The sequence below is a fragment of the Pseudomonas sp. TJI-51 genome (assembly GCF_000190455.2).
Lineage (GTDB): Bacteria > Pseudomonadota > Gammaproteobacteria > Pseudomonadales > Pseudomonadaceae > Aquipseudomonas > Aquipseudomonas juntendi.
In genome coordinates, this window is the sequence record NZ_AEWE02000008.1 from 20,255 (window position 1) to 71,905 (window position 51,651).

A 51,651-nucleotide genomic window follows, 5' to 3' on the forward strand; every position below is an offset into this window, starting at 1 on the left:
TGGGGGGGGGGGGGGCCCCCGCCCCCGGCGGGGCCGCCCCCGCCGTAAAGGCTGCGCGCCAGGCGTTCCCAGCCTGGGCGCAACTGAGCCTGGACGCGCGCATCGGTGTGCTGGAGCAGTTTGCCGCACAGTTGAAGGCGCATGCCGAAGCCATGGCCCAGTGCATTGGCGAGGAAACCGGCAAGCCGCTGTGGGAATCGGCCACCGAAGTGACCAGCATGGTCAACAAGGTGGCCATTTCCATACAAAGTTACCGTGAGCGCACCGGTGAAAAGAGCGGCCCGCTGGCCGATGCCACGGCAGTGCTGCGGCACAAGCCCCATGGTGTGGTCGCGGTGTTCGGCCCTTACAACTTCCCTGGCCACCTGCCGAACGGGCATATCGTTCCGGCGCTGCTGGCGGGCAACTGCGTGGTGTTCAAACCGAGTGAGCTGACCCCCAAGGTGGCGGAACTGACAGTGCACTGCTGGATCGCCGCCGGCCTGCCGGCGGGTGTGCTGAACCTGGTTCAGGGCGGGCGTGAAACCGGTGTGGCACTGGCTGGCGACCCAGGTATCGATGGCGTGTTCTTCACCGGTTCCAGCCGCACTGGCAACCTGTTGCACCAGCAGTTTGCCGGGCGCCCGGACAAGATCCTGGCGCTGGAAATGGGTGGCAACAACCCATTGCTGGTAGACGAGGTCAAGGACCTCGACGCTGCGGTTTATACCATCATTCAGTCGGCGTTCATTTCCGCCGGCCAGCGCTGCACCTGCGCACGTCGCCTGCTGGTGCCCCAGGGTGCCTGGGGCGATGCGCTGCTCGCGCGCCTGGTAGAGGTGTGCAGAACCATCACGGTGGGGGCGTTCGATGAACAGCCGGCACCGTTCATGGGCTCGGTGATTTCGCTGCAGGCCGCGCAGGCGCTGCTGGCTGCCCAGGCCGAACTGGCCGCCAAGGGTGGCGTGAAACTGCTGGAAATGACGCAGCCGCAAGCCGATGCCGCATTGCTTACCCCTGGCATCATCGATGTCAGCGCCGTGGCACAGCGCCCGGATGAAGAGTTCTTCGGGCCGCTGCTGCAAGTGGTCCGCTATGCCGATTTCGATGCGGCCATCGATGAAGCCAACAACACCCAGTACGGCCTGGCTGCCGGCTTGCTGTCCGATTCGCGCGCCCGCTACCAGCATTTCTGGCTGCGCAGCCGCGCCGGCATCGTCAACTGGAACAAGCAACTGACCGGTGCAGCCAGCAGCGCACCCTTCGGTGGCGTCGGTGCCAGTGGCAACCATCGCGCCAGTGCCTATTACGCGGCCGACTACTGCGCTTACCCCGTGGCTTCGCTGGAGACTGCCAGCCTTGCCTTGCCGGCCACCCTTACGCCGGGCGTCACCCTATAACAACAGGTCACGGAGCCTTGCCGATGAAATCCTATGAAGTGAATTTTGATGGCCTGGTGGGGCCTACCCACAACTACGGCGGCCTGTCCTACGGTAACGTGGCTTCGCAAAGCAACAGCCAGCAAGGCTCCAGCCCGCGGGAAGCTGCACGCCAGGGCCTGGCGAAGATGAAGGCATTGGCCGACATGGGCTTCAAGCAGGGCGTGCTGGCGCCGCAGGAGCGCCCGGATGTGGCCGCGCTCCGCCGTCTGGGCTTCAGCGGCAGCGATGCCGACGTGATCCAGCGCGCTGCCAAAGAGGCCATGCCGTTGCTGGTGGCCACCTGTTCGGCTTCGAGCATGTGGGTGGCCAACGCTGCCACGGTCAGCCCCAGTGCCGACACCGCCGATGGCCGCGTGCACTTCACTGCCGCCAACCTCAATTGCAAATACCACCGCAGCATCGAGCACCCGACCACCAGTCGCGTGCTGGCCGCGATGTTCAACGACGAGCAACGCTTCGCCCACCACCCGGCGTTGCCTGCCGTGGCGCAGTTCGGTGACGAGGGCGCTGCCAACCATACGCGCTTCTGCCGCGCCTATGGGGAGGCTGGCGTGGAGTTCTTCGTCTACGGCCGCAGTGCATTCGACAGCCGTTACCCGGCACCGCAGAAATACCCCGCCCGGCAGACCCTGGAGGCCTCGCAGGCCGTGGCCCGTTTGCATGGCCTGCATGAGGACGGGGTGGTCTACGCTCAACAGAACCCGGCAGTGATCGACCAGGGCGTGTTCCACAATGACGTGATTGCGGTGGGCAATGGCGAGGTGCTGTTCTACCACGAGGACGCTTTCCTCGAGACTGACACGGTACTGGGCCAGTTGCGCGCTAAACTGGCCAGCAAGGGCGGCCGTTTCCAGGCCATCTGCGTGCCGCGCTCGGCAGTGGCGGTAGAGGATGCAGTGCGTTCCTATCTGTTCAACAGCCAGTTGCTCAGCCGTGACGACGGCTCCATGCTGCTGGTGGTGCCGGAAGAGTGCCGCAACAATGAACGCGTCTGGGCGTACCTTGGGCAGTTGACCCGCCAGGGCGGCCCGGTGAAGGAGGTCAAGGTGTTCGACCTCAAGCAGAGCATGCAGAACGGCGGTGGCCCGGCTTGCCTGCGTTTGCGCGTGGCCTTGAATGAAACGGAACTGGCGGCGGTCAACCAAGGCGTTATCATGACCGCCCCGCTGTACGACACCCTGCTGCAATGGGTCGACAAGCACTACCGTGATCGCCTGGTCGAGGCGGACCTGGCCGACCCGCAACTGCTGGTGGAGTGCCGTACCGCACTGGATGAATTGACCCAGATTCTGAAGTTGGGCTCGGTGTACCCGTTCCAACGCCAACCTTGAAGAGAGAATTGTAATGACCGACGCCCTGCGCCTGATCCTCGAAGATGAAGACGGCACCCAGCTCGAAACCTCCTGCACCCGTTTTGCCGTGGTCTGGCAAGGCAAGGAAGTGTGGATCCAGCAGGATGGCCGCGGCCAGTTGCTGATCGGTGTGGATGTCGAGGAAGGCGACGCCGAGTACGCCAACCTGCTGCTGCGGCCCATGGCCACCAACTTGGTCAGCCTGCAGCTGGAAATGGAACCTGCAGAGCTTGGCGAAGACGACGATCACGTCCATGGCCCCGACTGCGGCCACACCCACTAAGGAAGTTCCTATGCTCGCCCTTGGTAAATTGCTTGAGCTGACCCTCACCGATCACGAACCGGCCGAGAAGACCCAAGTGACCACCAAGGGCACGCGTTTGCGCTGGCTAGGGGAGGGGGCGCTCGAAGTGCGCCCACCCGACAGCGAGGATTGCGGCCTGGACTTGCTGTTGTCTGCCGGTATTCATGGTAACGAGACAGCGCCGATCGAGTTGCTCGAACGGCTGCTGCATGGCGTGGCCGACGGGTCGATCAAGCCCAAGGCGCGGGTGTTGTTCCTGTTCGGCAACCCGGTGGCGATGCGCAAGGGTGAGCGTTTCATCGAACAGGACATCAACCGCCTGTTCAACGGGCGCCACGAGCTGTCCAGCGGTTTCGAGGCGTTGCGTGCGGCCGAGCTCGAGCAGTTCGCCCGGGTGTTCTTCAGCAAGCCGGGGCGCAGCCGCCTGCATTACGATCTGCATACTGCCATCCGCGGTTCGAAGATCGAGCAGTTTGCCTTGTACCCCTATAAAGAGGGGCGCCAGCACTCTCGTCGCCAACTGGCACGCCTGGCAGCGGCGGGCATGCAGGCGGTATTGCTGCAAAGCAAGCCTTCCATCACCTTCAGCGCCTTTACCTACGAACAGCTGGAGGCTGAAGCGTTCACCCTGGAGCTGGGCAAGGCCCGCCCGTTCGGCCAGAACGAGCAAGTCAACCTCGACAAGCTCGAAGACCGCCTGATCAGGATCATCACGGCTGAAGAACCCGAAGACGAAGACTCGCTGGAAGGCCTGCAGCTGTTCAGTGTCTCCCGCGAAATCATCAAGCACAGCGACAGCTTTCACCTGCACCTGCCGGCGGATATCGAGAATTTTTCCGAACTGAGCAAAGGTTACCTGCTGGCTGAAGACCTGGCCGAGATGCGTTGGGTGGTCGAGGAAGAGGGCGCGCGCATCATCTTCCCCAACCCCAAGGTCAAGAATGGCCTCAGGGCAGGGCTTCTGATCGTGCCCGATGCAGGGCAGCGGTTGAGCTGAGGCGTTGCTTACAGTTGCGTGCGCAGTTCCAGTTGCAGTGCCTGGCGTAATCCGTTTTCAGTGAAAGCGGCGGGGTTGGTGTTAAGCGCAGTAGCGCCCCCAAAGTTGAATCTGCAGTCGGTGGGCAAGCCGATGCTTTGCAGTAACAGGTTGTCTACCGGGTAGGCGCCGTAAGTGCCCTGAACCTCTGTCTGGCCTGGGAATACGGTGCCGGTCATGGAATTCCAGCCCTGGCACAGGCAGCGGTACAGGTCCAGCAGCGGCAATTGGGTTGCCGTCGACCAGTTCGGGTTGTAGGCCAGCATGCCACCGCTGTAGCCCCAGCTGCTCTGGTTTTCGTTGATGATGAAGTGGCCTTCGTCTTCGTCCTGCTCGTCATCGCTGGGCGTGTAGCAAGTGAACTGTTGCCTGGCCGCTTCGCTCACCCTGATCGGTTTTCCGGTATGCCCGGCCTTGTTGTCCAGGCCTGCCAGCAGTGCTTGGCCGCACGGCAATTTGCGCATCAGCACCAGCGCATCTTCTACCGCCCGGCGGAACGCCTCATCACCCGTCACTTGCACACCGATGCGGCCTAGCGCCTGATGCTCGGCCGCTACAGGCTGGGCCAGGTGCGCATCGTACGCCGTGTTGCGGTAGAGCACGGTGCTGGAATTGGCCTGGCCAAGCAGGCAGTGGCCGGTGACATTGACCACCGCATTGCCTTTGTCGATCAGGACAGGGCCGCTACCGACGACTACCTGGTGCGTGCCGGTGTGCGCATCAATGTGCACCATGCCGGCCCCTGTCTCGATGCTGTTGCCGCTGCCGATCATGTCGATCAGTACCGGCTTGCGGACCTGCCCGGTAATGACCACCTGGTGCCCGCCATCGGTCAGGCGAATGGCAATGGCTTCAGCGGTATGCTGGGCGACCATGAATAGCGCGCCGTTGACCGTGACTTCCAGCAAGCAGTCGTGGGTCGTGATCTGCACACGTTTTTGCCGTGCATCCGAACCTGTGGCGCGCGGGGCGACATTGAACACCAGCAGCTCGGTGCTGGGCGCCAGGCGACGGTAACGTCGCCCCAGCGCATAGGCGCGTTCCAGTGTGATACGCACATTGCCATCAGCCTGTATGTACTTCACCTCTGTCTGCTGCTGGGGGTGGTCCTTGTTGATGAATGCGGTGTGGTGGCTGCCAGCCTGTCGATCGTCGAGGTAATAGACGGGGCTGGCATTGATCAATGGCGTAGGGTGGGGGAGCGGGTGTGGGTCCGAGTGCAGTTTGGACAGGTTCAGCTCAGGCATGGCGCATTCCGGTATCGAGAAGAAAGGCGCAGCATCCCCTTTGGGCTGGGTGCCCAGGTATTGCTTATGTACCGCCAGCGTGGCCGTGCAGCGCTGCCAGGCGACCTTGACAGTGTCGATGAACGGCATTTCATCCGCACAATGCCGTTCTGGTGTACAAACACACTGTATCTCCTGTTCAGGCTGGCTATAATGGCGCCCTTTGCCGTCGTTTCGTCGATTCGACGTATTAGCCCAAACGGCCGCCGTTTCCGTGGAAGAACCTATGAAAAGCGCAGAAATCCGTGAAGCCTTCCTTCGCTTCTTCGAAGAGCAGGGCCATACCCGAGTTGCCTCCAGTTCGCTGATCCCGAACAACGACCCCACCCTGCTGTTCACCAACGCAGGCATGAACCAGTTCAAGGACTGCTTCCTCGGTGCCGAGAAGCGTGCCTATACCCGTGCGGTCAGTAGCCAGAAGTGCGTGCGCGCGGGCGGCAAGCACAACGACCTGGAAAACGTCGGTTACACCGCGCGTCACCACACGTTCTTCGAAATGCTGGGCAACTTCAGCTTCGGCGACTACTTCAAGCGCGACGCCATCACCTTCGCCTGGACCTTCCTGACCTCGGAAAAATGGCTGAACCTGCCCAAGGAAAAGCTCTGGGTCACGGTCTACGCCACCGACGACGAAGCCTACGACATCTGGACCAAGGAAGTAGGCGTGCCTGCCGAGCGCATGGTGCGCATCGGTGACAACAAGGGCGCCCCCTACGCATCCGACAACTTCTGGACCATGGGCGATACTGGCCCGTGCGGCCCATGCACCGAGATCTTCTACGACCACGGCCCGGACATCTGGGGTGGTCCGCCCGGTTCGCCGGAAGAAGACGGTGACCGCTACATCGAGATCTGGAACAACGTCTTCATGCAGTTCAACCGCACTGCCGATGGCGTGCTGCACCCACTGCCAGCGCCGTCGGTGGACACCGGCATGGGCCTGGAGCGTGTCAGCGCCGTGCTGCAGCACGTGCACTCCAACTACGAGATCGACCTGTTCCAGAACCTGCTGGCAGCGGCGGCCAAGGCCATCGGTTGCAGCAATGACGGCCAGGCTTCGCTGAAAGTGGTGGCCGACCACATCCGCTCCTGCGGCTTCCTGATTGCCGACGGCGTGCTGCCATCCAACGAAGGCCGTGGCTATGTACTGCGCCGCATCATCCGCCGCGCTTGCCGCCACGGTAACAAGCTGGGCGCCAAGGGCAGCTTCTTCTACCAGATCGTTGCTGCCCTGGTGGCCGAAATGGGCGAAGCCTTCCCCGAGCTGACCAGCCAGCAAGCGCACATCGAGCGCGTGCTCAAGGCCGAAGAAGAGCAGTTCGCCAAGACCCTGGAGCAGGGCCTGCGCATCCTCGAGCAAGATCTGGCCCAGTTGCAAGGCGCCGTGGTACCCGGCGATGTGGTGTTCAAGCTGTATGACACCTACGGTTTCCCGATGGACCTGACGGCCGACATTGCCCGTGAGCGCGAGTTGACCATCGACGAAGCCGGCTTCGAGCGTGAAATGGACGCCCAGCGTGAGCGCGCCCGTTCTGCCAGCGCCTTCGGCATGGACTACAACAGCCTGGTCAAGGTCGACAGCGCCACCGAGTTCCTCGGTTACGACGCAACCGAAGGCCAGGGCAAGATCATCGCCTTGTACAAGGACGGCCAATCGGTCGACCAGCTGGGGGTGGGCGAGCAGGGCGTAGTGGTGCTGGACCGCACGCCGTTCTACGCCGAGTCCGGCGGCCAGGTGGGTGACAGCGGGTACCTGCAGGCGGGTGCTGCACGCTTTGACGTACGTGATACCACCAAGACCGGCGGGGCCTTCCTGCACCACGGTGTGGTCACCAGCGGTGCGCTGCTGATCGGTGCGCCGGTGGAGGCCAAGGTCGATGCAGACGTTCAGCACGCCACCTCGCTGAACCACTCGGCTACCCACCTGCTGCACGAAGCGTTGCGTCAGGTGCTGGGCGAGCACGTGCAACAGAAGGGCTCGCTGGTCGACAGCCAGCGCCTGCGTTTCGACTTCAGCCACTTCGAAGCGGTGAAGCCGGAGCAGCTCAAGCAGCTGGAAGACATCGTCAACCGCGAAGTGCGCAAGAACACGCCGGTCGAGACCGAACTGACCGACATCGAAACCGCCAAGGCCAAAGGTGCCATGGCGCTGTTCGGTGAGAAATACGGCGATACCGTGCGCGTGCTGACCATGGGTGGCGATTTCTCGGTAGAGCTGTGTGGCGGTATCCACGCCAAGCGTACCGGTGACATCAGCCTGTTCAAGATCATCAGCGAAGGCGGCGTGGCCTCTGGCGTACGCCGTATCGAAGCAGTCACCGGCGCCGCTGCGCTGGCCTACCTGAACGCTGCCGAAGAGCAGGTCAAGGAAGCCGCGCAACTGGTCAAGGGTAACCGTGACAACCTGATCGACAAGTTGTCGGCTGTGCTTGAGCGCAACCGTCAGCTGGAGAAGCAGCTGGAACAGCTGCAGGCCAAGGCCGCCAGCGCCGCAGGGGACGATCTCTCCAACGCGGCTGTTGAGGTCAAGGGTGCCAAGGTCCTCGCCGCCCGCCTGGATGGGCAGGATGGCAAGGCCCTGCTGGCCCTGGTCGATCAGTTGAAGAACAAGCTCGGCCACGCAGTGATCCTGCTGGGCAGCGAGCATGAGGGCAAGGTCGTGTTGGTGGCCGGCGTGACCAAGGACCTCTCCAGCCAACTCAAGGCTGGCGATCTGATGAAGCAAGCCGCTGCGGCGGTGGGTGGCAAGGGCGGTGGCCGTCCGGACATGGCCCAGGGCGGTGGCGTCGACGTCGCTGCGCTGGACAAGGCCCTGGCGCTGGCCGTGCCATTCGCAGAGCAGGGACTTTGAGATGAAGGGGTAGGCGGTTCAGTGGCGGGTGCGAAGCCCCCGGGTGCCGCACCCGGTGGCAGGCAGCAGCGTCACCGGCCACTTCCGCCACCCCTTCATGTTGGATTGTTTTTTGGGGCCCTGTATGGGCTGAGGCACCATTGAAATGGCGTTGATCGTACAGAAATTTGGCGGCACCTCTGTCGGTTCCATCGAGCGGATCGAGCAGGTAGCCGATAAGGTCAAGAAACACCGTGAAGCGGGCGACGACCTGGTCGTCGTGCTGTCGGCCATGAGCGGTGAAACCAATCGCCTGATCGACCTGGCCAAGCAGATCACCGATCAGCCGGTTCCGCGTGAACTGGACGTGATCGTGTCGACCGGTGAGCAGGTGACCATTGCCTTGCTGACCATGGCCTTGATCAAGCGTGGTGTGCCAGCGGTGTCCTACACCGGCAACCAGGTGCGCATTCTCACTGACAGCGCGCACAACAAGGCGCGCATCCTGCAAATCGACGACCACAAGATTCGTGCCGACCTCAAGGAAGGCCGCGTGGTCGTGGTTGCGGGCTTCCAGGGTGTCGACGAGCACGGCAGCATCACCACCCTCGGTCGCGGCGGCTCCGACACCACCGGCGTGGCCCTGGCGGCGGCGCTGAAAGCTGACGAGTGCCAGATCTACACCGATGTGGATGGCGTCTACACCACCGACCCGCGCGTAGTGCCGCAGGCCCGTCGCCTGGAGAAGATCACCTTCGAAGAGATGCTGGAAATGGCCAGCCTCGGTTCCAAGGTGCTGCAGATCCGTTCGGTGGAGTTCGCCGGCAAGTACAACGTTCCGCTGCGCGTGCTGCACAGCTTCAAGGAGGGTCCGGGTACCCTCATTACCATTGATGAAGAGGAATCCATGGAACAGCCGATCATTTCCGGTATCGCCTTCAACCGTGATGAAGCCAAGCTGACCATTCGCGGCGTGCCGGACACCCCGGGCGTGGCCTTCAAGATCCTCGGCCCGATCAGTGCTTCGAACATCGAAGTGGACATGATCGTGCAGAACGTTGCCCACGATAACACCACCGACTTCACCTTCACCGTGCACCGCAACGAGTACGAGAAGGCGCAGAGCGTGCTGGAAAACACCGCCCGCGAAATCGGTGCCCGCGAAGTGATCGGCGACACCAAGATCGCCAAGGTCTCCATCGTTGGCGTCGGCATGCGCTCGCACGCCGGGGTTGCCAGCCGCATGTTCGAGGCGCTGGCCAAGGAGAGCATCAACATCCAGATGATCTCCACCTCCGAGATCAAGGTTTCGGTAGTGATCGAAGAAAAGTACCTGGAGCTGGCCGTACGCGCGCTGCACACCGCGTTCGAGCTTGACGCCCCAGCCCGACAGGGCGAGTAAGGCGCTGCACTGCAAGGGCGCGGCACCAGCCGCGCCCTTCGTGTTTCTGCTCGCTGCGCAGGCCCTGTCCTGCCCTGTGCAGCGTGCGACCGGGCTGGTCGTCGTCCGCGGCCGGCCCTGACCCCAATACTGTTACCCCTGAATGTTTTGCGTAAGGAGAAAGCTATGTTGATTCTGACTCGTCGGTGCGCCGAGAGCCTGATCATTGGAGACGGCGAGATTACCGTGACGGTGCTCGGCGTGAAGGGCAACCAGGTACGTATAGGCGTTAGCGCGCCGAAGGAAGTGGCTGTTCACCGCGAGGAAATCTACCTGCGGATCAAGAAAGAGAAGGATGAAGAGCCAAGCCTTTAATTTTTTTGAAGTTTTTTTCAAAAAAAGGGTTGCAAAGGTGAAAGAGGTTCTTTAATATTCGCCTCGTGTTGCGGTGAGGTGGCCGAGTGGCCGAAGGCGCTCCCCTGCTAAGGGAGTATACCTCATAAGGGTATCGGGGGTTCGAATCCCCCCTTCACCGCCATTATTTGCGTAGGGCGCTGTAACGGGTAGGAACGCTAAGTAGTTGATTTTAAACGAAAACGTTCTTGCAAAAATGTTTCAGCGACCTATAATGCGCGGCAAGACACGGACTCATAGCTCAGCTGGATAGAGTACTCGGCTACGAACCGAGCGGTCGCAGGTTCGAATCCTGCTGAGTCCGCCACTTTTGAAGTGGCTTTGTTTTCAAGGCTGCTTCAATCAACCAGCGGTATCTGGTCTAAAACTGCCAATCGCGGACTCATAGCTCAGCTGGATAGAGTACTCGGCTACGAACCGAGCGGTCGCAGGTTCGAATCCTGCTGAGTCCGCCACTTTTTGAAGTGGTTTTGCTTGCAAGGCTGCTTCAGTCAACCAGCGGTATCTGGTCTAAAACTGCCAATCGCGGACTCATAGCTCAGCTGGATAGAGTACTCGGCTACGAACCGAGCGGTCGCAGGTTCGAATCCTGCTGAGTCCGCCACTTTTTGAAGTGGTTTTGCTTGCAAGGCTACTTCAGTCAACCAGTGGTAATCTGGTCTAAAACTACCATTACGGACTCATAGCTCAGCTGGATAGAGTACTCGGCTACGAACCGAGCGGTCGCAGGTTCGAATCCTGCTGAGTCCGCCATACCCCATCAAAAAGCCCGCTCAACAGAGCGGGCTTTTTGTTTCTGCGTGTCACAGAATTGTCGACCATGGCCATCTAAGCTTTCCTGTAAAGGTTGTGCCGTGGCCGGGGCGCTTCGCAGCTCCAAGGCCGCACTGCCGCGACATATGCGAAATTCAATGTGCTTTCGTACCCATGACAACCGTCGCACTGTTGGCTTCGTGCGTTGTCCCAGCTTTATCGCGCAAACGATTGTTCTAGCCAAAAATTTAAGCGATCTGACAGCTTTAGCAGTGTATGATTGCGCCCGTCAGCCCCGCCGGGGCTTGTGGAAAACCACCATGGACTTACCCAGTAGTTACTCGCTAACACGATTCATACCGAAAGATCTGACCGATTGATTCTCCCGGCGTGCTCCGCTGCTGGGAGTGGAGTTCGCCTATGACCGAAGTAGAAGTAAAAAAAGCACAGGACAGCCTGCAGGACCGCCTGGCCCAGGTGATCGAGTTGCTGCAGCGCCAGCGTGTGGTCGAAGACCTGACCCACCGCCAGGAAGGTGCGCACAACGACCTGGTCGAGAACCTGGTCCACCGCCAGAACCTCGTCGAGCTGCAGCGCAAGCTCGATGACCTTCACCCCGCCGACGTCGCCTACATCCTCGAAGCCTTGCCCCTGGAAGACCGCCTGACGGTCTGGCAGCTGGTGCGCTCGGATCGCGACGGCGACATCCTGCTCGAAGTCTCCGACTCCGTACGTCAGTCGCTGATTGCCGACATGGACGACCACGAGCTGCTGGCGGCGGCCAAGGAAATGGACGCCGACGAACTGGCTGACCTGGCGCCTGAGTTGCCGCGTGACGTTGTCCACGAGCTGATGGAAACGCTGGATGCGCAGCAACGCGAGCGGGTGCGTTCCGCGCTGAGCTACGACGAGGAGCAGGTCGGTGCGCTGATGGACTTCGAGATGGTCACCATCCGCGAAGACGTCAGCCTGGAAGTGGTGCTGCGCTACCTGCGCCGCCTCAAAGAACTGCCCAACCATACCGACAAACTGTTCGTGGTCGATTACGACGGCATCCTCAAAGGGGTGTTGCCGATCAAGCGCCTGTTGGTCAACGACCCGGAGAAGAAAGTCGCGGAGGTCATGGCGACCGACCCCGTGTCTTTCCAGCCCGAGGAAGATGCCTACGATGCCGCGCAGGCCTTTGAGCGTTACGACCTGGTATCGGCGCCGGTGGTCGACAAGAGCGAGCGCCTGATCGGCCGTTTGACCATCGACGAAATGGTCGACCTGATTCGTGAGGAAAGCGAGAGCGAAGTCCTCAACATGGCCGGTCTGCGCGAAGAAGAGGACATCTTCGCCTCGGTCTGGCGTTCGTTCCGCAACCGCTGGGCCTGGCTGGCGATCAACCTGATCACCGCGTTTCTGGCTTCGCGGGTGATCGGCGTGTTCGAGGGTTCGATTGAAAAACTGGTGGCCTTGGCCGCGTTGATGCCGATCGTTGCCGGTATTGGTGGCAACTCCGGTAACCAGACCATCACCATGATCGTCCGTGCCATGGCGCTGGATCAGGTGTCGCCGGGCAATACCAGCCGTTTGATGCGTAAAGAGCTGGCGGTATCGCTGATCAACGGCCTGGTGTGGGGCGGGGTGATCGGTGCGGTGGCTTTCTGGCTGTATGGCAGCTGGTCATTGGGGGTGGTGATGACCGCAGCGATGACCCTCAACCTGTTGCTGGCCGCGCTGATGGGCGTGCTTATCCCGATGACCCTTGCGCGACTGGGGCGGGACCCGGCGATGGGCGCGAGTGTGATGATCACGGCTGTGACCGACAGTGGCGGGTTCTTCATCTTCCTGGGGCTGGCGACGCTATTCTTGCTGTAACCCCTTTCTTGCCTTACGCGATCCCGGTAGGAGCGGCCTTGTGTCGCGATGGGGCGCGCAGCGGCCCCGGGTTCTGGCGTTACAGCCGACATTGCCGGGGCCGCGCTGCGGCCCTTTCGCGACACAAGGCCGCTCCTACCGGGGGCGAATTCCCTGTAGTGACCCACAAAAAAGCCAGCTGACGCTGGCTTTTTTGTATCCGCTGGCAACCTTCAGGAAGCGTCGGCTGCCATCTCTGCATCGTGCGCGATCAGCGCAACCAAGGCGTTTTGCTGGCGGTGGGAGAGCTGACGGAAACGTTGCAGCAACTCGCGTTCATGCAGGGACAGCTCCGGGCTGTCCAGGCGCATGCTCAGCTCGTCACCCAACGCGCCTTCCTGGATAAGGCTCTGCTCCAGGCGTGCGATGATTTCGGAGTTCATGCTGCGGTGATGGTTGCGCGCTACCTCGGCAATGCGCTCACGCATTCCGTCTGGCAGGCGGACGACGAACTTGTCAGCGGTGCGGCTCGAATAAATAGCCTGTTTCATTGGGCGCATATAAATTGACCGGATTTTGGTTCAGGGGAAGCGGTTCTCAAATTGGCCGCACGGGGGTGAAAATACGACCGTCGTGGCGACAAAATGTTCAACCGTCAGTGAAAATTGGATGCTCATCTTGCCTCAAGGTCGCCGTTTCCTTGGCGTCAATTCTGTGACAAATAGTGAGCCGGGTAAAGGCTTTGTGCCAGTACCAATTATCAGAAATGAGTACTGGTTTGAAAAGTTTTACATGCTCCGGCTCGCCTGACCGTCAGCCTTTTACCGTCAAAAACTCGTAAAAAACAGCAAAAGACCAGGAAAACCCCTAGAATGCGCCGGGTTCCCTCCATAGAGCATAGTGGCTATGCAACATGACGCAAGCGACCGCCGATCAGGGGCAGGGCGGCTGATATTTTTGATGGGCCCGTCAGGGTCCGGGAAGGATTCCATCCTGGAAGCTTCCCGTGAGCAACTGGCTGCCGCCGGCGTGGAAATCGCCCGCAGGGTCATTACCCGCTCGGCAGAAGCGCGGGGCGAAGCGGCCCATGGCGTTACCCCGCAGCAATTTGCGGCCCTGCTCGCGCAGGGCGCGTTCGCCATGCATTGGCAGGCCAATGGCCTGGACTATGGCATTGCGGTGCAGGTGGACGCCTGGCTGCAGGCGGGCAGGCCGGTGCTGGTAAATGGCTCGCGCGCCTATTTGGCCGAAGCCCGTGCGCGTTACCCGGACCTGTTGGCGGTGCTGGTCGAAGTCAGCCCCGAAGTGCTGCGCGAGCGCTTGTTGGCCCGCGGGCGGGAAACGGCGGCGCAAATCGAGCAGCGCCTGGCCCGTAATGCACGTTTACAGCACACCAGCGACCCCACCGTGCATGTGCTGGACAATTCCAACCGCCTGGAAACAGCCGTCGCCGGCCTGTTCACACTGCTGCGCGAAACGGGCGTGCTGCCCGGGGCGACGTAGTGCCAGAAAAGGATTACGCGAAAAAGCCCGGTACAGGCATGACAAATGCTGGCATGCTGGTTAACATGCTCGCCGTCCCGCTGTGCAGCGCTCGCTGCCGGTGTTTGCGTCTCAGTAGCTCAATTGGATAGAGCGTCCCCCTCCTAAGGGGAAGGTTGCAGGTTCTTATCAGGACAATGTTTTACTGCACAAAGGGAATGGCCTGGATTGCAGGGGAGTCCGCTACGGACTCTAGGGCTGACAGCGTCGGAGCGCTCATGGCTCCACTGCAGAAGTAAAGGTCAAGCTAGCAGCCCTGCCTCTTTGGATTAGAGGATTGAAAAGGTGGGCAGCGAAGGGAGGGTGGAGTGATGGTTACCTTTCCTAAGTCCTTGGTTTTACGTAAGATAGCAATGCTTGGTGTCTCCTTAGTTTAACGGATAGAACAAGCCCCTCCTAAGGGCTAGATGCTGGTTCGATTCCAGCAGGGGACGCATCATCTCAAGCACTGAGCGCTCTGACTCATGCTTGTAGCTGAACGCTTGGTGCAGCCAAGCACCATTTTTGAATTCGCCGCGAGGCATAGCATGAAAGCCACCATAGGGTGGCTTTTAATCAGGTTGTTCCACGCTGGCGGTGATCGGTGTGGATCGCCGGTGGGCCATTCCTATCCGGCAAAATAACGAAAGTTGCCCTGGCAACCCTTAACTGTTTAAACAGGCATCGTTGCAGGTGGCTGAAATTAGGCGTTACCAGAAGCTGATTTTTCTTGGCAAGGCGATCTCATCTGGCGCTTCCCCTTCACTGAACCCCACTATGTAAAGCACCTGCCCCATAAGCTGCAGTTCTTGTTGAGGTTGAGAGGTTTTCTGTAGGACTTGCAGAGTCGCATAACGGAGCGTGACGCCTTGATCGCCCAGGCGCGTCAGAAGATTCTGAAGTTCCTCAAAGACCTGTAGGAGTGACGTGCTTGTGTAGAGCTCCGCGCAGTCGCGGTACTCACGTACATAGTCCGTCAATTCTGCGAAAATTACGGCCTGCTCTCGGGAAAGCTCAAACGCCGGCTCGATGTAGTCGCCTCCACTCTCGGCGGCAAGCTTCGCCAAGAACCTGCCAGACTCGACCTTCAGAGCTTTGCTCGTGATGTACTTCTTCTCGAACTGTTCACGGGCCGCCTGCAGTTGCTCGTCTGTAGGGATGGCCATAGGCTTGGTGAAGGCGTCGATGTCCTTGAAATCGAACGCCACAGCCAAGGCCCGCAGGGTATGCAGGCTTGCTCCAGAGCCTGCCTCAATGCGCTGGATGGTTCGCTCGGTAGTGTGAGCAAGCTGTGCCAGGGTACCCTGAGACCATTGGCGAAGCTCGCGGATATGCTTGATCACTAGACCCAGTTCGCTCTTGCTCAATACGCGTTTTTCAGCTGTGTCGAAGATGCTCATACCGTGTCTCCTGCCGCTTGGCTGATGTGATGAGCCGAGTATGAAGAAGCGCGGATTGAGGCGACACGACACGCACCCGACAGTGTGCTTTCCGACAGAACCAGCCCAGCCGAAAAAGGCAATATGCGGCAGGCCAATTTGCCCCCAAATATAGCGTCTAGAATGGTGCCCAATGGAATCTTGACGCCATAAGGCGAGCGTTGAGGCCAGTGATCATTGGTGGCATTATCTGGCCATCAGTACGGAGAGGGATTTCCACATGACATTCGGACTAGCCGAGTGCTGCGCCTTGAGCGATGGGCGCGGTGATGAGTGAGCCAACGCTGAAGTGCCGTCACACGGGGCAGGACGTGCCGTACCAGATCCACCAGGGTCTGGCACCCATGTACGTGTTCCAGCTGAACGATCAGTGGGATGCCGAGAAGCGCCAGATTCTGAGGCAGCTGATGGCGGATGTCCCTGCTGCCGCTAATGACCCCAACGTGCTTTTCGATCAATTGCCGGCGTATGGCCTGACGGATTTCCATTGGAGCTGGCTCGATAAGGCGTTCGCCTTCCGTAGCGATGACTACCACTGGTTCTTCCTGAGTGCCCAAGGGCGGATCCAGGCGACCTGCGTCATCTACCATCCCAAGGAAAGCCGCCTGGATGGGGAGCGCATTTTCTACATCGACTACGTCGCGTCCGCCTACTGGAACCGGGATCGACCGAAATATGTGAAGCAGTTCGGCAACGTTAGTCGGATCCTGATCGCCCATGCCTCCCACTTCGCCATCAACCAGCTGGGCTACCGTCCAGGCTTCTGCTTGCACTCGCTACCGACAGCGGAAGGGTATTACCGCTACCTCGGCATGATTGAGTACGACGCTGATGCCGACAAAGAGAACCTGCGCTACTTCGAAGCGCCTCCTGATATAGCGGGTAAGCTGGCAGGGGAGGCTCAGCATGTCTGACTCTCCAGAAGGGCTACCAGGCGACTTCGAGGTTTATCCGTCCTCGCGGGATGCTGCGGTTGAGTTCACGGCGGCCTTGTCCAACCTGAAGAACGCGCTGAAGCCGGCGGATGCCAGGTCGCATGCGCGGCCTGGTGAGGCGTATGACGACTTCATCATTCGGCTCGCCCTCAACGCGACCAACAACAAGGCCGTGCTCTATCGTAAGAATGACTCTGCGGAAGAGACCAAGATCCAGGCGTGGTTGTCGCTGATCAACGAGAAGTCCAAGTTCGCTGTGCTTAGCCGGAGGATGCCTGATTTTCAGGGCTTGAGCGCTCAGCATCTCCGGCAGATCGCGCTCCTCAGTCTCAAGCCTGAAAGCATCACCACCTTGGTCGATGTCTTGGCCGAGTCCTATGGTGTGCTCCTAGTGGTGGAGCCGGGCTTCAAGTCGATGAAAATGGATGGGTGTACCTTCAAGTTGTCGCAGGGTACGCCAGTTGTTGGGATAGCACTTCGATACAATCGCTACGATAACTTCTGGTTCACGCTCATGCATGAGCTTGCCCATGTCCACATGCATTACGACTATCTCGATAATCCGATCTTGGATGATCTCGAAGAAGATAACGACTCTGATCGAGAAGTCGAGGCCAACATCATTGCGAAAGATAGTTTGGTGTCTCGACAGCACTGGCGGATGGCCTGGAATGTCAGGGGTGACAAGAAACAGCTGCTGGATGTTTGCGTTAAGGCTGAAGTTCATCCGTCCATCATGGCGGGGATGATTCGTCACCAAACCAAGAACTACAAGCTTTACCCTGAATTGCATCACTCTATGGACGTTAAAAGCGCTTTCGGGTTTGCCAATGATTAAGTATGTTCCATTTCTTAAGTTCAAGCAGAATGAGATTCAAGGCGTTGGGGTGCTGGATGATGCGATTCGTAATCAAATAGTACCTATGTATGACGTTCCTCGATCAGAAGTTGTTATGACAGAGGGAGAGGTTCTCGAGCGCCTGAGAATTGCGGAGAAGAACCTCAAGTCAGGGCGCAAGAAATCCATCTCGTATAAGTTCTTTGTCGATAATTTTGATATTGATGACAATATTGATCTGGGTGGGGTGCCGCAGTATAGGGCTATACTGGATTACCTCTCAGACTATACGATTATTCCTGTTCTAGCGTTTGATCGCCATCCAGATCATAACGTGGCCGCTCTAGAATATGTGAAGACTCGGCCAGGTACTGAGGTTGGTATTCGTCTGCAAATGCTGGATTTGGATAGCTATAATCTCACTAAAAGTAATTTGGATGCGCTGTGGGTCGATCTGGCAGCTGCTAACCCACAGTCTGTCGTACTGCTTCTCGATCTACGAATTATCGAAGAAACAGTCGAGACGAAAAAGAAAGTTGAACGCTTCTTGGCTGGCTTCCAAAAGGACTTCCAAGTCACTGCCGTGGTGATGAGCGGGTCAATTGTTCCAGCTTCAATTGGTGGGCTGATCAAGACTGGTAAAGAAATTAACATTGAGCGAAAGGAGTATATGCTCTGGCGCTCAATCAATTCTTCGCCGGCATACAGCAACGTCCTATACGGGGACTACGGAATTATCAGTCCGGAATACTCAGATGCTGATATTGAACCTGAGCTAATCAGTGGTCTCTCTGCGCCCAAGGTTTTTTATACCTATCACGAGAAATTTTTCATAATTCGTGGTAAGCGATTCAAGACACATAAGCATAGGCAGTATTTTGATATTTCCGATAGCTTGGTGGATCAGGTGTTTTTTAGAGATCCTACCTACTCATATGGTGAGCGCTATATCCATGACCGTAGTAAAAAGGCTGCGGTGCGGGCTAAGTCAACGGGCTCCCCTGGCAGCTGGATCAAGACTTCAACCGCCGCTCACATCACTTTCGTGGTTAACAATATTTGAGCGCCTTTCGATGAGGGCGCCTTGGATTCCTGCCAGGGCGTCGTCACGGCTCAACTGATAGCTGATTTGCTCAGCGATATCGTCACGGTTGAAAGACTTTTTGAAGATGACTTCAGGGTGTGCGGTCGCAATGGCCGTCAACTCTGCTTTCCAGAGCATGAGAAGGGCATCTTTCTTGGAGAACATTGGATTGGTGCCGGCCTTGCGGACGTAACGCAACACTGTGCGATCTTTACCAGGTGTGGCGAGCATGATGCCCCAATAGGCAGGGATTTTTTCCATTGCCCAGCGCACATGATTCTCGGTGGTCACCAAGGTCAGTTTCGGGAATGATCTGGAGTAGAACTCCGACTGCGACAGAATCCTTCGAACATTATCTGTTTCGCCTTTGATTTCGTAGCAATGCATCTCTCGGTAGCAGGCAACTACGTCGGCAATGGCGTTGCCATTATCGATGGTGAGCTCTTCGAGCACGCGAGCAGGTTTAGGCGACCGCTTCATTAAGTGATCAACTAAAGCGGTTCGGATTTCTTTATCTCTGAGCACTCAGAGCTCCAGGCAGGCACAAACGCAACATTTTAGCCTATAGAGCTCCCCGTTGTGGAGTGCGCTCGCCTCTTTCTGAAAGCATCCCGACCGATAGCGCGATGGTGCCGGGGCAGGTCGATTCGGCCTGGAGGCTTTCGGGTGATAGCCTAGTGAAGCGTCTTCGCAATCATCCGCATCCCGGAGCACCACATGATCATCCTCGACCGCCTTGTCGCCTGGCTGTTCCCCGACCGCCGCCCCGAGTGGGAAAAGCAACGTGAGCGCGAGTTCATCGAAGCGGTGAACAGCCTCAAGACGCTCAGGGTGACGCCGGAAGGTGGCATGGCTATCGATCCTGAGGAAATTCGTGAGCAGGTGTTGGAATCGCGGGAGCGGCTGAAGCACTTCGTCCGTAAATCATGACTGGCAGTTCAGTCAGGGTTACTCAAGGATTTGTCACACCTGGACAACCTCCAAGTCCTAATAGGCCTCACTTCCCAGGAGAGGTGCTGGGTGAGTAAGCTTCGACCGAGCAACTGATCCCATCCTCCCTCGTGACTGGCAGGCTACAAAATGGACTTACTCACGCCTCTTTTCGATCAAGACAAGCTTCATCAGCACTTTAAGACGATTTCTGATGGACGAGTTGGTCGGCATTACCAGCGCGATGAGATCCTACGTTGGATGGAAGGTTTTCCAGACAGGGATAACAAGTTCGTCAAAGAATTTCAGACAACCTTCAACTCGAGCTTTTGGGAGATCTATCTTTACGCAGTTCTCCGAGAGTACGGTTTCTCGTTTGACTGGACGCATGCCGCGCCTGATTTTTTGGTCACCGCAGCAGATACGACATTTACGGTCGAGGCCACTACGGCGAATCACGCAGCCGATGGAATCCCTGAGTGGGGGGAGCCCCTCACTCCAGATTTCTACGATAACGTCGATTTCAACGAGCTCAATCGGATCGCGATTATTCGCCTGGCCAACGCGTTCATGAGCAAATCCAAGAAGTACCTGGACAAGTATGAAAATCACTGCCACGTGAAAGGGCGCCCTTTTGTCTTGGCCGTTGCGCCTTTTGAGCAGCCAGGGTTTCACCTTCAGGCTTATCGGCCTATTGAGGCGTTGCTGTTTGACCATTACGTGGACGAGGCCGAGTACATGGCTAACCCTCAACGCTTCCCTAATGGGCCTGTAGCCAGATCCCTCGGCACTGTGGAGAAAGACAACGGCGCAGAGATCGAGCTGGGTTTTTTCCACAACCCACGTTTCCGTCACATCAGCGCAGTAGCTTTCAGCCATTTGGCGACTTGGGGGAAGGTGGACGCTATGTGTGGAAACCCTGACGCGATCATTCGCTCGATCTGGTCTACCCCTGAGGGCATGAGGCCTGTGGTGGCCAAAGCGAACGAAGGCCCGGAGAAGATCACCGATGGCTTGCGGATTTATCACAATCCCTACGCCACGAACCCTTTGCCCTTAGAGGTATTCCGGAGAGAGGGTGTGGTGCAAATCTGGGCTGATCGCGATGAACACGCTCTCCTGCATGAGCAGGCTGATAATTGCCTACAGTCGCGGAGCGCTATCACGCTGTTAAGAGGGTCTGACGAAGACTTTGAGGAAAGTCCGATTCCCTAAATCAAGCTCATGGCCGACCCAGTGGGCTAGATGTGAGAGTCCCACAGCGGTCATTCAACCGAGTGCCACATACGCACAACAGTGCTGCTCGGCAACACCAAGCTTCTTACAGATCTCGGCCTGAGAGACCGGCCTCCTTCTGCTCTCGTATCGCCCTGAGCTTCTCAGCCGGAGCTACCTGGCTCTCGCTCCCAGAGCCGCCACACAGTGCCCTTCGAATACCCCAGAGCACGGGCCACCTCAGCCTGGGTGAGGCCGTCTTTTTTCAGCGCCTGCACTGCCTTCCACTTCTCTCTAGCAGCAGTCACTCGCGGATGCTCAATCTCGCGAGGCTGCCGTTCCATAATCTCGTTGGCTCTCCCCAATGCCTCTGCTTCCACGATTGCATCGATCAGCACCTGGTGAGTCGTCTGTTGGTTTTCAGCTGCAATGACCATGGCGAACAGGGTCGCTGGGCTGATGTTCAACGAAATGGCCAGATCCCTCACGGTATCGATGGTGGCCGTGAAGCTAGCCGCTTCCAGTTCGCTGATCGTTTGTTGACGAAGAAGGCCCGAGATCTCCTGCTGAGACAGGCCTTGCTGCGTTCGGAGCGACTGGAGCACGGCAGCGAGAGAGTGGCGTAGCGGCATTTCTGCCTCCGCAAAAGGAGACGGTATGCCTCGTTTGCCTAGACTCGCTCAAACATATATATTGGTTTGAGTGAGTCGAACGGCGATCTGCCGCTACGTTCCCGTTCGCACATCACCTCGTCGTTTTGAATACCGAGGTAATTGGTGACTGATAGCTCCGTAGAGCACGAGCTGCTCCAGGAAGGGCACGTCTCTTCCGCTGGGACGTCGCTGTCCCAACCCGAAATTGAGGCATTGCTCGCCGAATGCTTTCCTCGCAGGCCGTATTGCCTGGTTGAGGATTGGCTCATCTTCCACGTTGACGAGCCACAGGAGTCGCTGGACAGGGTGCGCTCTGTAGGCCTGCAGCCGATGTTCCTGTACTCCCATTGCGTCAACTACGACAGCGAGGGGCGATTCCCGCCAGGGGGCTGGGTGCGCTCGACGCTGTGCAAAACCTACGATGGCGTGTGCATGTTCGAAACGCGCAACACCGTGTACGTCTTGGTAGGCCCTGGTCGTGAGCAGACCGCCTCGCTGAAGACAATATTCGGCTTATGTTGACCCGCAGGTTCCGCCTGGCGGGCTTGCCCTGATGAGATTCACGATGTTCCGCATTAGCACGCAAGACCAAGCTGGCCCGGTAGGCATGTTTGGAGACGGCTTGGCTCATTTCCATGCAGTCACACGATCTTTGGCCACTCACTGGTATCACGTCAGCCTCAAGCGCCGGCATGAGGATCGGTTCGTCGCCTACGAGGAGATGCTCAACGATGAAATGCGCCTCGTCCAGTTGCTGGTAGCGCAGGACGAGAGCCTGGTTGTGCAGGAAGTCCAGGCCGTCACCCCATCTTGGATGAACAAGGACGGCAGTTGGAAGATGGAGAAGCTCATTTCACTGTCGATGGGGCACAACCAGGCTGGTGTGGCCGTCTGCATTCTGGAAGTAGAGAGTGGTGCTGTGTACATCGATACGCATGAGGAGGGTCTCGGTGTCGACTCGCTAAACGGGGTCAAAGAGCTCTATCGACGCGGTATGGCTCAGGCCAACGCTGGAGAGCCTCGGAGGGCTTAGGGATGTCAGAGGTCAACACGGTGAAGGTGGACTATCACGTGAAGCGCTACTCGGACTTCGACCTGTTGCGTATTGCTCGAGCTGTAGGCCAAAAGTACGAGGACGACATCACTGCGTTTCTGGTGAATGTCCACATTCATCGACTCAGTGCCGTTGGCGTCGTCTTCGGGCATGTGCGGCAAGGGCCTCATGGTCGTTTTGCCGATGGGCACCTGATCCAGACATCCGACATCGTGAATGCCAGGAAGGAAGGCAAGTTCTGGGTGATCACGACCATGCACTCGCGTTACGTGGTGGCTACCTTCCGCCGTGATGGTGGGCGCCGTAGCTTGAGGGATTTTTGTCGCCTGGTTGGAGGCCACTTCCCCAATACACAGCTGCACTGATTTAGATCGAGCCTGAGCATGCCGAGGTGTGCTCGAGGCCTTCCCCTGCCTGTCATTCAGGAATTGAGCTAGGAGCTGCAAGTGTTTATAAAGTTTGAATATCTGAAATTTTCAGGGTGCCTACAGGACATACGAGTTTTTGAGAGCTTCTCAGATAATGTGCAAGTCATCATGAAAATCGACGACGTCCTCATTCCTAATTTTCGGATGCCTACTCGAATTTATGAGGAGTTGGAGAATGGTGGCCGGTATGACTTTTATGGCCTTGTGCAGAAGTCGAGGAATAAGCAAAAAAACACAGGATTTGTAATGGCTGTAAAGGCCGAAAACGGGAAAATCCTAGAGCAGCCTAGCTTGAAGTACACAAGCCAGTTAGGTATTTGGGTGAACGGTGCGGTAATCGCGGGCGTGGCGTTTCTGCTATCCTGGATTGGATTATTTTTTGCAATCGGCGCGTTTGATACAAGTGGTGGATCGTACAATGGCTTTGCCCAATTTGTATCCGATCTGACTGGCTATTCACTTACCATTGCTGGTTTGGTGTTCGCTGGTTTCGTTGGCGTAGGTATCAACTTGTTCCGTAAGGCAACTTCGCTTGAGACCTGGAAGTCGATTGCTCCGGACAAGTTAGTACAGCGATTCAGCAAAATGCATCGCTGATACTTGAGCGTGCCCCTGTGGGGGACGGCTGTCGTAAACCGTGCCCGGCTTGTCGGTCACGGCCCTACGGGCTTCCATCCTCACGCCTTCAGCCATCGTGGCTTGCGCGCTCCGCTTGCGGTTTGGTCGCAAACCCAATGTTTATGGGGCTTGTAACGTGGTTTTGGGAATGTAACATTGACGCTGTTACATTCCAGAATGTGCGTTACAGCCTCGATTCTGAAGGATGGGCCGCTCCGTGTAGTCACCTGGCTTGGGCGACCTGAGATTGCTATGACTTTCCTCAGCCGATTCTGTAATCTTGCTAAATAATTAGCCTCCTGAGGAATACGTCCCGATGTCCCGTCTCGCTGAATTTCGTCGTCTAGAGCAAAAACTCGCTCAGCAATTGGCAGAACTCGAAGCCATGAAGGGTGATTCGGCCATCAAGGCCGAGATGGAGTTCGAAGAGAAGCTGCGAGCCTTGCTCGGCGAGTACGGCTACAGCCTGCGCGATGTGATCAATATCCTTGATCCCAAAGCTCATAGTCGTGCTGTGGCCCCTGCTGCACAGGAAAAGACCAGCCGTAAGCCTCGTGAGGTGAAGGTCTATAAAAACCCGCACAATGGCGAAGTGGTTCAGACCAAGGGTGGTAACCATGCAATTCTGAAGGCATGGAAAATCGAGCATGGCGCTGAAACTGTCGAGTCCTGGCGTCAGTAAACATTGCGCCTTGACGCAATGAGTACGCGATAGGTAGCCTCATCATGTATGTGTCCGACACCAAAGCCTCTCTGAGGAAAAGACCTCTTCAGCGACAAATCAAACCCCGTCGCGGGGAGTCGGAGACCCCGAGCTACACCATTTAAAAAACCGCCTGTTGGCGGTTTTTTTGTTTCCGTCTCGACCTGGCTTGGGCAATCCAAGAACGATCAAATGAACGGTGTCTTCGTGCTGGTCATTGGCTGGTCTAGCTTCCTTGAGTTGTACCGGTTTCTGATCCGCCCGGGCTAGCGCCCCCTCGCGGTGTCATCCACTCCCTCTGGCCGATCACGACAGGCGGCAGCTTGACACCCAAATCACGCAGGTCTAATCTACCTACCAGTAGATAGACAAACCGAGGAGGTACTACTCATGCAGTTCAAAGGTCGCAAGCTTCTGGTTGTAGGTGGTACGAGCGGCATCGGTCTTGAAACCGCACGTATGGTGGCGGAACAAGGTGGCTCAGTCGTGATCGTGGGTAACCGTGCCGAGAAGGCCGAAGCGGCCCGTAAAGAGCTGGCAGCTCTGGTAGGTGAGAATAAGGTCGTTGCTTATTCGGCTGACCTCACCGACTTCGCCAGCGTGAAAGGGTTGATCGAGAAGCTGGCTGCCGAGCACAAGGATATTGACCTGATGGTCAACTCCGCCGGCATCTATTACCCCAAGGCCTTCGTTGAGCACTCGTTGGAGGACTACGACAACTTCCTCAACCTCAACCGCGCCATTTTCTTCCTGACCCGTCATGTGGCTGCGGAGTTGGTCGCGCAGAAGAAGCCAGGCTCTATCGTTAACGTAACGGCTGCGGCTGCCCGGCAGGCTGTTGAAGGCGTACCCGCATCGGCTTACTCGATGGCCAAGATCGGCCTGGACACTCTCACTCGCCACGCGGGTGCAGAGTTGGCAGAGCATGGTATCCGCGTCAACTCGGTAAGCCCCGGCATCGTGGAAACCAAGATCTTCGAACGCTTCATCCCTGGTGATCAGCTGGATGGTGCCCTGAAGGATTTCAACAATTTCCACCCGCTGGGTCGCAATGGCACACCACGTGATGTGGCTGACTCAATCGTCTTCTTGCTGTCGGACAAGGCGTCTTGGGTAACCGGCGCAGTCTGGGATGTGGACGGCGGAGTCATGGCCGGTCGTAAGCAAGGCAAGTAACATAGCGTGTAGTGGCCGGAATCGCTTTTCTGGTCGAGCGATTTTGGCAGGAGATTTTATGGCACTGGCGACACGGGACGCGTTAATTCAAACCGCTGAAGGGCTTATGCGTACCAAAGGTTACGCGGCATTTAGCTATGCGGATCTTGCCGATGCGGTTGGTATTCGAAAGGCGAGCATCCACTACCACTTCCCAACCAAGGAAGACCTGGGGATTGCAATCGTTGAAGAGTACGTATCGCGGGTGGAGGCTGAGTTCGAACGCATCGAAATCAATCATCCCACTGCATTGGACAGGCTTCATGCGTTCTTTGTGTTGTTCCATGCAAGCACCGAAGGTGGACTGCTGCCTCTGTGTGGCGCATTGGCTGCAGAGATGGCGGCTTTGCCTGACGGGCTTCAACGACAAACGCGCCGTTTCTTCGACGTGCAATTGTCCTGGTTGACCAAGGTCATGGATCAAGGAATTACCTCGGGTGAGATTACCGAGGGTCGTGGCGCCAGAGAAAAGTCGTATTTGCTGCTGAGCATCCTTGAAGGCTCAAGCTTCATCAATTGGGCCACCAACGAAGATGATCACGTGAATATGTCAGTCATTCGGATGGTTGCAGAGTATTGATCTCTGCTTGAGAACAGGGCCGAAACGGGTCACGTGTCGGCCTTTTTTTGAAACGTCTTACCTATCAACCAGTAGGGTGGTAACTATGTCTAGCATGCCAAATTGGGAACAAACCATCACCGACGTCAGCGCCCGCCTGAAGGAGTTCGGTGCGCATTCGCCTGACACCCTGCGGGGTGTGGCAATGCTCGGTAACGCCGGTAACAAAACCAATCACCTGGACGCGAAGACTCGCGAGCTGATCGCACTGGCGGTGGCAGTAACGACTCGCTGTGACGGCTGCATCGCGTTCCATGCAGCGGAAGCCAAGAAGCTTGGCATCACGACCGAGGAAGTGGCTGAGGCACTTGGAGTAGCGGTGAATCTGAATGCCGGCGCGGCGGTTGTTTACAGCACCCACGTGCTGGATGCCATGGATCGTAGCTGATAGCCCAGGCCGTTCTTTGTGACAGCAGAGGTGCAGAGGAAAGTTATGAAAAAGATCACGGTTGAAGTCTATTCCGACTTTGTCTGTCCCTGGTGCTGGATAGCAAAGAAGCGGTTGGAGCAGGCAATCGGCGCTCTTCCGAGCGACGTAGAGGTTGAAGTTGTACCCAGGGCCTACCGCTTGGCCAAAGGCATGCAGCCCATCGCATTCGAGAAGGCACTGGTGCTGAAGACAGGTAGCCAGGCTCGTGCACAGGTCTTCATGGAAGCTATTCAGGAAGTCGCCTCTCCTGAGGGCTTGGACTACCACTTCGATGTGATGCGTTTCGGGGACACCAGTGCGGCGCATCAGTACGTGAAAGCCATTTCGAGTCCGACGCTACAGGCGAAATATGTAGAGCGACTCTACGCAGCTGGAACTACAGAGGGGCGCGACATTTTCGATGAGCGAACACTTAAAGATCTTGCAGCTGAAGTTGGTGCTGCTGACCTCTTTGGATTCGATTCTTCGGAAGCAGCGATTCTCAGCGATGAAGCAACCGTTAAGGGCCTTGGCACCGGCATCCCATTGTTCGTTGTCAATGGCAACCGCTATCTCTCAGGGGCCCAAGAGGTTGAGGTGTTCTCCAAGGTGCTGAAATCAGCTGTTGAGGATCTTTCGAACGATGGAGAGAGCGTGAGTGGAGCAAGTTGCTCGATTTCTGGTTGCGAGAGCTGACCAGGCCATCGCCTTCACCTGTTTTTTAATTCTGAGTTTTTATCCACGATTTTGAGAGGAACTGAAAATGGACAAGCATCTCAACGGTATCGATGTCGCTGCTCTGCAAGCCTTTGCACAGGGCGTCGCTGAAGATCCAGCCAAGCGTCACGCACGCTTCAAAATCAACACCAAGTGGGAACATCAGACCCGCACCGTGGCGACCATTGACCGCTTCCACCTGGGCGGCACCGACTACCCACGAAACGTCCAGATCGCGGCTGATGAGCCACTGGAGCTGCTGGGTACCAACTCTGCCCCCAACCCGCAGGAGCTACTCATCTCTGGCCTGAACGCCTGCCTCTCAGTTGGCTATGTGGTGAACGCATCGGCCATGGGCATCACTATCCACAGTCTGGAAATCGAAACCAGTGGTGAGCTGGATCTGCGTGGCTTCCTGGGCCTGGACGAGAGCGTCAACCCAGGCTTCGACGAGATGAGCTACGTGGTGCGCATCCATACCGATGCACCTGCAGAAAAAGTGGAAGAGCTACACCGCATTGTCACCAAGACTTCCGTGAACCTCGCCAACTTCTCGAAGGCCATCCGCATGGTGCCCAAGCTGGAAGTTATCGCCGGCCAACCAGCCGCCTGATTCACGAAGTCGTTTGCAGAGGTAGATCATGAAAAAGCTGTTTACTCCTTACGACCTGGAAGGCCTCAAACTCGCCAACCGCGTTGTGATGGCCCCAATGACCCGTACCCGGACGGAAGACAATGTGCCGTCCGAGCTGACCGCGCTGTACTACGCGCAGCGGGCCTCGGCGGGCCTAATTATCACTGAAGGCCTGCCGATCTCCGACGAGGGGCGCGGTTACCTGTACACCCCCGGCATTTACACCGACGAGCAGACCCGCGCTTGGCGCGAGGTAACTGATGCCGTTCATGCTAAAGGCGGCAAGATCTTCGCCCAGCTGTGGCATGTAGGCCGGATGTCTCACGAATCGCTGCAGCCTGGCAACGCAGCGCCTGTTTCGGCAAGTGCCGAGCCTGCTGTGGGCACTACGGTTTACGCCTGGACTGCACCCGGTGTGGCTGGCCCGGTCGCACCGAGTGTCCCGCGTGCTTTAACTGTGGATGAGATCCACCGCGTGACCGAAGACTTCGTTGCCGCCGCACTGCGAGCGGTGGATGCGGGCTTCGATGGTGTGGAGCTCATGGCGGCTAACGCATTCCTGTTCGACCAGTTCCTGAGCAGCCAAATCAACACGCGTACCGATGAGTACGGCGGCTCGATTCAAAACCGACAGCGCTTCTTGCTGGAAACGGTCGACGCGATTGCTGATGCCATTGGCAGCTTCCGTGTCGGTGTTCGTATCTCGCCGTTTGGGCGCCTGTATGACCTTCGCCCGTACCCGGAAGAGGAAGCAACCTGGAACAGTGTTGCTGCCGAATTGAACGAGCGCGAATTGGCCTTCGTCCATCTGAACTACCAGCCAACACTGGACGCGGTTCCATTCCCGGATGGTTTCTACAAGCAGTTCCGCTCGCTCTATAAGGGCACGGTCATTGGCGCAGGTGGCTTCACCGCTGAGCTGGCAGAAGCGGAGCTGCAGAACGGCAATCACGATCTGATCGCCTTCGGCACCTCCTACATCGCCAACCCCGATCTGGTGGAGCGGATGCAAAACGGCTGGCATCTGGCCCCCAGCGATCATTCCACGTTCTACGGTGTGATCGGGGCAAAAGGCTACACGGACTACGCGCCTTACCAGGCTTGATCAGGCGTGTTGATCATCGGAATACCCAATAACTGAAGGAGTGCGGTTATGCCATTGGTAACTGTGAAAGGCATCGAAGGTGTTTTCTCTGCGGAGCAGAAGGCAGAGATCATCAGCAAGATCACCGACGCCATGGTCTCGGTTGAAGGCGAGAAAATGCGTGGTGTGACCTGGGTCATCTTCGAAGAGGTGAAGAGCGGTGACTGGGGCATCGGTGGTGAGCTCATTACCACTGACAAAGTCAGAGCTATGCAAAACGCCTGACACCCTTCCGACGCTGCATCGCAACATCAGTGCAATGTGCCCTGGCGTTTACTCGCTCCAGGGCACTTTGCGTTTCAAGGGCTGAATTGCGATCAGGCCCTCGAGAGCTTTCCTAACGCCAGCTTCATGCCGTAGATGCCAAACAGCCAAGACTGAATTTTATTGAGCCTTGCTTGAAAACGGATCGTTTGTCACCCCCACGCCAGATCGAGACCATGACGTCACCCCAAACAATAACCAGAGGTGGTAATCGTGGAATCGGTACTCAAACTTGACCCAACCGCAGGCGGTAAGAAGCGAATTTCGATTTATCAGCCTGAACAGGAAGGGCTCATCTTCCCCGAGATCCCTGAGTTCAAGAACTTCGAAGAAGAGCGTCAGTACCGCAAGAAGCACTTGGTGGCAGCGTGCCGCGCATTCGCTGAGCACAGCCTCGATTACGGCTTTGCCGGTCACCTGACCGTCCGTGATCCAGAGTTTCCTGAGCTGTACTGGACGAACCCGATGGCCGTTCACTTCTCACAGGTCAAGATGTCCAACCTGATCCTGGCCGACCACAAGGGCAAAGTAGTTCAGGGTGACTACGCCATCAACCGTGCCGGTTTCGTGTTGCACGCTGCCGTTCACGAAGCGCACCCGGACATCGTTGCGATGTGCCACGCTCACACCATCTATGGTGGCGCATGGGCATCCACCGGGCGTCCGCTGCTGCCGATCACCCAAGATGCTGCCGTGTTCTTTGAAGACCACGTCGTCATCACTGCAGAGGCTGGTGCCGTTGCGGTGGAGACCAAGGCCGGTAACGCCGTCTGCGATTACTTCAAGGACGTGCGCGCTGCTATTCACCAAAACCACGGCCTGCTGACCGCGAGCCGTCACAGCATCGATGAAGCCGCATTCTGGTTCATTGCCCTGGAGCGTTGCTGCCAGCAGCAGTTGCTGATCGAAGCCTCTGGCATCACACCGAAACTGGTCTCGCCGGAGCGTTGCCGCTACAGCCGTGAAAACGTGGGCAGCCCCTTCATTGGCTGGCTGCACTTCCAGGCGCTGTACGACAAGATCGCGGCTGAGCAGCCTGACATGTTCTCGTAACGCCCTCTGGCGCTGTCCGTCCGGGCGGCGCCTCTTCCTTACCCACAATAACAATGACTGGAGATAGGCAGATGCCTAATGCTCTTGATGCTGCCTGCGTCCCCGATTCGCGTTCCATTCCGGACGAGTCAAAGCTGTACGCGCGCTTAACCCTGCGACTGATTCCCTTTCTCTTTCTTTGCTACGTGTTCGCTTACCTGGATCGGGTGAACGTCGGCTTCGCCAAGTTGCAGATGCTCGACGAACTCAAGTTCAGCGAGACTGTGTACGGCCTTGGGGCCGGGATCTTCTTCTTCGGTTACTTCATCTTTGAGGTGCCGAGCAACATGATGCTGCACAAGATCGGCGCTCGTCGTTGGATCGCCCGCATCATGGTCAGCTGGGGTGTACTGTCAGCCTGTATGGTGTTCGTACAAACGCCCGCCATGTTCTACATGCTGAGATTCCTGCTGGGGGTTGCTGAGGCCGGATTCTTCCCCGGTATCATCCTTTACCTGACCTACTGGTTCCCGTCTTCCCGGCGCGGGAAAATCACTGCGATGTTCCTCACTGGCATCCCCATGGCGGGTGTCCTTGGCGGGCCACTCTCGGGGTGGATCATGTCGACCACTCACGGATGGCATGGCTATTCAGCCTGGCAGTGGCTGTTCGCCCTCGAAGCAATACCTTCGATCATTGCCGGCTTCGTCGTCCTCTTCTACCTGCGTGACAATCCGGACGATGCCAAGTGGCTCACCACGGAAGAGAAAGCCGTCCTAAAGCGTAATCTTCAGGGAGAAGACCAGTCGCACCATGGACACTCTGCTTTCAGCGCCTTCACCAACCCCAAGGTGTGGCTGCTGAGTGCAGGTTACTTCGGCGTGATGATGGGCCTGAACGGCATCACCTTCTGGCTACCATCGCTGATCAAGAACTCGGGTATTCAGAGTGCGGCGGAAGTCTCGCTGCTGACCACTATCCCGTATGCCCTGGCGACGATTGCCATGGTCATGACCGGGCGGCATTCGGACAATGTGCTTGAGCGTCGCTGGCATGCGGCGGTGCCTGCGGTGATCGGCGCCTTGGGGTTGGTGCTCGCCACCACCACAGAGCAAAACCCCATGTTGACGGTGGCATTTCTCTCGGTGGGTGCCATGGGCGTGATGACTGCTATGAGTCAGTTCTGGTGCTATCCGCCTGCATTCCTAGGCGGTGTAGCGGCGGCGGCAGGGATCGCGATGATCAACTCCATCGGCAACCTGGCTGGGTTCATCAGCCCCTACTTGATCGGCTGGGTGAAAGACACCACTGGCTCTACCAGTATCGCGCTCTACTGCATCGCGGCTGCGCTGGTGTGTGCTGCGGTGGTCTGCCTGGCGATGCCCAAATCGGTGGTGAACCGCTAGCAATCCAATGTCGATGCCCGCCGAGCGATCATGGCGGATCGAGGTTGGTGCCGACCGATTGAATGAAGGCGGAGAGGCATGGGTTGGAGTTCTCCATATTCCAGACCATGCCCAGGGTGATCTCGGGTGCGTTGGTAATTGGAATGAACCGAACCGAGTCTGGATTCGATTTCGACATGGACGTCGGAATGATCGAGACGCCGAGACCTTCACCAACCAGATTGACTATCGTCCCTTGCAGCTGGGTGTGCATCCGCACACGAGGTTCGAATCCACTGTCTCTACATAGTTTGAAGATTGTGTCGTGCAGGGCGGAGGCGGTGTCGCGAGGACTCAAGATGAAGGGCTCATCAATGAGGTCTTGGACTGTTACCGACTTTTTGCGTGCCAGCGGATGATCTGCCGGCACCGCGATACTCAGGGATTCACGCTGCAATTCCCGATATTGATACGGTGGCTGAACCGTGGCTTTGAAGGTCAGGCCAATATCGCACTCTCCGGTCTCGACAGCTTTCATCAAGGCGCCAGGTATCAGCTCGCTCAGTTCAAGGTTCACACCGGGAGCGTTTGCAGCGTAGGACTTGATCATCTTGGGTAGGCCTGACCAGGCGATCATGGACGTAATCGCGATACGCAACTCTCCCTTCTCGCCCCGAGCAACAGCTTGAGTGGAGCGAATCGCCGAGTCCATAGCCTGTATGACCAGCTGCGCGCTTCGTTGAAACTCGAAACCTGCTGAGGTGAGCTCCACCGACCGGGAGGTGCGAGCGAACAGCCGGCAGCCTAGCTGAGATTCAAGATCGGCAATCTGCCTACTCAGCGATGGCTGCGCTACGTTTACCTGCGCTGATGCTTTGCCGTAGTGCAGGTGGTCGGCCAGAGCCAGAAAGTAGCGGAGGTGGCGTTGTTCGATCATTGATGCTCCAGAGGTATTGATTCGCTACTTCATAGTCATTGGAATGCATTGGTCGGCGATTTTAATCTATGAAGGCCTAAAATCCCCTCCAAACGTGGAAGTCATGTACACCGTCCTTGCAATCGTTTTACCAATCTTTGCCCTCATCCTGGCAGGCTTCATCTGCCGCAAGACCAACCGACTTGGAGACCAGGCCGCCTCCGAGATCAACAAGATGGTGGTGTGGCTCTGCCTACCCGCACTGCTGTTCAAGGTGACCGCGACCGCGTCGTGGGCTGAAATCTGGCAGCCAGGCTTCATCATTTCCTTCGGTGCCGGCACGCTGACCATTTTCGTCGCAACTTTGGTGTGGCGGTTGTGCACCGGCCACAGCCTTGCCACTTCAAGCATCGATGGCTTGAGCGCTGGCTATGCGAACACTGGCTACATCGGCATTCCGCTGTGTGCGATTGTCTTCGGCCATCCAGGTCTTCAACCGGCGCTCATCTCGACCATCATCGTTGTGTGCCTGCTCTTCGCCATTGCGGTGATCTGCATCGAAATCGGCTTGCAGGAAGAGCGGCATCTCGGCAGAGCAGTAGGGGTCGTAGCGAAGGCGCTGTCCAAGAACCCTCTGGTGATTGCGCCCATCGCTGGGGCTGTCTGGGCAATGACAGGTATTCCGCTGGCTCACCCAGTCATGAGCTTCCTCGACATGCTCGCGACGGCTACCACGCCTTGTGCTCTCGTTTCGCTTGGCCTGTTCTTGGGCCAGAAAACGGTCAAGTCGACTGGAGGGAAGAGCAACCCTTGGCCGCTGGTCACCATCAAGCTCGTGGGACAGCCGCTACTGACCTGGTTCCTGGCGTTCAAAGTCTTCGCGCTGCAGTCGATGTGGGCCAATTCCGCGCTGTTGCTCAGCGCCTTGCCCACCGGTACTGGGCCCTTCATGCTGGCTGAATTCTATCGTCGGGAGGCAGGGCTTATCTCCCGCACCATCCTCATCTCCACCCTGGGTTCCCTGGCTACCCTAACCGGGCTGATGATCTGGATGAATACGGGTACTGCAGGGGCCTAGGGTTAGCCGTTGCTGCTGACAGTGGGGCGGTGAAGGGCGAGCATCAAGCTTCGTGGATCTGGTTCATGATCCATTCCTTGAACCGCTCAATCTTGCGGCTCCCTTTCATCGAACCACGGTAGCAGAGGAAATGCATCTCCTGCTGCAAGGGGGGCTGATGCCCATTCAGTATGACCAGAGAGCCTTGGCGCAACTCTGTCTCTGCCAGACGGGTAGACTCCAGGGCAATACCCAGCCCATCCGCTGCGGCAGAGAGGACGAGCGCGGCACGGTCGAACGACAAACCGCCCAAGTCTGCGCGTTCGGCAACCCCTTCATGGCGGAACCAGTCGCTCCAACGAACTGGGCTCAGTTGGGAGTCGATAAGTGAGCCAGGCTTAAGCAGGTGCGGATCGAGCGTCTGGGAAGCGTCGAAGAACTGCTTCGAGCTCATTGGGGCGATAGTCTCCAACCCCAGAGGTTCGGCAATCACGCCCACCCGCTGGATCGGCGCCCCGTAGGTGATCGCAATGTCGATCTCCTCGTGTCGAGTGAGCTCAGGCGGCGTGGCGCTGGAAGTGAGGCGGATATGAAGCGGATTGGGTTCACTGACGAGGCGAGCGAGGCGTGGTGAAAGCCATTTGGAAGCAAAGCTTGGCGAGCAATGAACGGCCAGGTGCAGTTGCTCGGCGCTCGGCATCCACATAGAAAGTGCAGACTCCAGGCCGTCGAGCGCGACGGTCAAGCGCTGGGCAAGCGCCCGCCCCTGGATCGTCAACTCCACCGAGCGAGGCTGACGTTTGAACAGCTCCATGCCCAGAGTGGCCTCCAGCTTTCTGACCTGGTGGCTAACTGCCGAGGCGGATAGATGGAGCTCATCGGCGGCGGCAACGAAGCTTTCCAGGCGCGCAGCAGCTTCAAATGCTTTGATTGCGGCGAAGTTAGGAATCTTTCTCATTATTATTAGGTTAGGCTAAATTTAATTCAACCTTGGGTGAAAAGCCTTCGTTTGTCAATCCATACGCCTAAAGTCAACTATGGGTCTCCAAAAACAATAAAAGATGAGGTTGGCACTATGGATCCCTTGCTGCGGATTGAACCAGCATCTAACGGAAAGCGCCGCATTTCGGTTTATCAACCTGAACAGCAGGGTCTGATCTTTCCGGAAATTCCTGACTTTAAAAGTTACGAAGAAGAGCGGCAGTATCGTAAGAAACATCTCGTTGCAGCCTGCCGTGCATTCGCGAAACACAGTCTCGATTACGGTTTCGCTGGTCACCTGACAGTACGCGACCCGGAATTCCCGGAGCTGTACTGGACGAACCCGATGGCCGTCCACTTCTCCCAGGTCAAGCTGTCCAATCTGATCCTCGCGGATCACGAGGGTAAGGTGGTACAGGGCACCTACGCGATCAACCGGGCCGGCTTCGTTCTGCACGCCGCCGTTCACGAAGCGCATCCTGACATCGTCGCGATGTGCCATGCCCATACGATCTATGGTGGGGCGTGGGCTGCAACCGGGCGACCACTTCCGCCTATCACCCAGGATGCGGCAGTTTTCTTTGAAGACCACGTCGTCATCACTGCAGAGGCCGGCGCCGTTGCAGTCGAGGCCAAGGCCGGCAAGTCGGTCAGCGAATACTTCAAGGATGTGCGTGCGGCCATTCACCAGAACCACGGCCTGCTCACCGCCAGCCGGCATAGCATCGACGAAGCCGCATTCTGGTTCATTGCGCTGGAGCGGTGCTGCCAGCAGCAACTGCTGATCGAAGCCAGCGGCATCACGCCGAAGCTGGTATCGCCTGAGCGCTGCCGTTACAGCCGTGAAAACGTGGGCAGCCCTTTCATTGGCTGGCTCCATTTCCAACCCATCTACGACCAACTCGTGGCAGAACAGCCGGACATGTTCTCCTGACCCTCTCTGCAGCAGCGCCGAACCTGGAAAGGCGCTGCTGCACGATTCGACGCCTACAACTACAAAATCATTCGGAGATTGGCATCATGTCTAATACTCTAGAGGCACCCTATGCCGTCCAGGATTCAGCAGCTGAGTCCCAATTGTATACCCGTGTGGCCTTGCGACTTATTCCGTTTCTCTTTATCTGCTATGTGTTTGCCTACCTTGATCGAGTGAATATTGGCTTCGCTAAACTTCAAATGTTAGATGAGTTGAAGTTCAGTGAAACAATTTATGGTCTGGGTGCCGGGATATTCTTTCTTGGTTATTTCATCTTTGAAGTTCCGAGCAACATCATTCTGCACCGGGTAGGTGCGAGACGCTGGATCGCCCGGATCATGATCAGCTGGGGCATCCTTTCGGCCAGCATGATCTTCGTTCAAACGCCGACGCAATTTTACGTGTTGCGCTTCCTGCTCGGGCTAGCAGAAGCTGGCTTCTTCCCCGGCATCATTCTGTATCTGACCTACTGGTTCCCGCCGTCCCGCAGGGGCAAGATCACCGCAATGTTCATGACCGGCATACCGATGGCGGGCGTCATTGGTGGCCCTCTGTCTGGATGGATCATGGCTTCTACGCATGGTTTGATGGGGCACTCGGCTTGGCAATGGCTGTTCTTCCTGGAGGCGCTGCCATCGATCATTGCGGGTGTCGTCGTGCTGTTCTACCTGCAGGACAAGATCGACGATGCCAAGTGGCTGTCTGCGAGCGAGAAAGAAACGCTGAAGCGTAACTTGGAGAAAGAGGGTGGGACGAAGGAAGTGCACTCGGTGTTCGGCGCATTCCGCAACAAGCGGGTATGGGTGCTGAGCTCAGGCTACTTCGGCTTCATGATGGGGCTATACGGTGTCAGCTTCTGGCTGCCATCACTGATCAAAAGCTCGGGCATTCAGGAAGCCTCCACAGTGTCGCTGCTCACCACCATCCCTTATGCGTTCGCTACCGCAGCGATGATCTTCACCGGTCGTAGCGCTGACCGCAGCAAGGAGCGTCGTTGGCATGCCGCTGTGCCGGCAGTGCTCGGCGCGACAGGACTGGTGCTCAGCACCCTGACGTCGGGTAACCCTGCGGTTTCGCTTGTCTTCCTGTCGTTGGCAACCATGGGAATCATGACCGGGCTTTGCCAGTTCTGGTGCCTGCCTCCCGCATTTTTGGGTGGTGCTGCGGCTGCGGCGGGTATCGCCATGATCAACTCGGTCGGTAACCTGGCTGGCTTCATCAGCCCCTACATGATCGGCTGGGTGAAAGATGTCACCTCATCCACTGACCTGGCGCTGTACTGCATCGCAGGCTCGCTGATTTTCGCGGCGTTCATCTGCCTCATCATGCCGAAGTCCATCGTCAATCGATAACTACTTTGCCAAGGGCACCCGGTCGACGGGCGCCCTTTGTTATCCGTGGTTATTTGAGCGCAGCGTTGATAGCGGTTATGAGGTTTGTACAGCCTTCGATCTCATGTGGTGCCAGGTCAGATAAAGAGTTGTCGCGCGACCATTTTAGGAAGGCTTTTGCCAGCTTGTATTTGGAAAAGTCCTTGCCGATTGTTCTCTGGAAAACGTCAATGATGGGTTTGTCGGAAGCTTTAGCCAAGGCACTGTCAATGTCCCAATTGAGGTCGGTTTTAGCGACCGCTGGCAATGTCTCTCGCAATAAGTCCTCGATCTCTGCATGTTCGATCTTGGGTACTGCGTAGTCTGACGTTCGGAGAATCCTTTTACTGCCAAGGCGATGTACCAACGTTTCCTGACGGGCAGCCTGATCCCCCGCATTGTCTGAATCGAGCAGCGCCGCCACTTTAAGGTTATGTGAGGTTAGGATGGTTGCGAAGTATACGATCTTGCTCGCGGTATTAGCTGGCACTAGCGAGATCTTGTCATGCAGAGCCGCTTTTCCGCCCTCCTTGAGCAGATTGGCAATCGCTTCGACGTACCAGTAATCTGTGAGCCCCTCAAGAATTAGGTTCCTTTGGCTAGCAAAAAGACTTTGAGCTAAGTCATAACCTAGCGCTTCTTGTAGCGGCAGCAGGGCCGCAGGATCGCTGGAGGAAACAGTTGTGTGAACCTGAGTGCCGACAGCTCTATCTGTCAGCTCTACCACTCTTACTAAGTCGAGTTCGTCCGGGCCAACCAGGAACGGGGAGTGAGTTGAGTATATCGTCTGGTTTTCATCGGCGAGCAACGAAATGGTTTTTCTAAATTCTCTCTGTTTCAGCGCATGAAGGCTCACGCCAGGCTCGTCCAAGAGTAGGACGGTGTTCTTGTGTTTACCCTTCGCTTCCGCAAAGAATACAATGAAGAACGAGACCAGCCATTGGAAGCCCTCGGAACGTTGGTCGAGCTCCACCTCTACTCCGATATTGTCCTCTACTACAACCTTCAGGTACTGGCCATCTGCATTCAGCTTAAGTCTACTGGCCTCGGCTTTTGTATCATCAGGATTCCATACCTTAACGATTTGCTGGGTCAGTTCTACGCTCGCGGCATTCAGTTCATACCCCCGCTGATCAAGTTTTGCCCGGTAAGCTTCAAGGTCAGTAGTGGTATGGCTGGGGTCAGATGCTTTGCCGAGGTCAGAGAGCTCTTGGGCTGTGAATCCAAGTAGCTTTAGCAAGCAGACATTGCCGTAGTCATAGGCTTCGTCATCTAAGTTATTGGTTTCCAGCCGTTTAGCTAGATTTCCCAGGTGGATGATCGGTTTAACGCGGAAGTAGTTGCTGTAAAGCACAAAAACTGGGCGGTTTTTCTGGAGGTGTAAGCGGAATTTGTTAATCTCTACATCATCATCCAGGGCGGTGACGATGCTTTCCCAGCGGGCAACCTCTTTTTCGTTGTCCTCATCTACGTAGGGTAGCATCTCGTCAAGCCACGGCTTCAAGATCTCGGCCACAGACCATAAGTACCTGAACTGAGACACGTTATTGATTAATTTGTTGAGTGCTTCTGTTCGGGCCTTAGGCGAGCCCTCTGCAATATCCCGATCCAGATGGGCAGCCAGCCGGAGCAGGTCATTCTTGATGTCTTTCAAATAGGGGGTGGCGACTCCAATTAAGCTGTGCCGCCAGCTATTGTCCAAGTACCTTGTGAAAGTGTAGCTGAGTGGCTGTCCTTTGATTTTTTCGGGGGCGTGATCTAATTCGGTCTTTTCCAATGCAAAGGTCGCTTTTACTACTTCGATGTTTTCGGCGCTTAGCTCGCCTCGACTAATCTGTGTGTAGTTTGCTCTTGGGTAGTCGCGAAGTGGATTAAATCCTTTAACACCCTCTGGTGCGTTGATTTGCTGGATCGCTTGTAGAATTGCAGTTTTACCTGCTTCGTTTGGGCCAACCAAAATCGTTTTTAACCGCTCGATCTCAAATTCGCCGGTATCGATAATGCTTCGATAATTCTGAACTCGTACCTTACTCAAACGCATGGTCAGTCCCTTTGCAACTCATGGATTTAGGTTTCCATGGACGATAGCCCAGTGCCATTAAAGATGGAAGGCCAAGATCATCAGTTTTAGGGACTCATTTTGTAAAATAAGCAGGCGTTGGATTCCCCAGATGGGAGACCATTCCACAACGGATCCGGTGTGCGGGCACAGCTATACAGACGGAGCGATTGCTATCGAGTAAAGCAGGTAGGAATGGCTGAAGCCGACAGGCCCGAGGACTGAGCTATAACTCAGTATTCGAACCCCTATAGACCCGTCATTAGAAAACCTACCTTGGTGCCCGAGAGCTTGGGCACCTTTGCAGTCATGCCATTAGTAGGTGGCTGAGGCGCTCAAGGAGGTTTTTTCTAGCATGGGTCGTGTGTACGTCGGTCAATTCGCCTGCGGCTACTACATCTCCGGCAGCAATAGCTTTCGCTATCGCCTCATGCTCGTTCCAAATCGCCTCACGCTGCTCTGATGACTGCAGCACAGCGCCCATGGCGCGGCGCAAGTGTACCCAGTAGACCTGGGCGCTTTGAGCTATCAGCGGATTGCCAGAAGCTTCGTAAATTGCCGTATGAAACGCCATGTCAGCATCAATCATTGCCTTGATATCTCTGCCCTGCGAGGCTTTGCGGCCTCGTTTGATCAACGTTTGATCCATCTGAAATTTCTGCTCTGCAGCCATTTTCGCTGCGAGGTTATCTAGTGCTCCTCGAATCTGGTAGAGGTTACGAATCGAGTCCGTCGTCAAGGGGGTCACCAGCAGGCCTCGCCCTGGAGCATCCTGAACAAGGCCATCCTTCTTGAGCAACCTCAGCGCCTGCAGCACAGGTGACCGGGAGATGTTCATCTGCTCGGCGATTTCTTCCTGCGTCAGGCGTGCGCCGGGTGCCAGCGAGCCGTCGCTGATGGCATCGAGCAGAGCCTTGTAAACCTCATCCACGTAGTCCGTGCGCGACTGGATACGCTTGAGCGTGCTTGTCATTGATAGACCTCGCCGAAGATCGGCTTCCCCCACTGAAAGCTGCATTGTCCACTTTCTCCCGTGTCATTCAAATTTTCCTTGACTCCCGTTCAGTGTAGGTCAAGACTGTGAACTCTGTATACAGAGTACAGAGCACGAAATCCCGAACACAAAAACAAGAAGGTCTGACTGACATGAAGCTGTTCTACGATAAAGATGCTGATTTGAGCCTGCTGCAGGGGCTCTGCGTGGCGATCATCGGCTATGGCGCTCAGGGGCATGCTCACGCCCAGAACCTCCGTGACAGTGGCATTGATGTCATCGTCGGTTTGCGTCAGGGTTCGGCGTCGTCGAAGAAGGCGCTGAATGCCGGTCTCGCGGTGAGCACTGTTGCTGAGGCCGTTGCCCAGGCAGACCTGGTCATGATGCTGATTCCTGATGAGCTGATCGCGGATGTCTACCGCAGCGACGTCGAGCCGCATCTGCGCCGCAACGCCACCCTGGCCTTCGCCCACGGTTTCAACATTCACTACGGTCAGGTAAAGCCTCGCGCCGACCTTGATGTGATCATGATCGCGCCTAAAGCGCCCGGTCACACCGTGCGTTCGACTTATCAAGCAGGCCATGGTGTCCCGGCACTGATCGCCGTGGAGCAGAACACCTCCGGCCATGCAGTCGAACTGGCCCTGGCCTACGCCTCTGCCATTGGTTGCGGCAAGGCCGGCATCATCGAAACCAACTTCCGCGAGGAGACCGAGACTGACCTCTTTGGTGAGCAAGCCGTGCTCTGCGGTGGCACCGTCGAGTTGATCAAGCTCGGTTTCGAAACATTGGTGGAAGGCGGCTATTCGCCTGAGCTCGCCTATTTCGAATGCCTGCACGAACTCAAGCTGATCGTCGACCTGATCTATGAAGGCGGCATCGGCAACATGAACTACAGCATCTCCAACAACGCCGAATTCGGCGAGTACGTCAGCGGGCCGAGGATCGTGCCGGCTGAGACCAAGGACAGAATGCGTGAACTGCTCACCAGTATTCAAAATGGCGAATACGCCAAGGACTTCATCCTGGAAAACAAGGCAGGCAATCCCACGCTCACTGCCCGGCGTAGCCTGCTGCAACGTCACCAGATCGAAGTGGTCGGTGAGCGCCTGCGCGGCATGATGCCGTGGATCCAGGCAGGCGCTCTGGTCGACAAATCCATCAACTGATACCCCAAGAAACACAAGCAGTACCCGTAGCAACATTGCGTTCGAACAATATGTATACAGAGTACGAATACCGTATCCCGTATCTAACAATAAGCCTGAGGCAATGAAAATGACTGAGAAATTTGATAAGCATGATGATCAACGTGGTGCAGGCGGCAACGGCGCTGCCGTTCCCAAGAAGCTGATCGCTTACGGTGGCTACTACACCAACAACACTCCGAACCATGACCCAGAGCTGACCGAAACCGGCCCCGGCACGCCAGCTGGCGAGTACCTGCGTCGCTTCTGGCACCCGGTCTGCATGTCGTTGGAGCTCACCGATACGCCTCGCTTCCTGAAGATCATGGGCGAAGAGTTGGTGGCATTTCGCGACGGTAGCGGCCAAGTAGGTGTGCTGCATGCCCACTGCTGCCACCGTGGTGCTTCGCTGGAGTACGGTGCCATTCAGGAGAAGGGCATCAAGTGCTGCTATCACGGTATGGTCTTCGATGTGGATGGTGCCTGCCTCCATGTCCCGTTCCCTGCCGGCGAGGAAAAGGAAGGCGAGAAATATGCCTGCTCTATCCGCCAGGGTGCCTATAAGGCGTTCGAGCGTCACGGGTTGGTGTTCGCCTACATGGGCCCGCCTGATGAAGAGCCACCGTTCCCAGAATGGGAGCAGAATTTCACTGTGATGGAAGGCGACGAGCTGGTTCCATACAGCAACTTCCAGCACTGCAACTGGCTGCAGGTGCAGGACAACGCGGCTGACAACTTCCACCCCACGGCCCTGCACTCTGCGAAAAACGTTGTGGGCGGTCAGTTCCAGGGCACCACTTTCGACGAAGTCGGCGCCGCCTCGATGGAAGTCGCTCCGGACATGCAGTTCATCCCGGTTCACCAGGGTCGTAGTCTGGCTTGTGCCGGCGCTCGTCGCGTGAATGACGACCGCATGTTCCTGCGCATTCAGCACCAGGTGCTGCCGAACCTCAGCCTGCATGCCTACACGTCGGAAGACGGTTCGGCGAAGAAGCTGTTCAGCCGCTTCCACATCGTCCGCTGGACTGTCCCTGTGGATGACGAAAACTCCAAGATGATTGGTTGGCGCGTCATGGGCCCAGGCATCGACACCCGTGGCGTCGGTGACAAGAGCATGGTCGGGTACGAGACCATCGACTTCTTGGAAGGCCAGGTGGCCATGCGTCGTCCAGAGCGCTTCGGCAAATACAAGCTCGAAGACATTCCACCGATTCCGTCCAACCACCGTGAACGTCACAATTACAAGGAAGCTCAGTACGCTCCAGGGGACTACGAGGCCATCATCAGCCAACGTCCAATTGCGGTGCACTCGCTGGAGAACCCGACCAAGTTCGACGCCGGCCTGTATGCGTTCCGCAAAATGCTGCGCGATGGCATCCGGGGCACCAACCCGCAAGCTGCGGCAGCTGGTTTCGCCCAGTGGCTGCGTGACATGGGCGGTGAGCCGAACAGCTACTGCACCGGCAACGTGTTCAACATGCCCAGAGCCGCGACTCCGGAACAAGAGGTTATCAATCGCCGCAAGCTCGCAAGGGAGGCAGTGGCCATCCTCACCGAAGCTGACAAGCTCAAGGGCAAGGAGCGTGCGGATTTCGTCACGGCACGGTTCGAGCAGTTGGAACAGAGCTTCAAAGAACAATAAGAAGAAAGCGCGGGCCCTGGGCTATCTGGGGCTCCCGTGCCTTGGTGAGAGGTGATGACGATGACATCTTTAGCAAATCCCAACCCAGCGTTGCTGGAACTGTTGATCCGTCGCGTTACCCGCGAAGCCCAGGGGATCAACTCATACGAGCTCGTTGATCCAAATGGTGGTGCGCTTCCACCATTTACAGCCGGCTCACACATCGACATCCATCTGCCCAATGGAATGGTCAGGCAATATTCGCTGAGCAATTCGCCCGCCGAGCCTCATCGCTACGTGATTGGTGTACTGCGTGATGAGCGAGGGACTGGCGGCTCCATCGCGGTTCATCAGCTGCATGTCGGCGAAACCGTGAGGGTCAGTGTGCCGCGTAACAACTTCATGCTGAGCAAGGAAGCTCGCAAGTCCATCCTCTTGGCCGGTGGCATCGGCGTCACGCCCATGAAATCGATGATGCATGCACTGGAGTCGGCGAAGCAGGAGTATGAGCTCCACTACTGTTGCAAAGGCCCCGAATTCGCTGCGTTTTCAGAGGAGATGGAAGAGCTGATCGGGGAAGGAAAGGTCGTCCTTCATTTCGATGGCGGGGATCCCTCCAAGAGCTTCGACCTACAGTCATTCCTGAAAGACGCCCCCGAAGGTTGCCACGTGTATTACTGCGGGCCTGCAGGCTTCATGAACGCGTGCAAGGAAGCCGCTGCTCATTGGCCTGCTGGCACAGTTCACTTTGAGCACTTCAAGGCACCCGTGAAAGCACCTGAGCCGGCAAGCGCGGAGCAGAGCAATGGTTCGTTCGTCGCTCGCATAGCCAGCACTGGCGAAGAGATCGTCGTCCAGGCCCACGAGAATCTCGCGCAGGTGCTCCAGGATGCGGGTTACCCAGTCGAGACTTCATGCCAGTCGGGGCTGTGTGGCACCTGCAAGATTCGTTATCTGGAAGGAGAAGTCGACCATCAGGACTACATCCTCGACGACTCCGAAAAAGGTAGCTGTCTGACGGCGTGCGTTTCGCGTGCGAAGTCCAAGCTTCTCGTGCTCGACCTGTAGGCCTGGTGAAACACATGAACGTCACCAAGCTGGAAAGCTTTCTGGCGACTGTTGACCTGGGAACAGTGAGCGCCGCTGCGGCACAGCTCGGCATTGGTCAGCCGGCTGTCACCAAGCATCTGAACGCGCTGGAGGCAGAACTGGGCGTCGAGTTGTTCGTTAGTGCATCACGGCGAACGCTGCTCAGTCCTGCAGGCGCGAAAGTGCTAGCCACAGCGCGAGTGATCGTCGCGGCAGTGGATTCGCTGCGAGCCGAGCTGGAAACGGCACGGAGCCATTAAAGGTTGCATATGGAACTTGGCCCCGGTGAGGTACTGCCGGGGCATTTTTTTCGCTTCGCCCCGTGGGCATGAACAACGTAGGCTCATTTAGCTGTGCTTATTCACTATCTCGCCTCGACGACTAGGCATCCCATGATGCGCTATTTAGCCAGGAGTACCAGCCCTGCGACATCAAATCTGATGGCTGTAGAACAAGGCGAATGACTCGATGCCATCGTTCGGCTGCTTGATGCCTGCGTTGGAGTAATGAACCGCCCTTATCCCTACTCGCTGCTTATCACCAATTTTCAAACCTACCCCGATCCGGTCTTCAAAGTTGAAGGCTGAGCCAAGGTTCTGATCGCCGACCTTTGTATTGGAGAAAAACGCGAGCCCAATGCCTGCCTCGATGAAGGGTTTGATTTCCCCTCCGGCGAACTCGTAAACGAACACTGGAGAGAAGGACAGCGAGTGGGCGCTGCCTGCCGCATCGCCAGCTTCCCAATAGGTGTATCCGGCATCCCAGTATCCTGTCAGCCTGCCGGTATCAGATCGAAGCCAGCTTTTCTCCCACTCGACTCCCAACCCGACTCTGGCGGTGAGACCACCTTGACTGGTTGCGCCCAAGGAGCCTGATAGCTCAGCGGCGGAGGTAGCAAAGGCGGCCATAGTGAGAAGGGTGCCGAAAAATAAATGCTTCATGCAGATAATCCACGATGGTTATTGTTAGCTACCTATCTGAATCGAAGTGCTATCAAATCGTTCCTCCCCTCGACATAGATGGCGAGATTTTGGCTGATTTGCCATTTTTGTGATCGACAACAGGTGAAGCAAGATCACCATCTACCAAAGGCAATTGATAACCGTCACCCTCCCCTAGAGAAGTTTCTTCAGCCGCTGAACCGCCAAGATAGCTGATAAATCAAAGGGGAATTCAGCTACTAGACTCAAGGTGCTGCTACTTGGAGGATCGTTCCATGGATGACATCACCTTGGCTTTCCTAGCTTTTAGCGTCGACCATCCGGAAGCGGTTGAGCAGCTACAAATGTTGTCAGAGGCGAATGCTCTGGAGGCCGGTGAGTCCTTGCAGGAGCTGCGAGATACTTTGGTTTTGCAGACGCTGGAGGCTGAGGCTAAGCAGCGTGGTATTTCGCTCGAGGCGCTGGTGGAAAAGCTTAGCGGCCAAGCGAGCCAAGTCGCAGGTGGTTCGGACAAGGTTCAGGGCTTAGAGAAGTACAATCAAATGCGCGACTTCGCCGCTTCGCCGGAGCCGTCAGGCTCATCGAAGCCAGCAAGGCGAGGCAAACGCACCGAACCCCAGGCCCTGCAGTTTTGCGTACAAAAGCACGACGCCACCAGGCTCCACTACGATTTCCGACTTGAGCTCAACGGCACGCTCAAGAGCTGGGCCATACCGAAAGGGCCCTGCTTCGATCCGAAGGTGAAGCGTCTTTCGGTTCACGTTGAAGACCACCCGCTCGATTATGCAAGCTTCGAAGGCACCATCCCTAAAGGGCATTACGGCGCCGGGGAGGTAATCGTGTGGGATCGTGGGATCTGGATCCCTCAAGGTGATCCGGACGAGGCCTACCGCAAAGGCCGACTCAAGTTCGAACTGCAGGGCGAGAAGCTATCAGGCCTGTGGAATCTGGTTCGAACCAATATCGAAGGCAAGCAGGAGCAGTGGTTTCTCATCAAACACCAAGACGAGTCGGCCAGACCGATCGCTGATTACGATGTCGTGTCGGAGCAGCCGAACAGCGTGCTCAGCGACCGAACCGTCATTCCCAAGAAACGAGGCAAGCCTAAATCCTCAACTCCGAGTGAGTCACCAGATAAAGCCGAGCCGCTCCGAACGGCTCATGCAGTACCGGCAGACCTCCCAGAGAAGCTAGCACCGCAGTTGGCCACGCTCGTCGAGTCGAGTCCGCAGGGCAATGAGTGGCGCTTCGAAATCAAGTTCGATGGCTATCGCATGCTCTGCCGAGTCGAGGGTGACGAAGTGCGCCTGTTCACTCGAAATGGACATGACTGGACTGACAAGCTGTCGAAGCAGGCCGCAGCTATCAAAGAGTTGGGCTTGGAGAGCGCCTGGCTGGATGGCGAAATCGTTGTCCCTAACGCTGAAGGTGTCCCCGATTTTCAGCTGCTGCAGAACGCGTTCGACGCAGGCAAGAGCCAAGGCATCATCTACTACCTGTTTGACCTCCCGTACCTCAACGGCGCCGACTTGCGCCTGGTGCCTGTGGAGCAGCGAAGAGCCGCTCTCAAACAGGTCATGGAAAGCAATGAACATCCCTTGCTTCGGTTCTCGGACGACTTCACCGAAGACGTGGATGCGCTTATGAACAGCGCGTGCCAGATGAAGATGGAGGGGCTGATTGGGAAACGCTCGGGTAGCCCCTATGTATCAAGGCGCAGCGATTCGTGGATTAAGCTCAAGTGCAAACATCGCCAGGAATTCGTGATCGTTGGCTTCACCGATCCGAAAGGTGCTCGCAGTGGCTTTGGAGCATTGGTGCTGGCCCTGACTAATAAGGACAGCGGAGAGCTTCGGTACGCCGGCAAGGTCGGCACTGGATTCACCGAGTCGACCCTCGCCACCATCTTGAAGAAGCTGCTGCCTTTGGAGCAGAAAAAGGTGCCGGTGGCGCATCCGCCAAAGGGTGTCGACGCCAAGGGCATCCATTGGTTGAAGCCTGAGCTCCTGGCTGAGGTCATGTTTGCTGAGATCACCTCGGATGGTGTGGTGCGACATGCCGTCTTCCATGGCATCCGCACTGACAAGCCCGCTAAGGACATCACGGAAGAGAAGCCGGCGCCCGCGCCGAAAAAAGCGACATCCGCCAAAGCGGAGGCGACCAAACCAACAAGCAGTAAGGTTAAGATCACGCACCCCGAGCGCGTCATCGATCCCAGCAGCGGCCTCACAAAGCGTGAGCTGGCGGAATACTATGCCCAGGTCTCACCTTGGCTCTTGCCGCACCTGAAAGATCGTCCCATTGCGCTCGTGCGAGCGCCTGAAGGCATCACAGGTGAGCTGTTCTTCCAGAAGAATGCTGATCGCCTAGCGATACCCAACATCACGACCGTGCCGAAGGCTGAGGCAGGCAAAGCCGGCATGGTGATCAACAGCGTCGAAGCTCTGGTCGGGGCGGTGCAGATGAGCACCATTGAGCTGCACTCCTGGAACGGCACAACCGCTCGCATTGATCAGCCTGATCGCTTCGTCCTCGATCTCGACCCAGATCCTGCTTTGCCTTGGAGGGCGATGGTCGAGGCCACACAACTCACCCTGGTGGTGCTGGATGAACTAGGCCTGCAGTCCTTCCTGAAGACCAGCGGAGGGAAGGGTATCCACATCATGGTGCCGCTTACTCCGAAGGCTTCATGGGAAGAGGTGAAGTCGTTCAGCCAGGCGGTGGTGAAATACATCGCCAAGCTCATTCCAGATCGGTTTTCGGCTGTGCTCGGCCCGAAAAATCGCATCGGCAAAATCTTCATCGACTATTTGCGAAACGCTAAAGGCGCTACGACGGTCAATGTCTATGCGGCCAGGGCTCGTGAAGGGCTACCTGTATCTGTCCCGATTTACCGAGAGGAGGTCGCCGAGCTCAAGTCCGCAGCGAGGTGGAACATCACCAACCTCCAGGAGCGTCTGGATGAGCTCGGCGGTGATGATCCTTGGGCGGAACTGGCCAGTACGAAGCAGCTCATCACGTCAGAGATGAGACAGCGGATCGGCATGAAACAGAAGGAGTAGAACGATGGACAACTACCACGTAAGCCCGACTGCAGAAGGTTGGGAGCTCAAGAAGGCTGGAGCTGAACGGGCTTCGAAACGCAGTACCACCAAGCAGGAACTGGTGAGCTCATTGTCTGAGTTCTTCGAGGGCAAAACCGCCTCGGTGAAAATCCACAAGGCCGACGGTACCATCGAAGAAGAGCGTACCTACCCCCGCTCAGATGACCCGCGTCGTAGCAAAGGTTGAAGGACGTAACTGCCCGTGACCTCGGCATAGAGGTCGCGGATGACCTTGGCCTGTTCAGATGGTTGCTGGCCAGTTTTCTCATGGGCAAGCCCATCCGCTCAACCGTGACTGTGAAGGCATACCGAATCCTTGTCCATGAGCAGGGGCTGAATACGCCGCAGAAGCTTTTTCAAACCTCTCATTCGGCACTTGTCAGGTTACTCGGTCAGGCCGGGTACACACGATACGACGAATCCACCGCCCGACGGTTACATGCCCTTGCCAACAAGGTTGAGGTGGAACTGGCTGCCCAACTTGAAGCACTGCAAGGAGCCACAGGCATTGAGGGTTTTGTACGCTGGCTAATGGAATTTGAGGGTATAGGCCTTAAAACGGTGGAGATATTCCTGCGCGAAGGCCGGGCCCATTTGACGACATTGGTAGGCCGCTGAGCGCTGGGTGGCCTATAGCCCCCATCGACGTGCGGACACATGAGTGAAACACTCGGTGATTGGACTATGGACTGGAGTAGCTGATGAGGCTCGACATCAAGGGTTTGTCGCTGTCAGGGAAGACAGTGATCGTCATAGAAGACGATCCGACGCTTCGAACCTTGCTGGTGGAAATTCTTAGCGAATTGGGCGCCGCCTGCGCTGCATTCGATAACGCCGAAGATGCCTTGATCAGCATGATGAGCCTTAAAGATGAATGTTCGCTGATCGTTGTGGATCACGGCGTACCTGGAAGCATTCAGGGAATGGAATTCATCTCCATGGCCCATGAGAGGTGGCCTGGGCTGCCAGCGATTCTGACCTCGGGCTATCAACTGGACGCGTCGCAGGTGACCCCGCCTGTGATCTACCTGTTCAAGCCATGGTCGATTGATCAGCTAGCAGACGCAATATGTAAGGCACTCAGCGCTGCTTCCGTAGGCACAGGCGAGTGAGTGATTAGGCATCTGCGCCCCCATGGTTTGCTTAAGCCTCTATGGCGGGCAGGGTTACGAGCTTGTTAATCAGCGAGGCCAGATCGGTAATCCCCCACGGTTTGGGCAGGAATGCCGCCCTCACCGGAAGTAAGTGGGTATCGATGATTGCGTGTCCTGACGTCAAAATCACGGGTAGGGTAGGCCACCTGCGCCAAATTACGTGCGCCAGGCCTAATCCGTCCATGCGGCCAGGCATGTGGATATCGGTCATTACCAATGCAGGGGTTTCTTCATGCGAAAGGTGGTGAAGCGCCTCGTCAGCATTTGCCGTGAACGTAACGGTTACCGCGTAAAGTGACGAGAGGCTCTCTGCGGTGAGATCTCTGAGTAGCTCGTCGTCTTCCACGATCAAAATGGTTTTGGTCATGCGTCGTTAGCTCGCTTCTGGTATGCGTTAGGGCCTCCCGGCCATTTGATGTTGCTCCGAAGCGATGAGTGGTGCGCCAAGCGTCGCATGCGATTAGCGGCTATCGTAGGAGGGCGTCAAGCGAACCGCCTTCACGGTCTGCCCGGTTTCCGGGGCATATATTGTCAATCTGAAGGGAAGACTATGCAGCAGCTGCCAGCTGACGAAACCATCCGAGCCGCCTTGAAGAAGACACACGTGCGTCTGCACCGCCAACATGAACTGGTGGTGGAATTCGGCGTCATATCCTTGAAGCTGACTGACCTGGATCTGTTGCTGACCCATGCCTGTGAAGTCGTCGCTGAAGGGATGAGCACTCGCTTCGCCAAGGTGCTGCAGCCGGCAGAGGAGGGGGAAGGCTTCATTTTGTCACACGGTGTGGGCTGGGACGCTTCTGACATCGGTCAGGCTACCGTGGGTGCCGATGAAGCAAGCCCGGCAGGCTATGCATTGGCAACGTACAGGCCAGTGCTCTCGAACCATCTGGGCATGGAGCACCGGTTCCGAACACCGGAGCTGCTGAAGAAATACGGAATCGAACGGGCTATCAACGTCCCGATCCGGGGCGTACTTAGCCCCTTCGGCGTTCTCGAAGCCGATAGCAGTGACGGGGACGATTTTGTAGAGAGCGATCTCGTATTTTTGGAGGGTATCTCGAACGTCATTTCCATGGCCCTTGAGCGACTATCTGCGGGAGCAGATATCCCTCTTCCCGATCCGTATTCGGAAACACTTCTGAACGCTAGTCCCGACTGGGTCGAGATCCTGACTTCAAGTGGCGAGATCGAGTTCATGAACGAAACCGGGCTACTCTTCCTGGCTACCCAGCTGGCGGATGTAAAAGGCCAGAGGTGGCAAGACTTGTGGCCCGAGGAGTCTCGCTCACTTGTTTGCGAGGCTATGGGAAAGGTCAGCAGCGGGGAAACCGCTCGATTCGAGGCCTATCACCCCATCTCTGCAGATGATCCAAAATGGTGGGACGTGACGGTGGCGCCGATCCTCGGAGTGGACGGCAAGGTCGAGCGAATGATTGCCGTATCGCGAGATATCACCGAGCGTCATCAATATGAAGCTCAATTGCTGTCGCTCATCGAGGCCCAGAATAGCAAGCAAAACCGAAGCGACCTCTATCTCGAAGAGATCCACCATCGCGTCAAGAACAGCCTTCACCTGGTAAACACACTACTCTTGCTGCAGGCCAATCTCACGCCTGATGCAGCGGTCAAATTGCAACTTGAAACCGCCGCAGGCCGAGTGGTGACCATTGCCACGGTTCACGAGCGGCTGTACCAAGCTGCCGAAGAACAAGAACTTCGTGCTCGTGACTACCTCACTGCTCTGCTGGGGGATCTGGGCAGGGCTTTGGCTGACCGGAAAATTGCGCTGGAGGCTGACGACTTCGTATTGCCTCCAGAAAGAATGGCGCCCTTGGGACTGGTGATTTCTGAACTGATCACGAATGCCCTCAAGTATGGCAAGGGCGACATTGAGGTGGCCGTCAAGCATGCCGGCGACCATGCGCTACTCACCGTCAGGGATGAGGGCGACGGCTTCCCTGATAATTATCCTAAGCCGACAGGTACAGGGCTTGGCATGCGATTGGTCAAAAGCTATTCCGGTTACGGTAGCGCGGCAGTGGAGGTTGATCGGCAGGATAGTAAAAGTTGTATCCATGTACGCTTCAAACTCTAGGCGCGCCTGCACACACCGATGGCACTTAGCCAAATGCGTATGGTCGTAATCAGGCTGATTCGAGACCTGGCATCATCATTGGAGGAGTAGGGTATGCGTAACTGGGGATGGCTGATGACTGCGGTAGGTTACGCTGGGCTTTCAGGAATGTTAGCCATAATCGGCGTTGCGGTTTCAGGGTTTCACAACCTCACTAGCGAGATGCTAGGGGTGAGCCTGTTGCTAGCGGCAGCGTCATTAGCGCTGGTGTTCGTTGGTGGTCGTCTTCGAGCGAGAGGCAAACCCTTGTTGCCCATTTCGCTGTCTTCTTGAGACCGCTTTCATTTTCTCAAAAAGTGGCCAGAGTGCCATGCACCCCGGCCAGGCTCATTTCAAGTTACCGGTTTTCACTACCGCGACCGCCGCCGTGGCTGTTTTGCCCGCCTTTACGGCCCGCCTCGGAGGCACGCTCACGGTCGTTGGCAAAGTTGCCGCCTGAGCTCTGCCCGCCTTTGCGACCTGCCTCCGACGCTTTCTCGCGATCATTGGCAAAATTGCCAGGATTGTTCTGAGCAGTACCACCTTGATGGCCACGATTGGTTTGGTTGTTAGCCATGATCTTTCACCTCATGTCGTCACACAGGAAAGTCTGTGTTCAACTCGGACGTC

The 51,651-nt window shown here is 56.9% G+C and carries 52 protein-coding genes and 6 tRNA genes; 46 read left to right on the forward strand and 12 right to left on the reverse strand.

Annotated elements, in window-relative coordinates; genetic code table 11:
- From astD to astE, 4 genes are all read left to right on the forward strand, one after another.
- Window positions 1-1,379: succinylglutamate-semialdehyde dehydrogenase (astD, locus tag G1E_RS01895; protein WP_047149583.1), on the forward strand; the 1,379-nt coding region annotated here is incomplete at its 5' end.
- Window positions 1,380-1,402: 23 nt separating this feature from the next.
- A complete protein-coding gene (gene astB, locus G1E_RS01900) occupies window positions 1,403-2,752 on the forward strand; it encodes an N-succinylarginine dihydrolase (RefSeq protein ID WP_009681478.1) in 1,350 nt (449 codons plus the stop codon).
- Window positions 2,753-2,765: 13 nt separating this feature from the next.
- Window positions 2,766-3,056 carry a hypothetical protein gene (locus G1E_RS01905; RefSeq protein ID WP_009681477.1) on the forward strand — a complete coding sequence of 97 codons (291 nt, stop codon included), beginning with the start codon at window positions 2,766-2,768 and terminating at the stop codon, window positions 3,054-3,056.
- Window positions 3,057-3,066: 10 nt separating this feature from the next.
- Window positions 3,067-4,074 carry a succinylglutamate desuccinylase gene (gene astE / locus G1E_RS01910; protein ID WP_009681476.1) on the forward strand — a complete coding sequence of 336 codons (1,008 nt, stop codon included), beginning with the start codon at window positions 3,067-3,069 and terminating at the stop codon, window positions 4,072-4,074.
- 8 nt (window positions 4,075-4,082) lie between these two features.
- Here the strand turns inward: astE and G1E_RS01915 are convergent, their stop codons facing one another.
- Window positions 4,083-5,489, reverse strand: coding sequence for a putative hemolysin-like protein (locus tag G1E_RS01915; protein ID WP_009681475.1), 1,407 nt, complete (start codon window positions 5,487-5,489; stop codon window positions 4,083-4,085).
- Window positions 5,490-5,625: 136 nt separating this feature from the next.
- Here G1E_RS01915 and alaS point away from each other — a divergent pair, with 136 nt between their 5' ends.
- The 9 genes from alaS to mgtE all read left to right on the forward strand — a co-directional run bounded on the left by alaS (window position 5,626) and on the right by mgtE (window position 12,640).
- The gene (gene alaS, locus G1E_RS01920; RefSeq protein ID WP_009681474.1) at window positions 5,626-8,250 is read left to right on the forward strand and encodes an alanine--tRNA ligase; all 2,625 of its coding nucleotides are present in this window, start codon (window positions 5,626-5,628) and stop codon (window positions 8,248-8,250) included.
- A 145-nt stretch (window positions 8,251-8,395) separates the two neighbouring features.
- Window positions 8,396-9,631: an aspartate kinase gene (locus G1E_RS01925; RefSeq protein WP_009681473.1), complete on the forward strand. Its 1,236-nt coding sequence runs from the start codon at window positions 8,396-8,398 to the stop codon at window positions 9,629-9,631.
- A 165-nt stretch (window positions 9,632-9,796) separates the two neighbouring features.
- Window positions 9,797-9,985 carry a carbon storage regulator CsrA gene (gene csrA / locus G1E_RS01930; RefSeq protein WP_003254503.1) on the forward strand — a complete coding sequence of 63 codons (189 nt, stop codon included), beginning with the start codon at window positions 9,797-9,799 and terminating at the stop codon, window positions 9,983-9,985.
- A gap of 72 nt (window positions 9,986-10,057) precedes the next feature.
- Window positions 10,058-10,148, forward strand: a tRNA-Ser gene (locus G1E_RS01935).
- Window positions 10,149-10,254: 106 nt separating this feature from the next.
- Window positions 10,255-10,331, forward strand: a tRNA-Arg gene (locus tag G1E_RS01940).
- A 71-nt stretch (window positions 10,332-10,402) separates the two neighbouring features.
- Window positions 10,403-10,479, forward strand: a tRNA-Arg gene (locus G1E_RS01945).
- Between the two features lie 72 nt (window positions 10,480-10,551).
- Window positions 10,552-10,628, forward strand: a tRNA-Arg gene (locus G1E_RS01950).
- Window positions 10,629-10,700: 72 nt separating this feature from the next.
- Window positions 10,701-10,777, forward strand: a tRNA-Arg gene (locus G1E_RS01955).
- A gap of 420 nt (window positions 10,778-11,197) precedes the next feature.
- Complete coding sequence (gene mgtE, locus G1E_RS01960; RefSeq protein WP_009681472.1) at window positions 11,198-12,640, forward strand: magnesium transporter; 1,443 nt, start codon at window positions 11,198-11,200, stop codon at window positions 12,638-12,640.
- Window positions 12,641-12,852: 212 nt separating this feature from the next.
- Here mgtE and G1E_RS01965 read toward each other — a convergent pair whose 3' ends face one another.
- Complete coding sequence (locus tag G1E_RS01965; protein ID WP_009681471.1) at window positions 12,853-13,179, reverse strand: Arc family DNA-binding protein; 327 nt, start codon at window positions 13,177-13,179, stop codon at window positions 12,853-12,855.
- Between the two features lie 346 nt (window positions 13,180-13,525).
- Between G1E_RS01965 and phnN the strand changes: the two genes are divergently transcribed.
- Complete coding sequence (phnN, locus tag G1E_RS01970) at window positions 13,526-14,122, forward strand: phosphonate metabolism protein/1,5-bisphosphokinase (PRPP-forming) PhnN (protein WP_029887000.1); 597 nt, start codon at window positions 13,526-13,528, stop codon at window positions 14,120-14,122.
- Between the two features lie 401 nt (window positions 14,123-14,523).
- Window positions 14,524-14,595, forward strand: a tRNA-Arg gene (locus tag G1E_RS01975).
- A gap of 255 nt (window positions 14,596-14,850) precedes the next feature.
- Here G1E_RS01975 and G1E_RS01980 read toward each other — a convergent pair.
- Window positions 14,851-15,540, reverse strand: coding sequence for a helix-turn-helix domain-containing protein (locus G1E_RS01980; protein ID WP_009681468.1), 690 nt, complete (start codon window positions 15,538-15,540; stop codon window positions 14,851-14,853).
- Between the two features lie 308 nt (window positions 15,541-15,848).
- Between G1E_RS01980 and G1E_RS01985 the strand changes: the two genes are divergently transcribed.
- Genes G1E_RS01985 through G1E_RS01995 form a run of 3 tightly spaced genes read left to right on the forward strand, consistent with a single transcriptional unit; the run spans window position 15,849 to window position 18,415 of the window.
- Complete coding sequence (locus tag G1E_RS01985; RefSeq protein ID WP_230384432.1) at window positions 15,849-16,493, forward strand: hypothetical protein; 645 nt, start codon at window positions 15,849-15,851, stop codon at window positions 16,491-16,493.
- On the forward strand, window positions 16,486-17,352 hold the full coding sequence (locus G1E_RS01990) for an ImmA/IrrE family metallo-endopeptidase (protein WP_009681466.1): 867 nt from the start codon (window positions 16,486-16,488) through the stop codon (window positions 17,350-17,352). The genes G1E_RS01985 and G1E_RS01990 overlap by 8 nt, the downstream gene beginning before the upstream one ends.
- Window positions 17,345-18,415, forward strand: a complete 1,071-nt coding sequence (locus G1E_RS01995; protein WP_009681465.1) for a hypothetical protein — start codon at window positions 17,345-17,347, stop codon at window positions 18,413-18,415. Before G1E_RS01990 ends, G1E_RS01995 begins: the two co-directional genes overlap by 8 nt.
- On the opposite strand, the gene G1E_RS02000 is transcribed toward G1E_RS01995, so the two are convergent.
- Window positions 18,374-18,961, reverse strand: coding sequence for a sce7726 family protein (locus tag G1E_RS02000; RefSeq protein ID WP_009681464.1), 588 nt, complete (start codon window positions 18,959-18,961; stop codon window positions 18,374-18,376). The two genes, G1E_RS01995 and G1E_RS02000, sit on opposite strands and share 42 nt — an antisense overlap.
- A gap of 192 nt (window positions 18,962-19,153) precedes the next feature.
- Between G1E_RS02000 and G1E_RS02005 the strand changes: the two genes are divergently transcribed.
- Window positions 19,154-19,366 (forward strand): hypothetical protein, encoded by a 213-nt coding sequence (locus tag G1E_RS02005; protein ID WP_009681463.1) that lies wholly within the window; start codon window positions 19,154-19,156, stop codon window positions 19,364-19,366.
- Window positions 19,367-19,516: 150 nt separating this feature from the next.
- Window positions 19,517-20,581 carry a hypothetical protein gene (locus tag G1E_RS02010; RefSeq protein ID WP_009681462.1) on the forward strand — a complete coding sequence of 355 codons (1,065 nt, stop codon included), beginning with the start codon at window positions 19,517-19,519 and terminating at the stop codon, window positions 20,579-20,581.
- A 164-nt stretch (window positions 20,582-20,745) separates the two neighbouring features.
- On the opposite strand, the gene G1E_RS02015 is transcribed toward G1E_RS02010, so the two are convergent.
- Complete coding sequence (locus G1E_RS02015) at window positions 20,746-21,213, reverse strand: helix-turn-helix domain-containing protein (RefSeq protein WP_009681461.1); 468 nt, start codon at window positions 21,211-21,213, stop codon at window positions 20,746-20,748.
- A 144-nt stretch (window positions 21,214-21,357) separates the two neighbouring features.
- Between G1E_RS02015 and G1E_RS02020 the strand changes: the two genes are divergently transcribed.
- The 14 genes from G1E_RS02020 to G1E_RS02085 all read left to right on the forward strand — a co-directional run bounded on the left by G1E_RS02020 (window position 21,358) and on the right by G1E_RS02085 (window position 31,477).
- Window positions 21,358-21,756 (forward strand): hypothetical protein, encoded by a 399-nt coding sequence (locus G1E_RS02020; protein ID WP_009681460.1) that lies wholly within the window; start codon window positions 21,358-21,360, stop codon window positions 21,754-21,756.
- Window positions 21,757-21,799: 43 nt separating this feature from the next.
- Window positions 21,800-22,267 (forward strand): hypothetical protein, encoded by a 468-nt coding sequence (locus G1E_RS02025; protein ID WP_009681459.1) that lies wholly within the window; start codon window positions 21,800-21,802, stop codon window positions 22,265-22,267.
- A gap of 2 nt (window positions 22,268-22,269) precedes the next feature.
- A complete protein-coding gene (locus G1E_RS02030) occupies window positions 22,270-22,653 on the forward strand; it encodes a hypothetical protein (RefSeq protein ID WP_009681458.1) in 384 nt (127 codons plus the stop codon).
- A gap of 171 nt (window positions 22,654-22,824) precedes the next feature.
- On the forward strand, window positions 22,825-23,313 hold the full coding sequence (locus tag G1E_RS02035) for a hypothetical protein (protein WP_143133043.1): 489 nt from the start codon (window positions 22,825-22,827) through the stop codon (window positions 23,311-23,313).
- Between the two features lie 337 nt (window positions 23,314-23,650).
- Window positions 23,651-24,016: a histone-like nucleoid-structuring protein, MvaT/MvaU family gene (locus tag G1E_RS02040; protein ID WP_009681456.1), complete on the forward strand. Its 366-nt coding sequence runs from the start codon at window positions 23,651-23,653 to the stop codon at window positions 24,014-24,016.
- Between the two features lie 411 nt (window positions 24,017-24,427).
- Window positions 24,428-25,213 carry an SDR family NAD(P)-dependent oxidoreductase gene (locus tag G1E_RS02045; RefSeq protein WP_009681455.1) on the forward strand — a complete coding sequence of 262 codons (786 nt, stop codon included), beginning with the start codon at window positions 24,428-24,430 and terminating at the stop codon, window positions 25,211-25,213.
- 58 nt (window positions 25,214-25,271) lie between these two features.
- Window positions 25,272-25,832, forward strand: coding sequence for a TetR/AcrR family transcriptional regulator (locus G1E_RS02050; protein ID WP_009681454.1), 561 nt, complete (start codon window positions 25,272-25,274; stop codon window positions 25,830-25,832).
- Between the two features lie 94 nt (window positions 25,833-25,926).
- A complete protein-coding gene (locus G1E_RS02055) occupies window positions 25,927-26,259 on the forward strand; it encodes a carboxymuconolactone decarboxylase family protein (RefSeq protein ID WP_009681453.1) in 333 nt (110 codons plus the stop codon).
- 45 nt (window positions 26,260-26,304) lie between these two features.
- Window positions 26,305-26,976 carry a DsbA family oxidoreductase gene (locus tag G1E_RS02060; RefSeq protein WP_047149582.1) on the forward strand — a complete coding sequence of 224 codons (672 nt, stop codon included), beginning with the start codon at window positions 26,305-26,307 and terminating at the stop codon, window positions 26,974-26,976.
- A 67-nt stretch (window positions 26,977-27,043) separates the two neighbouring features.
- A complete protein-coding gene (locus G1E_RS02065) occupies window positions 27,044-27,610 on the forward strand; it encodes an OsmC family protein (RefSeq protein ID WP_009681451.1) in 567 nt (188 codons plus the stop codon).
- A gap of 28 nt (window positions 27,611-27,638) precedes the next feature.
- The gene (locus tag G1E_RS02070; protein ID WP_009681450.1) at window positions 27,639-28,736 is read left to right on the forward strand and encodes an alkene reductase; all 1,098 of its coding nucleotides are present in this window, start codon (window positions 27,639-27,641) and stop codon (window positions 28,734-28,736) included.
- A gap of 48 nt (window positions 28,737-28,784) precedes the next feature.
- Window positions 28,785-29,000: a 4-oxalocrotonate tautomerase family protein gene (locus G1E_RS02075; protein ID WP_009681449.1), complete on the forward strand. Its 216-nt coding sequence runs from the start codon at window positions 28,785-28,787 to the stop codon at window positions 28,998-29,000.
- Window positions 29,001-29,252: 252 nt separating this feature from the next.
- Window positions 29,253-30,092: a class II aldolase/adducin family protein gene (locus G1E_RS02080; protein ID WP_009681448.1), complete on the forward strand. Its 840-nt coding sequence runs from the start codon at window positions 29,253-29,255 to the stop codon at window positions 30,090-30,092.
- Between the two features lie 71 nt (window positions 30,093-30,163).
- Window positions 30,164-31,477, forward strand: a complete 1,314-nt coding sequence (locus tag G1E_RS02085) for an MFS transporter (protein ID WP_009681447.1) — start codon at window positions 30,164-30,166, stop codon at window positions 31,475-31,477.
- A gap of 28 nt (window positions 31,478-31,505) precedes the next feature.
- On the opposite strand, the gene G1E_RS02090 is transcribed toward G1E_RS02085, so the two are convergent.
- Complete coding sequence (locus G1E_RS02090) at window positions 31,506-32,393, reverse strand: LysR substrate-binding domain-containing protein (RefSeq protein ID WP_009681446.1); 888 nt, start codon at window positions 32,391-32,393, stop codon at window positions 31,506-31,508.
- A gap of 103 nt (window positions 32,394-32,496) precedes the next feature.
- On the opposite strand from G1E_RS02090, the gene G1E_RS02095 reads away from it, so the two are divergent.
- Window positions 32,497-33,450 (forward strand): AEC family transporter, encoded by a 954-nt coding sequence (locus tag G1E_RS02095; protein WP_009681445.1) that lies wholly within the window; start codon window positions 32,497-32,499, stop codon window positions 33,448-33,450.
- 43 nt (window positions 33,451-33,493) lie between these two features.
- Here the strand turns inward: G1E_RS02095 and G1E_RS02100 are convergent, their stop codons facing one another.
- The gene (locus tag G1E_RS02100) at window positions 33,494-34,387 is read right to left on the reverse strand and encodes a LysR substrate-binding domain-containing protein (RefSeq protein WP_009681444.1); all 894 of its coding nucleotides are present in this window, start codon (window positions 34,385-34,387) and stop codon (window positions 33,494-33,496) included.
- Window positions 34,388-34,504: 117 nt separating this feature from the next.
- Here G1E_RS02100 and G1E_RS02105 point away from each other — a divergent pair, with 117 nt between their 5' ends.
- Window positions 34,505-35,344 (forward strand): class II aldolase/adducin family protein, encoded by an 840-nt coding sequence (locus G1E_RS02105; protein WP_046784304.1) that lies wholly within the window; start codon window positions 34,505-34,507, stop codon window positions 35,342-35,344.
- Window positions 35,345-35,430: 86 nt separating this feature from the next.
- The gene (locus G1E_RS02110) at window positions 35,431-36,738 is read left to right on the forward strand and encodes an MFS transporter (RefSeq protein ID WP_033690039.1); all 1,308 of its coding nucleotides are present in this window, start codon (window positions 35,431-35,433) and stop codon (window positions 36,736-36,738) included.
- Window positions 36,739-36,787: 49 nt separating this feature from the next.
- Here G1E_RS02110 and G1E_RS02115 read toward each other — a convergent pair whose 3' ends face one another.
- Window positions 36,788-38,797, reverse strand: a complete 2,010-nt coding sequence (locus G1E_RS02115) for an AAA family ATPase (protein ID WP_009681440.1) — start codon at window positions 38,795-38,797, stop codon at window positions 36,788-36,790.
- A 325-nt stretch (window positions 38,798-39,122) separates the two neighbouring features.
- Window positions 39,123-39,788 (reverse strand): GntR family transcriptional regulator, encoded by a 666-nt coding sequence (locus G1E_RS02120; protein ID WP_033690048.1) that lies wholly within the window; start codon window positions 39,786-39,788, stop codon window positions 39,123-39,125.
- A gap of 173 nt (window positions 39,789-39,961) precedes the next feature.
- Between G1E_RS02120 and ilvC the strand changes: the two genes are divergently transcribed.
- The 4 genes from ilvC (at window position 39,962) to G1E_RS02140 (ending at window position 43,966) form a co-directional block, all read left to right on the forward strand.
- Window positions 39,962-40,978, forward strand: a complete 1,017-nt coding sequence (ilvC, locus tag G1E_RS02125; RefSeq protein ID WP_009681438.1) for a ketol-acid reductoisomerase — start codon at window positions 39,962-39,964, stop codon at window positions 40,976-40,978.
- A 109-nt stretch (window positions 40,979-41,087) separates the two neighbouring features.
- Window positions 41,088-42,638: a Rieske 2Fe-2S domain-containing protein gene (locus G1E_RS02130; RefSeq protein WP_009681437.1), complete on the forward strand. Its 1,551-nt coding sequence runs from the start codon at window positions 41,088-41,090 to the stop codon at window positions 42,636-42,638.
- A 60-nt stretch (window positions 42,639-42,698) separates the two neighbouring features.
- Window positions 42,699-43,685, forward strand: a complete 987-nt coding sequence (locus G1E_RS02135) for a PDR/VanB family oxidoreductase (protein WP_033690047.1) — start codon at window positions 42,699-42,701, stop codon at window positions 43,683-43,685.
- Window positions 43,686-43,699: 14 nt separating this feature from the next.
- Entirely contained in the window at window positions 43,700-43,966 is a 267-nt protein-coding gene (locus tag G1E_RS02140) for a LysR family transcriptional regulator (protein WP_009681435.1), read from the forward strand.
- A 171-nt stretch (window positions 43,967-44,137) separates the two neighbouring features.
- On the opposite strand, the gene G1E_RS02145 is transcribed toward G1E_RS02140, so the two are convergent.
- Entirely contained in the window at window positions 44,138-44,647 is a 510-nt protein-coding gene (locus tag G1E_RS02145; RefSeq protein ID WP_009681434.1) for an acyloxyacyl hydrolase, read from the reverse strand.
- 275 nt (window positions 44,648-44,922) lie between these two features.
- Here G1E_RS02145 and ligD point away from each other — a divergent pair, with 275 nt between their 5' ends.
- The 4 genes from ligD (at window position 44,923) to G1E_RS02165 (ending at window position 48,863) form a co-directional block, all read left to right on the forward strand.
- Window positions 44,923-47,709, forward strand: a complete 2,787-nt coding sequence (gene ligD / locus G1E_RS02150; RefSeq protein ID WP_009681433.1) for a DNA ligase D — start codon at window positions 44,923-44,925, stop codon at window positions 47,707-47,709.
- Between the two features lie 4 nt (window positions 47,710-47,713).
- A complete protein-coding gene (locus tag G1E_RS02155; protein WP_009681432.1) occupies window positions 47,714-47,938 on the forward strand; it encodes a DUF2188 domain-containing protein in 225 nt (74 codons plus the stop codon).
- Window positions 47,935-48,369 (forward strand): hypothetical protein, encoded by a 435-nt coding sequence (locus G1E_RS02160; protein WP_009681431.1) that lies wholly within the window; start codon window positions 47,935-47,937, stop codon window positions 48,367-48,369. Before G1E_RS02155 ends, G1E_RS02160 begins: the two co-directional genes overlap by 4 nt.
- An 83-nt stretch (window positions 48,370-48,452) precedes the next feature.
- Window positions 48,453-48,863 carry a response regulator gene (locus G1E_RS02165; RefSeq protein ID WP_009681430.1) on the forward strand — a complete coding sequence of 137 codons (411 nt, stop codon included), beginning with the start codon at window positions 48,453-48,455 and terminating at the stop codon, window positions 48,861-48,863.
- Between the two features lie 31 nt (window positions 48,864-48,894).
- On the opposite strand, the gene G1E_RS02170 is transcribed toward G1E_RS02165, so the two are convergent.
- Complete coding sequence (locus G1E_RS02170) at window positions 48,895-49,272, reverse strand: response regulator (RefSeq protein WP_009681429.1); 378 nt, start codon at window positions 49,270-49,272, stop codon at window positions 48,895-48,897.
- 183 nt (window positions 49,273-49,455) lie between these two features.
- Between G1E_RS02170 and G1E_RS02175 the strand changes: the two genes are divergently transcribed.
- The gene (locus G1E_RS02175; RefSeq protein WP_009681428.1) at window positions 49,456-51,003 is read left to right on the forward strand and encodes a sensor histidine kinase; all 1,548 of its coding nucleotides are present in this window, start codon (window positions 49,456-49,458) and stop codon (window positions 51,001-51,003) included.
- Window positions 51,004-51,379: 376 nt separating this feature from the next.
- Here the strand turns inward: G1E_RS02175 and G1E_RS02180 are convergent, their stop codons facing one another.
- On the reverse strand, window positions 51,380-51,598 hold the full coding sequence (locus tag G1E_RS02180) for a general stress protein (protein WP_004573951.1): 219 nt from the start codon (window positions 51,596-51,598) through the stop codon (window positions 51,380-51,382).
- Window positions 51,599-51,651 lie beyond the last annotated feature (53 nt).

Bases quoted from the DNA above. Each gene is read 5' to 3' on its own strand.
- phnN (WP_029887000.1), top strand. From the start codon at position 13,526: ATGCAACATGACGCAAGCGACCGCCGATCAGGGGCAGGGCGGCTGATA.
- G1E_RS02065 (WP_009681451.1), top strand. From the start codon at position 27,044: ATGGACAAGCATCTCAACGGTATCGATGTCGCTGCTCTGCAAGCCTTT.
- G1E_RS02005 (WP_009681463.1), top strand. From the start codon at position 19,154: ATGATCATCCTCGACCGCCTTGTCGCCTGGCTGTTCCCCGACCGCCGC.
- G1E_RS02055 (WP_009681453.1), top strand. From the start codon at position 25,927: ATGCCAAATTGGGAACAAACCATCACCGACGTCAGCGCCCGCCTGAAG.
- G1E_RS02155 (WP_009681432.1), top strand. From the start codon at position 47,714: ATGGACAACTACCACGTAAGCCCGACTGCAGAAGGTTGGGAGCTCAAG.
- astB (WP_009681478.1), top strand. From the start codon at position 1,403: ATGAAATCCTATGAAGTGAATTTTGATGGCCTGGTGGGGCCTACCCAC.
- G1E_RS02145 (WP_009681434.1), bottom strand. From the start codon at position 44,647: ATGAAGCATTTATTTTTCGGCACCCTTCTCACTATGGCCGCCTTTGCT.
- G1E_RS02010 (WP_009681462.1), top strand. From the start codon at position 19,517: ATGGACTTACTCACGCCTCTTTTCGATCAAGACAAGCTTCATCAGCAC.
- G1E_RS02120 (WP_033690048.1), bottom strand. From the start codon at position 39,788: ATGACAAGCACGCTCAAGCGTATCCAGTCGCGCACGGACTACGTGGAT.
- G1E_RS01925 (WP_009681473.1), top strand. From the start codon at position 8,396: ATGGCGTTGATCGTACAGAAATTTGGCGGCACCTCTGTCGGTTCCATC.
- G1E_RS02110 (WP_033690039.1), top strand. From the start codon at position 35,431: ATGTCTAATACTCTAGAGGCACCCTATGCCGTCCAGGATTCAGCAGCT.
- G1E_RS01985 (WP_230384432.1), top strand. From the start codon at position 15,849: ATGAGTGAGCCAACGCTGAAGTGCCGTCACACGGGGCAGGACGTGCCG.
- G1E_RS02035 (WP_143133043.1), top strand. From the start codon at position 22,825: ATGAAAATCGACGACGTCCTCATTCCTAATTTTCGGATGCCTACTCGA.
- G1E_RS02105 (WP_046784304.1), top strand. From the start codon at position 34,505: ATGGATCCCTTGCTGCGGATTGAACCAGCATCTAACGGAAAGCGCCGC.
- G1E_RS02140 (WP_009681435.1), top strand. From the start codon at position 43,700: ATGAACGTCACCAAGCTGGAAAGCTTTCTGGCGACTGTTGACCTGGGA.
- G1E_RS01915 (WP_009681475.1), bottom strand. From the start codon at position 5,489: ATGCCGTTCATCGACACTGTCAAGGTCGCCTGGCAGCGCTGCACGGCC.
- ligD (WP_009681433.1), top strand. From the start codon at position 44,923: ATGGATGACATCACCTTGGCTTTCCTAGCTTTTAGCGTCGACCATCCG.
- G1E_RS02115 (WP_009681440.1), bottom strand. From the start codon at position 38,797: ATGCGTTTGAGTAAGGTACGAGTTCAGAATTATCGAAGCATTATCGAT.
- G1E_RS02060 (WP_047149582.1), top strand. From the start codon at position 26,305: ATGAAAAAGATCACGGTTGAAGTCTATTCCGACTTTGTCTGTCCCTGG.
- G1E_RS02180 (WP_004573951.1), bottom strand. From the start codon at position 51,598: ATGGCTAACAACCAAACCAATCGTGGCCATCAAGGTGGTACTGCTCAG.
- G1E_RS02050 (WP_009681454.1), top strand. From the start codon at position 25,272: ATGGCACTGGCGACACGGGACGCGTTAATTCAAACCGCTGAAGGGCTT.
- alaS (WP_009681474.1), top strand. From the start codon at position 5,626: ATGAAAAGCGCAGAAATCCGTGAAGCCTTCCTTCGCTTCTTCGAAGAG.
- G1E_RS02090 (WP_009681446.1), bottom strand. From the start codon at position 32,393: ATGATCGAACAACGCCACCTCCGCTACTTTCTGGCTCTGGCCGACCAC.
- G1E_RS02135 (WP_033690047.1), top strand. From the start codon at position 42,699: ATGACATCTTTAGCAAATCCCAACCCAGCGTTGCTGGAACTGTTGATC.
- G1E_RS02015 (WP_009681461.1), bottom strand. From the start codon at position 21,213: ATGCCGCTACGCCACTCTCTCGCTGCCGTGCTCCAGTCGCTCCGAACG.
- mgtE (WP_009681472.1), top strand. From the start codon at position 11,198: ATGACCGAAGTAGAAGTAAAAAAAGCACAGGACAGCCTGCAGGACCGC.
- G1E_RS02085 (WP_009681447.1), top strand. From the start codon at position 30,164: ATGCCTAATGCTCTTGATGCTGCCTGCGTCCCCGATTCGCGTTCCATT.
- csrA (WP_003254503.1), top strand. From the start codon at position 9,797: ATGTTGATTCTGACTCGTCGGTGCGCCGAGAGCCTGATCATTGGAGAC.
- G1E_RS02075 (WP_009681449.1), top strand. From the start codon at position 28,785: ATGCCATTGGTAACTGTGAAAGGCATCGAAGGTGTTTTCTCTGCGGAG.
- G1E_RS02030 (WP_009681458.1), top strand. From the start codon at position 22,270: ATGTCAGAGGTCAACACGGTGAAGGTGGACTATCACGTGAAGCGCTAC.
- G1E_RS01965 (WP_009681471.1), bottom strand. From the start codon at position 13,179: ATGCGCCCAATGAAACAGGCTATTTATTCGAGCCGCACCGCTGACAAG.
- G1E_RS02070 (WP_009681450.1), top strand. From the start codon at position 27,639: ATGAAAAAGCTGTTTACTCCTTACGACCTGGAAGGCCTCAAACTCGCC.
- ilvC (WP_009681438.1), top strand. From the start codon at position 39,962: ATGAAGCTGTTCTACGATAAAGATGCTGATTTGAGCCTGCTGCAGGGG.
- G1E_RS01905 (WP_009681477.1), top strand. From the start codon at position 2,766: ATGACCGACGCCCTGCGCCTGATCCTCGAAGATGAAGACGGCACCCAG.
- G1E_RS02095 (WP_009681445.1), top strand. From the start codon at position 32,497: ATGTACACCGTCCTTGCAATCGTTTTACCAATCTTTGCCCTCATCCTG.
- G1E_RS02040 (WP_009681456.1), top strand. From the start codon at position 23,651: ATGTCCCGTCTCGCTGAATTTCGTCGTCTAGAGCAAAAACTCGCTCAG.
- G1E_RS02130 (WP_009681437.1), top strand. From the start codon at position 41,088: ATGACTGAGAAATTTGATAAGCATGATGATCAACGTGGTGCAGGCGGC.
- G1E_RS02165 (WP_009681430.1), top strand. From the start codon at position 48,453: ATGAGGCTCGACATCAAGGGTTTGTCGCTGTCAGGGAAGACAGTGATC.
- G1E_RS01980 (WP_009681468.1), bottom strand. From the start codon at position 15,540: ATGAGCATCTTCGACACAGCTGAAAAACGCGTATTGAGCAAGAGCGAA.
- G1E_RS02025 (WP_009681459.1), top strand. From the start codon at position 21,800: ATGTTCCGCATTAGCACGCAAGACCAAGCTGGCCCGGTAGGCATGTTT.
- G1E_RS01995 (WP_009681465.1), top strand. From the start codon at position 17,345: ATGATTAAGTATGTTCCATTTCTTAAGTTCAAGCAGAATGAGATTCAA.
- G1E_RS02170 (WP_009681429.1), bottom strand. From the start codon at position 49,272: ATGACCAAAACCATTTTGATCGTGGAAGACGACGAGCTACTCAGAGAT.
- astE (WP_009681476.1), top strand. From the start codon at position 3,067: ATGCTCGCCCTTGGTAAATTGCTTGAGCTGACCCTCACCGATCACGAA.
- G1E_RS02100 (WP_009681444.1), bottom strand. From the start codon at position 34,387: ATGAGAAAGATTCCTAACTTCGCCGCAATCAAAGCATTTGAAGCTGCT.
- G1E_RS02175 (WP_009681428.1), top strand. From the start codon at position 49,456: ATGCAGCAGCTGCCAGCTGACGAAACCATCCGAGCCGCCTTGAAGAAG.
- G1E_RS01990 (WP_009681466.1), top strand. From the start codon at position 16,486: ATGTCTGACTCTCCAGAAGGGCTACCAGGCGACTTCGAGGTTTATCCG.
- G1E_RS02045 (WP_009681455.1), top strand. From the start codon at position 24,428: ATGCAGTTCAAAGGTCGCAAGCTTCTGGTTGTAGGTGGTACGAGCGGC.